This window comes from Methylobacterium sp. C25 (genome assembly GCF_021352225.1).
GTDB lineage: Bacteria > Pseudomonadota > Alphaproteobacteria > Rhizobiales > Beijerinckiaceae > Methylobacterium.
Genome location: NZ_JAAUVI010000005.1, coordinates 115,344 through 171,563 on the forward strand (window position 1 = coordinate 115,344; position 56,220 = coordinate 171,563).

The 56,220-nt window shown below is 65.2% G+C and carries 54 protein-coding genes and 1 tRNA gene (2 of these 55 running past the window's edge); 22 read left to right on the plus strand and 33 right to left on the minus strand.

All coding sequences use genetic code 11. The annotated features are described in order from the left end of the window. Together HCU64_RS15120 and HCU64_RS15125 are read right to left on the minus strand one after the other, a co-directional pair. Positions 1-73: the start of a hypothetical protein gene (locus HCU64_RS15120; RefSeq protein ID WP_233384881.1), read on the minus strand. 191 nt of this gene lie to the left of the window's left edge; only the first 73 of its 264 coding nucleotides appear in the window; the start codon lies at positions 71-73; its stop codon lies off the left edge, out of view. Between the two features lie 368 nt (positions 74-441). After that, entirely contained in the window at positions 442-1,233 is a 792-nt protein-coding gene (locus HCU64_RS15125; protein WP_233384882.1) for a trypsin-like serine protease, read from the minus strand. Between the two features lie 380 nt (positions 1,234-1,613). Between HCU64_RS15125 and HCU64_RS15130 the strand changes: the two genes are divergently transcribed. Then, positions 1,614-1,895: a DUF2312 domain-containing protein gene (locus tag HCU64_RS15130; RefSeq protein ID WP_233384885.1), complete on the plus strand. Its 282-nt coding sequence runs from the start codon at positions 1,614-1,616 to the stop codon at positions 1,893-1,895. Between the two features lie 198 nt (positions 1,896-2,093). Here HCU64_RS15130 and HCU64_RS15135 read toward each other — a convergent pair whose 3' ends face one another. The 6 genes from HCU64_RS15135 to HCU64_RS15160 form a co-directional block, all read right to left on the minus strand. After that, positions 2,094-3,758 carry a porin gene (locus HCU64_RS15135; RefSeq protein ID WP_233384886.1) on the minus strand — a complete coding sequence of 555 codons (1,665 nt, stop codon included), beginning with the start codon at positions 3,756-3,758 and terminating at the stop codon, positions 2,094-2,096. A gap of 152 nt (positions 3,759-3,910) precedes the next feature. Then, positions 3,911-5,236, minus strand: coding sequence for an MFS transporter (locus tag HCU64_RS15140; RefSeq protein WP_233384887.1), 1,326 nt, complete (start codon positions 5,234-5,236; stop codon positions 3,911-3,913). A gap of 65 nt (positions 5,237-5,301) precedes the next feature. Further along, entirely contained in the window at positions 5,302-6,231 is a 930-nt protein-coding gene (locus HCU64_RS15145) for a hydroxymethylglutaryl-CoA lyase (RefSeq protein ID WP_233384888.1), read from the minus strand. Continuing rightward, entirely contained in the window at positions 6,228-7,421 is a 1,194-nt protein-coding gene (locus tag HCU64_RS15150) for a CaiB/BaiF CoA transferase family protein (protein WP_267922382.1), read from the minus strand. Before HCU64_RS15150 ends, HCU64_RS15145 begins: the two co-directional genes overlap by 4 nt. Positions 7,422-7,536: 115 nt before the next feature. Then, a complete protein-coding gene (locus tag HCU64_RS15155) occupies positions 7,537-8,445 on the minus strand; it encodes a LysR family transcriptional regulator (RefSeq protein ID WP_233384890.1) in 909 nt (302 codons plus the stop codon). 190 nt (positions 8,446-8,635) lie between these two features. After that, complete coding sequence (locus HCU64_RS15160; RefSeq protein ID WP_233384891.1) at positions 8,636-10,024, minus strand: NAD-dependent succinate-semialdehyde dehydrogenase; 1,389 nt, start codon at positions 10,022-10,024, stop codon at positions 8,636-8,638. Between the two features lie 46 nt (positions 10,025-10,070). Between HCU64_RS15160 and HCU64_RS15165 the strand changes: the two genes are divergently transcribed. Next, positions 10,071-10,676 (plus strand): winged helix-turn-helix transcriptional regulator, encoded by a 606-nt coding sequence (locus tag HCU64_RS15165; RefSeq protein ID WP_325169980.1) that lies wholly within the window; start codon positions 10,071-10,073, stop codon positions 10,674-10,676. A gap of 18 nt (positions 10,677-10,694) precedes the next feature. Here the strand turns inward: HCU64_RS15165 and HCU64_RS15170 are convergent, their stop codons facing one another. From HCU64_RS15170 to HCU64_RS15180, 3 genes are read right to left on the minus strand one after another with little or no spacing between them, the layout of a single operon-like run. Beyond that, a complete protein-coding gene (locus HCU64_RS15170) occupies positions 10,695-12,272 on the minus strand; it encodes a DHA2 family efflux MFS transporter permease subunit (protein ID WP_233384892.1) in 1,578 nt (525 codons plus the stop codon). Next, a complete protein-coding gene (locus HCU64_RS15175; protein WP_233384893.1) occupies positions 12,269-13,435 on the minus strand; it encodes an HlyD family secretion protein in 1,167 nt (388 codons plus the stop codon). Before HCU64_RS15175 ends, HCU64_RS15170 begins: the two co-directional genes overlap by 4 nt. 19 nt (positions 13,436-13,454) lie before the next feature. Further along, positions 13,455-13,940, minus strand: coding sequence for a winged helix-turn-helix transcriptional regulator (locus HCU64_RS15180; RefSeq protein WP_233384895.1), 486 nt, complete (start codon positions 13,938-13,940; stop codon positions 13,455-13,457). Positions 13,941-14,332: 392 nt separating this feature from the next. On the opposite strand from HCU64_RS15180, the gene HCU64_RS15185 reads away from it, so the two are divergent. Further along, the gene (locus tag HCU64_RS15185) at positions 14,333-15,715 is read left to right on the plus strand and encodes a cytochrome P450 (RefSeq protein ID WP_233384896.1); all 1,383 of its coding nucleotides are present in this window, start codon (positions 14,333-14,335) and stop codon (positions 15,713-15,715) included. 34 nt (positions 15,716-15,749) lie between these two features. Here HCU64_RS15185 and HCU64_RS15190 read toward each other — a convergent pair whose 3' ends face one another. After that, positions 15,750-16,178 carry a DUF1810 domain-containing protein gene (locus HCU64_RS15190; protein WP_233384897.1) on the minus strand — a complete coding sequence of 143 codons (429 nt, stop codon included), beginning with the start codon at positions 16,176-16,178 and terminating at the stop codon, positions 15,750-15,752. Between the two features lie 391 nt (positions 16,179-16,569). On the opposite strand from HCU64_RS15190, the gene HCU64_RS15195 reads away from it, so the two are divergent. Beyond that, the gene (locus HCU64_RS15195; RefSeq protein ID WP_233384898.1) at positions 16,570-16,794 is read left to right on the plus strand and encodes a hypothetical protein; all 225 of its coding nucleotides are present in this window, start codon (positions 16,570-16,572) and stop codon (positions 16,792-16,794) included. 122 nt (positions 16,795-16,916) lie between these two features. Here the strand turns inward: HCU64_RS15195 and HCU64_RS15200 are convergent, their stop codons facing one another. Then, the gene (locus tag HCU64_RS15200) at positions 16,917-17,747 is read right to left on the minus strand and encodes a collagen-like protein (RefSeq protein ID WP_233385080.1); all 831 of its coding nucleotides are present in this window, start codon (positions 17,745-17,747) and stop codon (positions 16,917-16,919) included. A gap of 434 nt (positions 17,748-18,181) precedes the next feature. On the opposite strand from HCU64_RS15200, the gene HCU64_RS15205 reads away from it, so the two are divergent. After that, entirely contained in the window at positions 18,182-18,418 is a 237-nt protein-coding gene (locus HCU64_RS15205) for a DUF6894 family protein (RefSeq protein ID WP_233384899.1), read from the plus strand. Positions 18,419-18,436: 18 nt separating this feature from the next. On the opposite strand, the gene HCU64_RS15210 is transcribed toward HCU64_RS15205, so the two are convergent. Continuing rightward, the gene (locus HCU64_RS15210; RefSeq protein ID WP_183507692.1) at positions 18,437-18,583 is read right to left on the minus strand and encodes a hypothetical protein; all 147 of its coding nucleotides are present in this window, start codon (positions 18,581-18,583) and stop codon (positions 18,437-18,439) included. Positions 18,584-18,825: 242 nt separating this feature from the next. Between HCU64_RS15210 and HCU64_RS15215 the strand changes: the two genes are divergently transcribed. Then, positions 18,826-19,071: a hypothetical protein gene (locus tag HCU64_RS15215; RefSeq protein ID WP_233384900.1), complete on the plus strand. Its 246-nt coding sequence runs from the start codon at positions 18,826-18,828 to the stop codon at positions 19,069-19,071. 188 nt (positions 19,072-19,259) lie between these two features. On the opposite strand, the gene HCU64_RS15220 is transcribed toward HCU64_RS15215, so the two are convergent. From HCU64_RS15220 to HCU64_RS15235, 4 genes are all read right to left on the minus strand, one after another. Further along, entirely contained in the window at positions 19,260-19,556 is a 297-nt protein-coding gene (locus HCU64_RS15220; RefSeq protein WP_233384901.1) for a hypothetical protein, read from the minus strand. A gap of 138 nt (positions 19,557-19,694) precedes the next feature. Further along, positions 19,695-20,156, minus strand: coding sequence for a type II toxin-antitoxin system RatA family toxin (locus HCU64_RS15225; RefSeq protein WP_233384903.1), 462 nt, complete (start codon positions 20,154-20,156; stop codon positions 19,695-19,697). Continuing rightward, on the minus strand, positions 20,156-21,163 hold the full coding sequence (gene lipA / locus HCU64_RS15230; protein ID WP_233385075.1) for a lipoyl synthase: 1,008 nt from the start codon (positions 21,161-21,163) through the stop codon (positions 20,156-20,158). Before lipA ends, HCU64_RS15225 begins: the two co-directional genes overlap by 1 nt. Before the next feature lie 197 nt (positions 21,164-21,360). Then, complete coding sequence (locus HCU64_RS15235; protein WP_233384905.1) at positions 21,361-22,095, minus strand: cell wall hydrolase; 735 nt, start codon at positions 22,093-22,095, stop codon at positions 21,361-21,363. A 462-nt stretch (positions 22,096-22,557) separates the two neighbouring features. On the opposite strand from HCU64_RS15235, the gene HCU64_RS15240 reads away from it, so the two are divergent. From HCU64_RS15240 to HCU64_RS15250, 3 genes are all read left to right on the plus strand, one after another. After that, on the plus strand, positions 22,558-22,764 hold the full coding sequence (locus tag HCU64_RS15240) for a hypothetical protein (RefSeq protein WP_233384907.1): 207 nt from the start codon (positions 22,558-22,560) through the stop codon (positions 22,762-22,764). A 223-nt stretch (positions 22,765-22,987) separates the two neighbouring features. Then, a complete protein-coding gene (locus HCU64_RS15245; RefSeq protein WP_233384909.1) occupies positions 22,988-24,331 on the plus strand; it encodes a PQQ-dependent sugar dehydrogenase in 1,344 nt (447 codons plus the stop codon). A gap of 251 nt (positions 24,332-24,582) precedes the next feature. Then, the gene (locus HCU64_RS15250; protein WP_233384910.1) at positions 24,583-25,257 is read left to right on the plus strand and encodes a MarC family protein; all 675 of its coding nucleotides are present in this window, start codon (positions 24,583-24,585) and stop codon (positions 25,255-25,257) included. A 10-nt stretch (positions 25,258-25,267) separates the two neighbouring features. On the opposite strand, the gene HCU64_RS15255 is transcribed toward HCU64_RS15250, so the two are convergent. Both HCU64_RS15255 and HCU64_RS15260 read right to left on the minus strand, forming a co-directional pair. Then, positions 25,268-25,627, minus strand: coding sequence for a hypothetical protein (locus tag HCU64_RS15255; protein ID WP_233384911.1), 360 nt, complete (start codon positions 25,625-25,627; stop codon positions 25,268-25,270). 98 nt (positions 25,628-25,725) lie between these two features. Then, positions 25,726-25,938: a hypothetical protein gene (locus HCU64_RS15260; protein WP_233384912.1), complete on the minus strand. Its 213-nt coding sequence runs from the start codon at positions 25,936-25,938 to the stop codon at positions 25,726-25,728. Between the two features lie 277 nt (positions 25,939-26,215). Between HCU64_RS15260 and HCU64_RS15265 the strand changes: the two genes are divergently transcribed. Next, positions 26,216-26,305, plus strand: a tRNA-Ser gene (locus HCU64_RS15265). Between the two features lie 406 nt (positions 26,306-26,711). Further along, positions 26,712-27,485: a class I SAM-dependent methyltransferase gene (locus HCU64_RS15270; RefSeq protein ID WP_233384913.1), complete on the plus strand. Its 774-nt coding sequence runs from the start codon at positions 26,712-26,714 to the stop codon at positions 27,483-27,485. Between the two features lie 67 nt (positions 27,486-27,552). On the opposite strand, the gene HCU64_RS15275 is transcribed toward HCU64_RS15270, so the two are convergent. From HCU64_RS15275 to HCU64_RS15285, 3 genes are read right to left on the minus strand one after another with little or no spacing between them, the layout of a single operon-like run. Continuing rightward, the gene (locus HCU64_RS15275) at positions 27,553-28,794 is read right to left on the minus strand and encodes a glycoside hydrolase family 16 protein (RefSeq protein ID WP_233384914.1); all 1,242 of its coding nucleotides are present in this window, start codon (positions 28,792-28,794) and stop codon (positions 27,553-27,555) included. 34 nt (positions 28,795-28,828) lie between these two features. Further along, on the minus strand, positions 28,829-30,271 hold the full coding sequence (locus HCU64_RS15280; protein WP_233384915.1) for a hypothetical protein: 1,443 nt from the start codon (positions 30,269-30,271) through the stop codon (positions 28,829-28,831). 3 nt (positions 30,272-30,274) lie between these two features. After that, positions 30,275-31,411, minus strand: a complete 1,137-nt coding sequence (locus HCU64_RS15285; protein ID WP_233384916.1) for a glycosyltransferase — start codon at positions 31,409-31,411, stop codon at positions 30,275-30,277. Positions 31,412-31,670: 259 nt separating this feature from the next. Here HCU64_RS15285 and HCU64_RS15290 point away from each other — a divergent pair, with 259 nt between their 5' ends. From HCU64_RS15290 to HCU64_RS15315, 6 genes are all read left to right on the plus strand, one after another. Beyond that, positions 31,671-32,441: an HAD family hydrolase gene (locus tag HCU64_RS15290; RefSeq protein ID WP_325169981.1), complete on the plus strand. Its 771-nt coding sequence runs from the start codon at positions 31,671-31,673 to the stop codon at positions 32,439-32,441. A gap of 233 nt (positions 32,442-32,674) precedes the next feature. Then, complete coding sequence (locus HCU64_RS15295; protein WP_233384919.1) at positions 32,675-33,694, plus strand: glycosyltransferase; 1,020 nt, start codon at positions 32,675-32,677, stop codon at positions 33,692-33,694. Beyond that, positions 33,691-34,827: a glycosyltransferase family 4 protein gene (locus tag HCU64_RS15300; RefSeq protein WP_233384920.1), complete on the plus strand. Its 1,137-nt coding sequence runs from the start codon at positions 33,691-33,693 to the stop codon at positions 34,825-34,827. The genes HCU64_RS15295 and HCU64_RS15300 overlap by 4 nt, the downstream gene beginning before the upstream one ends. A 3-nt stretch (positions 34,828-34,830) precedes the next feature. Beyond that, entirely contained in the window at positions 34,831-36,339 is a 1,509-nt protein-coding gene (locus tag HCU64_RS15305) for a lipopolysaccharide biosynthesis protein (protein WP_233384921.1), read from the plus strand. Between the two features lie 110 nt (positions 36,340-36,449). Continuing rightward, complete coding sequence (locus tag HCU64_RS15310; protein ID WP_233384922.1) at positions 36,450-37,223, plus strand: hypothetical protein; 774 nt, start codon at positions 36,450-36,452, stop codon at positions 37,221-37,223. Beyond that, entirely contained in the window at positions 37,166-38,428 is a 1,263-nt protein-coding gene (locus HCU64_RS15315; RefSeq protein WP_233384923.1) for an acyltransferase family protein, read from the plus strand. Before HCU64_RS15310 ends, HCU64_RS15315 begins: the two co-directional genes overlap by 58 nt. Positions 38,429-38,438: 10 nt before the next feature. Here the strand turns inward: HCU64_RS15315 and HCU64_RS15320 are convergent, their stop codons facing one another. The 3 genes from HCU64_RS15320 to HCU64_RS15330 all read right to left on the minus strand — a co-directional run bounded on the left by HCU64_RS15320 (position 38,439) and on the right by HCU64_RS15330 (position 42,627). Continuing rightward, positions 38,439-40,199, minus strand: a complete 1,761-nt coding sequence (locus HCU64_RS15320; protein WP_233384924.1) for a carbohydrate-binding domain-containing protein — start codon at positions 40,197-40,199, stop codon at positions 38,439-38,441. A 221-nt stretch (positions 40,200-40,420) separates the two neighbouring features. Further along, on the minus strand, positions 40,421-41,701 hold the full coding sequence (locus tag HCU64_RS15325; RefSeq protein WP_233384925.1) for a glycosyltransferase family 4 protein: 1,281 nt from the start codon (positions 41,699-41,701) through the stop codon (positions 40,421-40,423). Between the two features lie 35 nt (positions 41,702-41,736). After that, a complete protein-coding gene (locus HCU64_RS15330; protein ID WP_233384926.1) occupies positions 41,737-42,627 on the minus strand; it encodes a glycosyltransferase family 2 protein in 891 nt (296 codons plus the stop codon). 396 nt (positions 42,628-43,023) lie between these two features. Between HCU64_RS15330 and HCU64_RS15335 the strand changes: the two genes are divergently transcribed. Continuing rightward, entirely contained in the window at positions 43,024-44,337 is a 1,314-nt protein-coding gene (locus HCU64_RS15335) for a polysaccharide biosynthesis/export family protein (protein WP_233384927.1), read from the plus strand. A gap of 66 nt (positions 44,338-44,403) precedes the next feature. Here the strand turns inward: HCU64_RS15335 and HCU64_RS15340 are convergent, their stop codons facing one another. Both HCU64_RS15340 and HCU64_RS15345 read right to left on the minus strand, forming a co-directional pair. Next, a complete protein-coding gene (locus tag HCU64_RS15340; protein ID WP_233384928.1) occupies positions 44,404-46,560 on the minus strand; it encodes a GumC family protein in 2,157 nt (718 codons plus the stop codon). A gap of 81 nt (positions 46,561-46,641) precedes the next feature. After that, positions 46,642-47,334, minus strand: coding sequence for a sugar transferase (locus HCU64_RS15345; RefSeq protein WP_233384929.1), 693 nt, complete (start codon positions 47,332-47,334; stop codon positions 46,642-46,644). 796 nt (positions 47,335-48,130) lie between these two features. Between HCU64_RS15345 and HCU64_RS15350 the strand changes: the two genes are divergently transcribed. Beyond that, complete coding sequence (locus HCU64_RS15350; protein ID WP_233384930.1) at positions 48,131-48,811, plus strand: LuxR C-terminal-related transcriptional regulator; 681 nt, start codon at positions 48,131-48,133, stop codon at positions 48,809-48,811. 88 nt (positions 48,812-48,899) lie between these two features. On the opposite strand, the gene HCU64_RS15355 is transcribed toward HCU64_RS15350, so the two are convergent. Together HCU64_RS15355 and HCU64_RS25440 are read right to left on the minus strand one after the other, a co-directional pair. Next, positions 48,900-49,211, minus strand: coding sequence for a hypothetical protein (locus HCU64_RS15355; protein WP_233384932.1), 312 nt, complete (start codon positions 49,209-49,211; stop codon positions 48,900-48,902). A 204-nt stretch (positions 49,212-49,415) separates the two neighbouring features. Then, positions 49,416-50,615: a glycosyltransferase family 61 protein gene (locus tag HCU64_RS25440; RefSeq protein ID WP_233384933.1), complete on the minus strand. Its 1,200-nt coding sequence runs from the start codon at positions 50,613-50,615 to the stop codon at positions 49,416-49,418. 73 nt (positions 50,616-50,688) lie between these two features. Here HCU64_RS25440 and HCU64_RS15365 point away from each other — a divergent pair, with 73 nt between their 5' ends. The 3 genes from HCU64_RS15365 (at position 50,689) to HCU64_RS15375 (ending at position 53,430) form a co-directional block, all read left to right on the plus strand. Further along, positions 50,689-51,714, plus strand: a complete 1,026-nt coding sequence (locus HCU64_RS15365; protein ID WP_233384935.1) for a glycosyltransferase family 4 protein — start codon at positions 50,689-50,691, stop codon at positions 51,712-51,714. A gap of 143 nt (positions 51,715-51,857) precedes the next feature. Beyond that, on the plus strand, positions 51,858-52,631 hold the full coding sequence (locus tag HCU64_RS15370) for a glycosyltransferase family 2 protein (RefSeq protein WP_233384937.1): 774 nt from the start codon (positions 51,858-51,860) through the stop codon (positions 52,629-52,631). Between the two features lie 70 nt (positions 52,632-52,701). After that, positions 52,702-53,430 carry a tyrosine-protein phosphatase gene (locus HCU64_RS15375; protein ID WP_233384939.1) on the plus strand — a complete coding sequence of 243 codons (729 nt, stop codon included), beginning with the start codon at positions 52,702-52,704 and terminating at the stop codon, positions 53,428-53,430. 73 nt (positions 53,431-53,503) lie between these two features. On the opposite strand, the gene HCU64_RS15380 is transcribed toward HCU64_RS15375, so the two are convergent. The 3 genes in view from HCU64_RS15380 to dctP are tightly spaced (each overlapping or abutting the next) and all read right to left on the minus strand, a layout consistent with a single transcriptional unit that may run on beyond the window. Continuing rightward, the gene (locus HCU64_RS15380; protein ID WP_233384940.1) at positions 53,504-54,856 is read right to left on the minus strand and encodes a TRAP transporter large permease; all 1,353 of its coding nucleotides are present in this window, start codon (positions 54,854-54,856) and stop codon (positions 53,504-53,506) included. Next, positions 54,853-55,542: a TRAP transporter small permease gene (locus HCU64_RS15385; protein WP_233384941.1), complete on the minus strand. Its 690-nt coding sequence runs from the start codon at positions 55,540-55,542 to the stop codon at positions 54,853-54,855. The genes HCU64_RS15380 and HCU64_RS15385 overlap by 4 nt, the downstream gene beginning before the upstream one ends. Continuing rightward, positions 55,539-56,220, minus strand: partial view of a TRAP transporter substrate-binding protein DctP gene (gene dctP, locus HCU64_RS15390; protein ID WP_233384942.1) — the 3' portion only. The gene runs 341 nt beyond the window's last position; the window shows 682 of its 1,023 coding nt (coding positions 342-1,023); its start codon lies beyond the right edge, outside the window — the gene reads right to left on this strand; it ends in the stop codon at positions 55,539-55,541. The genes HCU64_RS15385 and dctP overlap by 4 nt, the downstream gene beginning before the upstream one ends.

The following is a 56,220-nucleotide window of genomic DNA, read 5'->3' on the forward strand; positions in this document are numbered from 1 at the left end:
CTTCGCAGTCGCGGTCCTCGTCACCAAGGTCGCTGAAGATGTTGTCGTGAACGTCGAAGAGAAAACGTGGCATGGCAGTATCCGACCGATCTCCGATTGCTTGCAGGGGCGCGTTCGTCGCGTGCGTACAACGCAATATTGGATATCTCATGGCACCCCGGATGGGTTCGCCAGTCACGCATCACATTGTCGTGCGGTTTCTATAGTCCTCACGCTGGAGGCCGATCCGAATCATCGTGGACTGGCCGTGCCAGGAGCCTCGTCGCATAGAGTAGAAGCTGCCCCGGCTCAGGGCAGATTCGTGAGCGTCTTCGCTGCCGGGAGCGGATCCCGGGTCCACCCCTCGCGCGCTGACCCACTTCCGCGACGATCTACCCACCCTCGGTGAGCACCGGGTCTGCCCTCGGGTGCGAAGTCGTTCGTCCCAGCCTCTCGGCCGGGTCAGCCACCGCGTCCGAACACCTGAGCGGCCGGGGCAACCACCAAAAGGTGGCCGCAGGGCGGCTCGCGCGAGAGCACGGCGCTGGCGACGCCGACCACGTAGACGCCGCGCCGGTCACGGCCAACCACGGGGCCGCCGGAATCGCCGAAGCAGGCGCTCGATCCCACCGTCCTCGCGATGACCAAGCCGGTATTGGATGCGGCGAGCGGCTTCAGGGCCGCGGTGCGCAGGCGCCCGCCTGTCCGGCCCGACAGCCCGATGCCGGCGATCTCCAGCGAAGCCGGCACCCGTCCCGGCTCGGTGGCGAGCGGGATCGGCCTGCGGTCTCGGACGGGCGAGGAGAGCTGCAGCACCGCGAGATCGAGCGAGAGCTCGGCCAGGCTGACCTGAACGGCGTTGGAGGTGAGCATGCCGCGATCCGGGCTGTAGCGCGCGATGACGCTCGCCGCGTAGGCCGGCTTCACGGCATTCGTGCCGTTGTAGAAGATCACGACGAGCCCCACCGGGGAGCCCGACACGCAATGGGCCGCCGTGAGGATCTTGTCCGGTGCGATCAGCACGCCCGAGCAGCGCGACAGCCGCAGCGAACCATCGGCTTGCGTGATGATGCCGATGCCGGCCGTCGCCCGGGCGAGCGCATCTCCGGATCGGGCTGAGGCGCCGCCCTGAATGGCCGCGGCCGGAGATGTGCCGAAGGCGGCGAGGCCTAAGGCGAGCCCCGTTGCGGCGAGCCATCCACGTGCATGCGCCCTCCAAGCGGTGACGCACGTTGCCTTGCCATGAACTGCCACCGGCGATCCTCCTTGCACGGATCGAAGCTAGAGGAGGCCGCGTGCGAGCGCGACCGTAAAAGACGAACGCGACGGCCGCACGTCGTCACATCGGCGCGCCGTCCGCAGGTTTGGCACGCTGCTCTTCACGGCACGGTAAGTCGCGACCGCTAGGAGGTGGGAGGAGCCGCGCATCCACTGCCGTTGGCCGCCGACGGATCGTCGACTCTCGTCGCGCCGGCGCTTATGGCGTTGGGCAGAGTGCGGCCAACCGACCGGCTGCGACGAGTCCCCGCAGCGGATCGAGCGGCTTCCGCGCGGCGCATGAGCGCGCCCGCGAACCACCCATCATGCGGCCCCGACCAGAATCGTGCGGGGCTTCACCAAGGCGAGACACAGCGATGAGCGCGGCTTCGACACAGCGGGCACCCGACGTTTCTTCCTCCGAAGGCGTCGCTGCGGATGAGCTGAAACAATTCATCGAGCGCATCGAGCGCCTCAACGAGGAAGCCGACGCCATCAAGGGCGACATCAAGGAGGTGTTCGCCGAGCTCAAGGGACGCGGCTTCGACGTCAAGGCCGTGCGATCCATCCTCAGAATCAGGAAGCAGGATCACTCCGAGCGGCAGGAGCAGGAGGCGATCCTCGAGCTGTACATGCAGGCCCTCGGGATGGCCGTATAAGGTCGGACCTGTCGAAGCGCTCGAGACCGAGCGCTTCGACACATTCGTGGTTTGGAGTCCGTCCGATGAGTCGGGTCTGCCGCCGGGTGGTCTGCGGACACACGGCGCTCCCGAGCTGGGCTTCATCGCCTCCTGGAGGCGCCGCTCTTCCGGCACTCACCGCGATGAAGCCATGATCGGACGGACTCCCAGCAATGCTCAGAAGTCGCGCTGGACGCGCACGCGTGCCTGGAAGGCATCCTGTGAACTGATCGGATAGACCGGGGTCGCGTTGGCGCCGGTGCCGACCGTTGCGTTGCGATCGTTGTTGGTGACTTTGCCGTTCAGGATCGCGGCGCGCATGTACTGGCCCTCGACGCCGATATCGAGATCCTTGACCGGGGACCAGATCAGGCTCGCGCCGGCGACGATCTGGCTCGTGTCCCGCAGGACCTGGCTGTAGGGGAAGCCCGCTCCGTTTGCGGCGACCGGTAATCCGGATGTCACGAAGGGCAGTCCGAGGCCCCCGGCCGCGACCGAGCCGGCCGCCTGGCTGATCTGGCCGAACGCCTCGCGCAGGCCGCGCGGGAAGTGCATCTCGCCGTAGCTGCCGTAGAAGGCCGAACGCCATTCCGGCGACCAGTAATGCAGATACGAGATCGTGGCGGTGAAACTGTTCGAGGTCTCGATCCGGCCGGTCAGCGGATTGAGGACGGCGTCGCTCAAGAACTGGTTGAAGGCGTTGCCGTTGAACACCGTCGCATTGCTCAGGTAGGTGCCGGTATAGGCGATCATGCCGGTATAGATCGCGGCACCCTGGCCATAGGCGCCCTGAAGGTAGAGCGAGTCACCCGGCGCCACCTGCGGCAGGTTCACTTTCAGGCCGCCCTGGACGGCCCAGCCATAGGAAGTCTGCGCGCCGACATCCGCGCCCGTCAGCCTGGTCGGGTTCACCGTTCCCGCGGCCGTGCCCGCGAGCGGACCGCCGATATTGATGTCCTTCACCGCGCCCGAGAGCTGGGCCGAGCCCCACGGCGCATCGTAGCGCACGACGCCGACGAAGTCGGGCATGCGCGAGCGCTGGACGACGTCGACATATGAGATGCTCGACGGCAGTCCGTTGGCGGCGAGTGAGGTGATGACCGGTGAAGGCGCGTTGGTCAGCTGGTAGCTGATGGTCTGGCCGAGGGCACCCGCGGCCGGAGAGGTCGCCTGCGAGTAGAACGGGTTCTTGCGGAAGTTCGGGTCTTCCATCGACAGTGTCGCGGTCAAGCCGCCGCCCAGTTGCTGGGTATAGGCCAGCAGGTTCGTGGCGAAGACGTCGGAGCCGAGCGACTGGCCGATGATCTCGAAGTCGTGGGCGTAGAAGTCGAAGAACGACGAGGCGCGGCCCGCGGTCAGGCCGGCGAACTGCACGAAGGCCTTGTCGACGGCGACGTAGTCCTGGACGCGACCGAAAGAATCCTGGCCGATCGCCGGGAAGGCGTTGCCGATGCGCTGCTGCGAGCCGGAGGTCATCCGGTTGTCGCCGGTGCGGCTCGCCATCTCGGTGCGCAGGAAGGCGCGCAAGGTGCCGTAATCGGTCTGGGTGCGCGCATCGACATTGAGGCGTAGCAGCCCGCGGAACTGGCTGTTGTCGCCGTTACCTGCGCCGTTGCGGCTACCGGATTGCAGATAGCCGGCCTCCGCGCGGGCACGGCCCGAGATGCGCAGGCAGGTATCGGTGCCGGGAATGTAGAAGAAGCCGGCGCCATATGTGCCGCAGACGCGCACATACTCGATCGGTGCAGCCTTCTTCACGGGCAGGTCCGCCGCCGATGCCGATCCGGCCAGCGTGATCAGACCTGCGGTCGTTCCGAGTAGTAAGCTCTTCCAGTCAATCATAGTCGCCCCTCCAAAGATCCGAGACCGTTATGTCCGGGCGCCTGCCGCCTTTTGGCGTGTCGGGCCGACCGGATTGCTGTGACGGGAGGCGCCTGCCGCGCCTCCCGCGTGTCGATGTTCGAGGAGGCCGGGCCCTGAGCGCCCGGGCCGCCTCAGGCGGCGCGGTCGCTCGTCCAGAGTTGAGCGGGCAGCGCGAAGCGAAGGATCAGGCCGCAGACCAGGCAGAGTGCCGCGATGACGTAGAGCGCCGGGGTCGTGCTGCCGGTGAGATCCTTGATCCAGCCGACCATGGCGGGGCTGACGATGCCGCCGAACTGGCCGAGCGTGTTGATGAGGGCGATGCCGCCCGCCGCGCCGACGCCTGTCATCAGCTTGGGCGGCAGCGTCCAGAAGGTCGGGATCGACGCAACGACGCCGCTGCCGACGAGAGCGAGGGCGATCATCAGCGGCACGATGTGCCGGTCGAAGAAGCCGCAGGCGAAGAAGCCGATCGCCGCCGCGACGACGAGGCCGGCCACGAAGGACGGACGGCGGCCCGAGGCGTCGGAGAGACGGCCGATCAGCACCATCGTGATCGCGCCACAGATATACGGGATCGCCGCGAGCAGGCCGACGGTGCCGGCATCGGCGCCGCTCGCCGTCCGGATCATGTCCGGGCCCCAGAAATTGAGGCCGTAGGAGCCGACCTGGATCAGGAAATAGATCAGGCCGAGCGTCAGGAAGCCGGGCGTCTTGAGCGCACCGAGCAGCGAGACCTCTTCGACATGGCGGTTCTGCTGCGAGATCCGGGAGGCGAGCAGGGTCTTCTCACTCGGCTTCAGCCATTTCGCCTTCTCGACGGAGTCGTCGAGGTAGAGCAGCACCAGCGCGCCGAGCACGAGGCAAGGCAGGCCGCCGGCCAGGAACAGCCATTGCCAGCCGGCGAGATTCGCGACGCCGTTCAAATGCGTCAGGATCATTCCGGAGAACGGCGCGCCGACGATGCCCGAGAAGGCCGAGGCCACGAACAGCGTGGAGGTGATGCGGCCGCGATAGGAGGCAGGAAACCAAAGCGTCAGGTAGTAGAGGATGCCCGGTGCGAAGCCTGCTTCCATCGTGCCGATCAGGAAGCGCAGGGCGTAGAACTGCCACTCGCTCTTCACGAAGATCATGAGTGCCGTGGCGATGCCCCAGGAGATCATGATCCGGGCGATCCAGCGCCGCGCGCCGACCCGGTAGAGGAAGAGATTGCTCGGCACCTCGAAGATCACGTAGCCGACGACGAACATGCTCGCGCCGAGCCCGTAGGCCGTGTTGCTAAAGCCGAGGTCGCTCTGGAGCTGGAACTTCGCGAAGCTGATGTTGATGCGGTCGAAGAAGGCGAACAGGTAGCAGACCATCACCAGCGGCATCAGCCGCCAGGCGACCTTCCGGACGACACTTGCTTCTTCGGAGACGGGGACGCTGTCGGCGATATCGGCTCGCGCGGCGATGGACATGGTTTCCTCCCTCGAGGGGTTTCGGAGGCCGGTCGCTTCTGACGAGCGATCCGGCGGCAGGTGTTTCAGGCAGCGACGCGCGGGGGGGGATGGAGGTCGCAGGGGCGTCCGGCCTTGGCGACCTGGCCGGGCACGGCGTGGCCAACGAGGCGAGGGAGACCACGGGAGAGGGTAAGCAGGGCGTCGAGGTCGAGACCCGTCGCAATGCCCATCTCGTGGCAGAGGTTCACGAGGTCCTCGGTGCAGATGTTACCGGAGGCGCCCGGCGCGAAGGGGCAGCCGCCGAGGCCGCCCAAGGCCGCGTCGAAGCGGATCGCACCGGCCTCGCGGGCAGCGAGCACGTTGGCGAGACCGAGCCCGCGCGTGTCGTGGAAATGCAGGGTCAGACGCTCGGCCGGGACCTGGCGCAGGGTGGCACGCACCAACTCGCCGACCTGGCGCGGATTGGCCATGCCGGTGGTGTCGGCCAGCGTGATGCCCTCGATGCCCAGTGCGAGGTAGCGAGAGACGATCTCGGCGATCCGCTCGGGCGCCTGCCGACCCTCGAAGGGGCAGCCGAAGGCCGTGGCGACGGTTCCGTTGAGCCGGGTTCCGGTGCCGCGCGCCGCCTCGATGATACGGGCGAAGGCGACGAGCGAGTTCTCGCAGGCCATGCCCATATTGGCCCGGTTATGGGTCTCGCTCGCCGACATGACGAGGTTGAGCTCGTCGGCCCGCGCCGACATGGCGCGCTCGGCGCCCTTCACGTTCGGGACCAGGGCGACGTAGATCGTGTCCGGATGACGGGTGATGCCGGCGAAGACCTCTTCGGCGTCGCGCAGAGCCGGCACGGCACGGGGCGAGACGAAGGACGACACCTCGATCCGAGAAAAGCCGGCCCGCGAGAGCGCATCGATCAGGGCGATCTTATCGGCCGTCTCGACGAAGGCGGTCTCGATCTGCAGGCCGTCGCGTGGCGCGACCTCCTGCACGAGGATGCGGTCGGCGGCGCTCACCGCACCACCCCCGCCTTGCGCAGGCGCCCGATGTCGTCGCTGCCGTAGCCGAGATTCGAGAGGACGCCGTCGGTATGCGCGCCCAGCGCAGGACCCGACCAGCGGACCTCGCCGGGCGTGTCCGAGAGCTTCGGCGTGATGCCCGGCATCGCGACCTGGGTGCCCCCCGGCAACTCGGTCGGCAGGATCATCTCGCGTGCCTGATAGTGCGGATCGGCGACGATGTCGGCCACCGAATAGATGCGGCCCGCGGGCACGTCGGCCTCTTCGAGGGCGGCCAGGGCCTCCGCGACGGTGCGGGTGCGCGTCCAGGTGGTGATTGCCTCGTCGAGCACCGCATTCTGGGCGACGCGTCCGTCATTGCTGCGCAGTTCGGGCGCCTCGCCGAGATCGGGACGCTCGATGGCCATCATCAGCCGACGGAAGATCGCGTCGCTGTTGCCGGCGATGACAACGTAGCCACCATCGGCCGTCGGATAGGTGTTGGAGGGGCTGATGCCCGGCAGCGCACCGCCGGTGCGCTGGCGGACATGGCCGAGGAGATCGTATTCGGGAACAAGGCTCTCCATGACGTTGAACACGCTCTCGACGAGCGAAACGTCGACGACCTGTCCACGCCCGGCGCCGGTCTTGACCCGCAGCAGTGACATCAGCGCGCCGATGACGCCGTGCAGCGAGGCGAGGCTGTCGCCGATGCTGATGCCGACACGCGCGGGCGGGCTGTCCGGATCGCCGGTGGTGAAGCGCAGGCCGCCCATGGCCTCGCCGATGGCGCCGAAGCCGGGCCGGTCGCGATAGGGGCCGGTCTGCCCGTAACCCGAGATCCGGACCATCGTCAGGTTGGGGTTCAGCTCCGAGAGCACGTCCCAGCCGAGCCCGAGCTTCTCGAGGGCGCCAGGGCGAAAGTTCTCGATGACGATGTCGGCATTTGCCGCCAGCGCCTTCACGATGGCGCGGCCATCGGCGGATTTCAGGTCGAGAGCGAGGGACTTCTTGTTGCGCGATTGCAGGTACCACCAGAGCGAGGTGCCCTCGTGAAGCTTTCGCCACTTGCGCAACGGGTCGCCGTCGGTGGGCGACTCGATCTTGATGACCTCGGCCCCGAACTCGGCGAACATTCGCGCAGCAAAAGGGGCGGCAATCAATGTTCCGATTTCTAGAACACGAATCCCTTCGAGCGGTCCAGCCATCTCCGTCCCCTTGTATTGATCTTTCGAAAATCAATACTTGAGCCGGTTAATCACTGTCCAAACGTCATCCGCCATCACGCGTTCTCCAAACGAGAACGCAGCTTGGCGGTATCGCTCAGGCCGCTCCGGTGGTGAGGTGGTCGAGCAGAAGCTGCGCGGCCGGTGCGAGCGGCCCGTCCCGCACGACGAGACGCAACTCGCGTTGCGCCCAGCGGTCGCGCAGGGGAACGGCGACGAGGCCCATCGGCTGCCCGAGCAAGTCGAAGGCCCGCTGCGGCAGCACGCCGAGGCCGATATTGGCCTGGGCCATCCGGCAGACGGCATCGAAGCCCGGAACGTGCACGCGCAGCCGCAGGGATCGGCCGCTGCGCTGAGCCTCGCCGCGTACCGTCGCGTAGATCGAGCTTTCCGCATGCAGCCCGACGAAGTCGTGGTCGAGGCAATCCTCGAAGGCGAGCGACGGGCTGTCGGCGAGCGGGTGGTCGTGGCGCATCACCAGCACGAGCTTGTCGCTGCGGTAGAGCCGGCTGCGCAGCTCGTGCGTCGGCACATTGTCGGCACAGATGCCGATCTCGGCCGCACCCTCCTCGATTCCGCGGACCACGCTGCTGCTCGGCCGTTCTTCGAGGTCGAGCCGGATTCCGTCCTGGCGTTCGAGGAAGGAGCGCAGGTCTTCCGGCAGGAACTGCACGATGGCCGACAGGTTCGCCAGCACGCGGACATGCCCGCGCACACCACGCGCGAAATCCGCCAGTTCGAGCGAGATCTGCTCGAGATTGAATAGCATCCGCCGGGCATGGTGCAGCAACGTCTGGCCGGCGGGCGTCGTCGTCATGCCCTTGGTGCCACGTTCGAGCAGCTGCACGCCGAGCGATGTCTCCAGCTCCACGAGCCGCTTGCTGACCGCCGAGGGAGCGATGGCCTCGCGATGGGCTGCGCGGGTGAGGTTGCCCTCCTCACAGATCACCGTGAAAAGCTGCAGCGTCCTGAGGTCGAGCCGCCTCAGCAGGCTAGGTGACAGCATCGAGATTCCGACGATCGCCCATCGTGACGCGCCGCGCCGCTGGCGCGATTCGTCCGTTTCCCCCTATCTGAATTATCCTGCTGGTTGCGATCCCGCCATCACAGCTGGTCACCTGGCACGAGGAATTCGCGGCTGCCGGGAAAGACAGCCGCGAATCCCGCTGTCCGCCGATGCGGCGCCCGCTCCGGCCTTAGAACGGCGCGGTGCCGACCGGATCGACGTGGACGAGCTTCTTGTTCACGAACTCCTCGATGCCGGCCTCCGACAATTCACGGCCGAAGCCGGAATTCTTGGCGCCGCCGAAGGGCAATTGCGGCGTGGTGCCGAAGGGGCGATTCACGAAGACCATGCCGCTGTCGATCTGTGCGGCGATGCGGGCGCCGCGCGCCGTATCCGCCGTGAAGACCGAGGCTCCGAGGCCATAGGCCGTGTCGTTGGCGAGCCGGATCGCCTCGTTTTCGTCCTCGACGACGAAGAACTGCGCCACGGGGCCGAACAGCTCCTCGCGGTAGACGGGGTTCTCGGGCGAGATGTCGGTGAGCACCGTTGGTTCCAGGTAGAAGCCGGCGCGGTCGATGCGGTGGCCGCCCACCGCGACCTTGGCTCCGCCGTCCTTGGCACGGTGGATCTGGTCGACGAGCAGGTTGAGCTGCCGCTCCGAGGAGAGCGGACCGATCCCGGTCTCACCGTCGGCCGGATCGCCGGCCTTCAGTGAGGCCATCGCCTGGCTGAAGCCGCCGAGGAAGGCCTGTCCGCGCTCCTTGCCGACCACGATGATGCGCTTCGAGGCGACGCAGCACTGCCCGCAATTGAACAGGCGCCCGACCATGGCGCTGCCGATCGCCCATTCGAGGGGCGCGTCCTCCAGCACGATGAGCGGGTCGCTGCCGCCGAGCTCGAGCACCGCCTTCTTGAGGTTGCGTCCAGCGCGCTCGGCGACGGATGAGCCGGCGCGCTCGCTGCCGGTCAGGGTGACGCCGCGGACGCGCGGATCGTCGATCAGCCGGCCGGCCTGCTCGATGGTGGCGAAGATGTTGGTGTAGACGCCCTCGGGCGCGCCGGCCTCCTCGAACAGCCGGGCGAAGGCGAGCGCCGATTGCGGTACGCTCTCGGCGTGCTTGAGCAGCACCACGTTGCCGGCCATGAGCTGCGGGCCGACCACGCGAGCGACCTGGTAATACGGGAAGTTCCAGGGCTCGATCGCCAGCAGCACGCCGATCGGGTCGATCTGGACTTCGGCGTTCGGGACATCCGCGACGGGTTTGGGCTTCAGAAAGCCCTCGGCGCGTGCGGCATAATATTCGAGGATGCCGGCGGCGAGGTCGATCTCGGCATGGGCCTCCATGGCCCGCTTGCCGACCTCCAGAACCAGGTAGCCGGTATATTCGTCGATCCGCTCGCGCAGGATCGCGGCGGCCTTGGCCATGACCTTGGCCCGCTCCGCGACGCTGCGCTTGCGCCAGTCATTCCGGAACGTGTCGTGCGCCGTGGCGAGCACGCGGTCCAGGTCGCGATCGCTGATCGCCGCGAAGGTCTCGACCACCTGTCCGGTAGCCGGGTTCACAGTCTGATAGGTCATCGAACTCTCCTCGAGAAAGATCGGAGCGGCCCGGCCTGCATGGGTCTTGGACGGCGCGGCCGCGTGCGGTCGCAAGATCGACGAGCGCGGCAGAATGCAGCCGCCATGTGGTTTAACTTTGCAACCTTTGACACCTAAACCCGAGCGGTTTAGATTTGCAACCGATTTCTTGCAGGCTGCGGCACCCGTTCCGATGAAAGGAAAGAAGACCGACTTCACCGATGCCGATTGCGGCATCGCCCGCTCGCTGGGCGTCATTGGCGACTGGTGGTCTCTGCTGATCGTGCGCGAGGCGTTCCGCGGGGTTCAGCGCTTCAACGAGTTCCACAAGAGCCTCGGGATCGCGAAGAACATCCTCTCGGCGCGGCTCAAGAAGCTCGTCGACGAAGGCATCCTGAGGATCGAGGAGGACGAGCCGTCTTCCGGGAGGAGCCGCTACGTCCTGACCGAGAAGGGCGAGCGTCTGTACGTCGTGCTGATCGCCCTTTGGCAATGGGGCGAGGCCGACTGTTCGGACGAAGTCGCGCTCAGCCGCACGATGTTCGACGCGGTGACCGGCAAGCCGCTCGCGCGACTGGAGGTGAAGGGCGAGGACGGTCGCGTGGTCGGCGCGCGAGAATTCATGCCGGCGCCGAGGCCCGGCACGGCATGATGGCCTGCCGATGCGCCATCAATGGGCATCGGCGCTGGGGCCCTTCGGCGGCCCGACCTTGCGCATCAGCGGCACGAGCGCCGTGGCGAACACGAAGCAGATCGTGATGGCGACGAAGGCGTCGGCATAGGTCATGGTCTGCGCTTCTCGGTAGGCGAGCGACCAGAGCTGCTTCACGGCGGCAGCGTGGCCGTGGTCGGCATCGCCCGAGAAGACCCCCGTCGTCCGGCTCTCGATTCCACGCATCGTCGCGAGCATCGTCGCGTTCGTCGTGTTGAGATGTTCGGCGAGCCGCAGGAAATGCAGGTTGGTGCGATCGTTGAGGATCGTCGCGCAGGCGGCGATGCCGATGGCACCGCCGAGGTTGCGCATCAGGTTGAACAGGCCCGAGGCGAGCTTGAGCTTGTTCGGGGCGAGGCCGCCGAGCGTCAGCGTCACGGTCGGCGCCACCGCGAATTGCTGGGCGAAGCCACGCATGGCCTGCGGCCAGAGCAATTCGGTCGAACCCCAGTCATGGGTGATCGGCGTGAAGTTCCACATGCTCAGGCCGAACAGGCCGAGCCCGAACATCATCAGCCAGCGCAGGTCGATGCGCTTGGCGAGGATCGCGTAGACCGGGATCGCCATCACCTGGAACACGCCGGTCGAGAACACGGCGAGGCCGATCTGCAGAGCCGAGAAGCCGCGCACGCGGCCGAGGAAGAGCGGCGTCAGGTAGATCGTCGCGAAGATGCCGATGCCGGTGATGAAGGAGAACAGGCAGCCGAGCGCGAAGTTGCGGCTCTTCAGCGCCGTTAGGTCGACGATCGGATGCGCGTAGGTGAGGCTGCGCCAGATGAAGCCGATCCCGGTGAGCACTGAGATCCAGGCCGTGGTGCGGATGGTCGGGTCCTCGGTCCAGTTCCAGCGCGGGCCTTCTTCCAGGGTGTATTCGAGGCAGCCGAGACAGGCCGCCATCAGCACGATGCCGAGCCAGTCGGTGGTCTTGAGGAGCGACAGGTCGGGCTCGTCGACGCGCACCATGATCGGCACGACAATGGCGATGAACACGCCCGGCACGAGGTTCACGAAGAACAGCCAGTGCCAGGAATAGTTGTCGGTGATCCAGCCGCCGACCGTGGGTCCGAGCGTCGGCGCCAGCGAGGACAGCGCGCCGATGGTTGCCGCTGCGAGCTGGATCTTCTTGCCGGGGAAGAAGGCGAAGGCCGTGGTGAACACGGTCGGGATCATCGAGCCGCCGAGGAAACCCTGCAGCGCCCGGAAGGCGATCATGCTCTGGATGTCCCAGGCCCAGCCGCAGAGCAGCGAGGTCGCCGTGAAGCCTGCTGCCGAGACGCAGAACAGCCAGCGGGTCGACATCACCCGGGCGAGGAAGCCCGAGAGCGGGATCACGATGATCTCGGCGATGAGGTAGCTCGTCTGCACCCAGGCCACTTCGTCCGGGCTCGCCGAGAGGCCCCCACCGATATCGCGCAGGGAGGCCGAGACGATCTGGATGTCGAGCAGCGCGATGAAGAAGCCGACGCACATCACCGCGAAGGCAAAGACCTTCTGGGAGTCGGAGAGCTCGCGCTTGGCCGGCGCGGCGGTGGTCATCGGTCGAGCTGGCCGACCAGCTCCCCGTCGCGCTTGGCCGGGAAATCCGGTTCCGGGTTGCCGCCGCGGCGATCGACCGAGGCCGTGACCGAGAGGCCGGGGCGCAGCTTTCCGAGCCGACCACCCTCCCCGTCCAGGCGAATGCGCACCGGCACGCGCTGCACGATCTTGGTGAAGTTGCCGGTGGCGTTCTCGGGTGGCAGCACGCTGAACTGCGCGCCGGTGGCCGGCGCCAGGCTCTCGACATGGCCGGTGAAAACCTCGTCAGGCAGCACGTCGGCGACGATGTTCGCGCTCTGGCCCGGCTTCATCTGCGCGAGCTGGCTTTCCTTGAAGTTCGCATCGACCCAGAGGCCGTCGGCCGGCACCAGCGCAACCAAGCTCACCCCCGGCATGGCGTAGGAGCCGGTGCGGGCGCTGCGGTTGCCGACGAGACCGTCGATCGGCGCGCGGATCTCGGTGTAGCCGAGGTTGATCCGGGCGGTTTCGCGCTCGGCCCTCGCCTGATCGCGAGCAGCCTCGGCCTGCCGCTTCTGCGTGTCGATGACGGCGATGCGCCGCTCGGCGGCTTCGAGGTTCGCCTTGGACTTGTCCACGGCGGCCGAGGCCTTCTTGTCGTCGGCATCCGCTTGCTGGAAGCGCTGCTCGGATGCGTATTGATTGGCCGAGAGCTGGCGGTAGCGGGTGTAGTCGAAGCGGGTACGGGCCGCCTCGGCGCTCGCCGCCGCAAGGTCTGCCTTAGCCTGTGCGATCACCGCCTCCTGCAGATGGCGGTTGGCGTCGAGGTTGAGGAGCGTCGCCTCCTGGGCGGCCACGGCGGCTTCAGCCTTGGCGAGGGCCGCGCGGTAATCGCGGTCGTCGATGCGGATGAGCAGGTCGCCGGAGCGGACGCGCTGGTTGTCGGTGACGAGGACCTCCGAGACGAAGCCGGAGACGCGCGGCGCGATGACGGTGACGTCGCCGCCGACATAGGCGTCGTCCGTGCTCTCGAGGAAGCGGCCGGTCTCCCACCAGTAGCGACCGTAGATGCTCCCGCCGATGACGGCGATGAGCGCGATGCCGATCAAGGCAAGGCGCTTGATGGAGGGCCGCTTGCGCGAGGCCTTCTCCTGGGTCGGAGCCGACGTCTCCATCAGTGCGTCGACAGTTGCGGTGCCGCTCATCGTTCCGTGCCCCTGTCGATCAGATCGCCGTCTTCGGCTCGAAGCGGCGGCGCAGGCCCGGTGTCGCGGCCGGACCGGCGACGACGCGCACGCCCTTGGCGAGGGGGCGGCCGGTGCGGGCATCGACCACCATCGGCTCGATGGCATCGCCGGTCTCGGGATCGGTCAGGACGACGCTCTCTCCTTCTGGTGCCAGATGCCGGTTGCCCCAGGCAAAGAGCGTCCAAAGGACGGGGCGGAAGTCGCGCCCCTTGTCGGTGAGGACGTATTCGTGGCGGGGCGGCCGCTCCTGGTAGAGCCGCCGTTCCAGCAGCCCGGCCTCGCACAGCCCCTTGAGGCGGCGCGTCAGCATGTTGGGCGCGATGCCGAGGCTCTGCGCGAATTGGTCGAAGCGCGTCAGCCCGTAATAGGCGTCCCGCAGGATGAGGATGCTCCACCACTCGCCGACCTCTTCGAGGGAACGGGCGACGGGACACGGCATCTGGTCGAAGGATGTGCGTTGCATGATGATAGTTACATCCGACTTGCTTGCATGAAGCAAGTGACTTTGCGCACACGGACGATCGATTGGCGAGCTTGGGCCGCGGGGAAGGACGGCTTGGCGGCCGGAAACGGCTCAGCGCTGTGATCGATGCCAAGCGCAGTCCGTTCGGTTGGCGCACTGAATCCAGCCGGTAGGCTCGCTGCGCAGAGACAATCAAAAATCCGCTTCGATTCAACCAGATAGGGCGTGCGATATAAAGTCATCGCGCACGAATGACGCTTCTGAAGATATGACTGTTTAGATTTCGCAAATAGCCAAGCTTCAAACAATTGCTTTAGACTTGAGCGATAACTTGACACAGAGGGCGAAATCGAAACGGATGAGTTCACGAGTTCCTGACTGGGGATCGCGTCATGCCGAGCCTTGCAGGGTCAGCCAGTTTAGCTGGGCATCTGCCACCTTCAGGGCGTGCAGCGCCCGGTCCGAAGGGGTTGCCGCTCGTCGGCAGTCTGTTCGACTTCGCCCGAGATCCAATCGCGTTTTTCGAAGGCTGTGTGACCCAGTACGGCGACTTCGTTGCGTTCAGATTCGGCCCCCAGACATCGTTCCTCCTGAACGATCCGTCGGAGATCGAGCGCATTTTCGTCAAGGAACACAAGGCGTTCCCAAAGGCAGAGCATTTCTGGCGGCAAGTGAGGGCTGTCTTCGGCGATGGTTTGCTGAGCAGCGAGGGCGCCTTCTGGCAGCGACAGCGCCGCCTCGCGGCTCCGGCGTTCACGCCGCTCGCGCTCTCCCACTACGCTCGGGCCATCGTGCTCGCCAGTGAGCAGATGGTCAGCTCATGGCAAAGTGGCGAGGTGCGAGACATCCACGCCGACATGATGGGCCTCACGCTCAAAATCACGGCGCAGGCGCTGTTTGGCACCCAGGTCGATGACGACGTAGCGGAGGTGGACGCGGCGCTCGACGACGTCATGGAGGAGATTGCGGCACGCATCAAACGTCCGATCCTGATTCCCGATGCCGTGCCGCTGCCCGGCCACCTCCGATATCGCCGTGGCCTGACGCGCCTCAACGCCATCGTCGAGCGGATCATATCGGAGCGCCGGGCCTCGCCGATCGAGACGAACGACCTCCTGAGTCATCTCATTCACGCGCGCGACGAAGACGGGTCGAAAATGTCTGATCGTCAGCTGCGAGACGAGGTCATCACCTTTCTATTGGCCGGTCACGAAACGACGGCGCTGGCACTCTCTTGGTCGATCTATCTGCTCGGGCAGCATCCTGAGATCGACGCGTATGCCGCGACTGAAGCACAGCGCGAAGCGAAACAGGGAGCAGAGCCAACGGACTACATTCCACGTCTACATCGCTGCAGTCATGTGATCACCGAAAGTATGCGCCTCTATCCGCCCGCGTGGGGGTTGAGCCGCGAAGCCGCACGCGACTGTGAGATCGGCGGCTATCGGGTCAAAGCGAAAACACCGATCTTCACGTTACCTTGGATCCTTCACCGTGATGCCCGGTACTTCGATGAGCCGTTGACCTTCCGCCCGCAGCGCTGGGAGGATGGCCTGGCGCAGCGATTGCCGCGCTTTGCCTATCTGCCGTTTGGTGGCGGTCCACGCATTTGCATAGGCAACCGGTTCGCCCTGATGGAGGCGACGGCCGTATTGGCGACACTGCTGCGACGGTTCCGGTTCGTCGGTCAGTCGGATCGGGCGCCGAAGCCGTTCCCCTCGATCACGCTTCGGCCCAAGGGCGGCGTGTGGGTGAAACTCGAAGCGAGATCCTGAGGGCGACGATTGCAGCCACTCGCTTGGCTCGCGCTCAGCCGCGCGAGAGGATCTCGATGGTGCGCGGGTCTTCCTCGCCGTTGAAATAGGCGGTGAGTGCTTCGCCGAACTCCGGAAGGCTCGGGTCCGCGCGCGAGAACAGGGTCATGCTGGAGCGGAATTTCATGTCGTCCGGCGATCCGAAAATGTCGTGCGCCGTGCGGCCACTCACGGCGTTGACGGCCGCCGTGCAGGCTCGCAGGCGGTTGCCCAGGACGGGGTGCTGCAGGTAGGCGCGCGCCTCCTCGAGGCCGCCGATTGCGTAGCGTCGCGCCATCTCGCTCGCGCCGAGGCCGGAGCACTGCGGGAAGACGAACCACATCCAGTGGCTGCGCTTGCGGCCCGCGGCGAGTTCCCGGAGCGCCTGATCGAAGGTCGTGGTCTGAGCCTCGATGAAACGGTCGAGGTCATAGGGGTCGGCCATGGGCGTTCCAGCGGTTCACGAGAGACCAACTCCGCGGATGCCGCGCCAGGTCCCCGCCGGCGCATGACGGTTACCTCTCGGAAACAAGAAAATCCGTCTGGCAACGGGGGTTAGACACAGCCGGGCAATAGAGCGGAGTCAGAACTCTTGCGCAGAGAGGGAGAGTAGCCATGTCCGGGAAATGGATCGAGGCCAAAGGCGATTGGGTAATCGACATGACGTTGCTCGGGTCAGGTGCGCTATCGATCGCCTTCGCGGTCACCATTGGATTGCTCGCGCTGGTTCGGTGAGCGAGGTCGCGTCCGGACGCGACCTCGGATCGCACCGGGTGCCGTAACCCTTGGCGCGCGTCGGACGTTGTGATGTCATGAGCCGTTCCCTGGGAGGCGTCATGTCCGACATTCGCAAGCACCGCGCATTCGACGGGCGTTGCACGGTCTTCGCGGGCGAGGGCCTGATCATCTCCAACCTCTCCGATGAGACTGCGGACCTCGTCGTCGCGCATCTCTCCGGTGGTCCGCCCACGACGAGCAGCGCCCGCACGGTCGGCGGCCGTCGTCTGAAGGCCTCCCCTGATTCGCCGCGCATGCGGGCCTCTGGCCGTCGGACGAACTGATCGAAATCCGGTTCGGACGGAACCGGCTGGACCGGCCTCGCGTCTTCCGCGGCCCCTCCCCTGACCGTGCATGGCGCGATGCGAGGCGAGGCCTCGTTCGACGAGATGGCCTGCTACGATCGCTACCGGACGACGTCAGGATCTGGATCCTCCTCGGGCGGCGGCGCGGGGCGCGCGCCGCGCGGTGCCGCGGTGACGGTGTCGGGCGCGGCTCTCGGTGCGCGGGCCTGCGACTTCGCGGCCGCCCCCGGGGTGCCGGCAGGACCGCGTGGGCCGGCGGGGCCGGGCCTTCCGGCAGGACCAGGAGGTCCGGCAGGTCCCGGATGTCCGGCGGGTCCCGGCGTTCCGCTAGGACCGGGCTCACCCGCCGGTCCGGGCGGACCTTGAGGGCCAGCGCTGCCCGGGCCGCCCACCTCTCCCGGTGGCCCGGCTGGGCCGGGCTCGCCCTTTTCTCCCGGAGCGCCGGGCGCGCCATCCGCGCCATTCCGACCATCGGCGCCCGGCGGCCCGCCCGGGCCAGCCTCGCCGCGCTCGCCTTGCGGCCCGGCTGGACCGGCTTCGCCGGGCGGCCCCGTCTCGCCCGGCAGGCCGGGCGGCCCCGGGATGACGGAAGTCACCGTTGCGCCGATCGGCCCCTGCGGTCCCGGCGGACCCTGCTGGCCGCATTCGGCGACCACGGCCTGCCGCTCCTGGCGTTCCGTACGCAGGGTGACGATGCAGGTCGCCGGATGATGGACGACCCGGAACTCGAAATTGCCCTTGGCATCGGTGCGGCGTGCGAACCCGCCGTCGAGGGTGATCTCCGCATCGGGCTCGCCGGCCGAGCCGAGTACCCAGAGCTCGCCCGCCGTGATCTTCGCCGCCTGGATCTCGATCTCTGCCCGGGCCGGCACGGCGCCGAGCACCAGGGCCAAGCCTGGAAAGACGAGCCAGGGTGATCGGCCGATCGACATGAGGCTTCCGGCTGTTCGACGCAGGCGACAGCTTGACGTTTTCCCGGCCGTTCCGAAAGCCGTATCGGAAAACTGCACACCGCAAGCTTATGGACCGCGGCCGTTCCGGGCGCTCGCTGTTTCGGATCATCACTGGCGTCATGATGCACGTGATCACTGTGCCCGACATCGGCGACGACCCGGAGCATCACCGACGCCGCCGGCGCAACCGGGTTCTACAGTCGCAACTCAGCCGAGCATTGAGTCTCCAATGTCAAGTCCAAGTCGTAGATTGTCGATGGCAAGACGGGGCAGCGCGCTTGTGCTGTTTTACCTGACGAGGACTTCGATCCCGCACTCGCTTTTTTCGACGACATGCGCGATCTTCCCGCTTCCGCATCCGTTACGTAAGCACTAGGATCGTGGGTACAATTCCCACGTAGAACCGGATATCCGTGCCCCGCTTTTTCATCGACCTGCATACCGGCACCGAACATGTGCGCGATACCGAGGGGTTCGACCTGCCGGATATCGACGCGGTCCGTCACAAGCTTCTGCGGATCATGACGACGATCCTGCGCGACCTCTCGCCCGATCTGGAGCGCGAAGATTTCGTTGCCGCAGTCCGGGACGAGAGTGGCGCGTTCATCCTGCGCTCGCGGCTGTCGCTCGCGATGGAAGCGATCGAATAACGCAGTCGCACCAGAGGCTTATTCGGCCTGGGTCCAAGGAACGAGCAAAGCGGCCACGATGATCGCGATCGCGGCGAAGCCCCAAGGGCCCGTCGTCGGGAGGCTGCCGATGATCGCGATCATCACGGCGAGCAGCAATACGGCGACCACAGGATACATGACCACGATACCTCAGGCCGCTCTCTCCGGCCCAGCTTTGCAGAGTCTCGAAACATTCGAGCGGTCTCCGTCGGGTACGGGTGCTTTGCGTCGAGTCCGTGGCGAGGCATGGCAGCGGAGGCGTCGAAACCCGTCTTCACCGCAAATCGTCGACACCGTTGCTTTGCGGGAACACCGTTGTGCAGTTGCGCATTGCGCAGCGATGAGCCACGGCAGCCGGCGGCCGATCAGCGAAGGCAGGGAGTACGATGAAGCGTCTTGAAGAGCTCAAGAGCGATCCGGCGTTTCGTCAAGCGGTCCTCGCCGTAAAGGGCGCGGCCAGCACCTTAAGTGGCCGTGCGATGACGCAGGAGGAATCCGAGTTCCTCGTCAGCATGGCGCTCGCCACCTTCGCCAATGCTGGCGGATTGGGCGAATCGAGCCTGACCAAGCTCGCGCGCTTCGCCGGCAAGATCGGCCCGAACGAGAGCGTCGAGAGCCTGATCAAGCATTGATGGGAAATGAGGCTGCCTTGGCAGCCCCGCCGCTCGGAACGAAACGCAGAGCGGCGGGGCGTGTCGTGCCTGCACGACGGAGCCGATACGCAACGCGGCTCGGGCACACCTTGGCAGCAAGCGGTTAGTCGCCGTTCAATCCGCAGCTAAGCCGGTCGTCCCGGAACGGGAACGAATGCGTCTCGGGGTTATTTTCCGCTGGTATTGCCGTTGTTGCGCTGCTGGCAACGGTATCCGGCGAAGCAGTTCGGATCGTCGAGAGCTGGCTCGAAGGCCGGGACCGCCGTGACCTCGCCCTGACAGGCGCCGCTGTCGACGAAGACCAGCTCATAGGCGTGCGCGCTCGTTGCGAGAACGACCGCGCCCTGCCGCGCAACGATGCCCTTCACTGCCGAACAGGTCAGGGCAGGCGTGTAGGGCCGTGGCTGCGCGATTGCCGTCGCCGCGGAGAGAGCGAGACAGAGAATCGAAACTGCGACGCGCATCGGAAGAGGCTCGTTCCGGCGATCCGGACTGAATCGCGCTCAGCTCTGACTTGCCTGCGAAAAACGCTCTCTGCAACGGGGTCGAGCTTTGTCCGCCAGAACGGTCTCGCTCAGATGCACACAGGCGATCTGCTGCGGTTAGGCGATCGCGTTACCGTAGACGAGGTTTGCCCGGCTCTCGAAGGCATCGGTGAACTTGCGAAAGGCTTTGTCGAACATCTTGCCCATGACCAGGCCGAGGGCGAAGCTCTTGAACTCGTAGGTGATGAAGAACTCGACGTTGCAGCCGCCATCCGCCGCTTCCTTGAAGGCCCAACGGTTTTCGAGATGCTTGAATGGGCCGTCGATATACTCGGCTGTGATCTTCAGGTTTGGTCGGTCGAGGCCGACGCGGGTCGTGAAGCGCTCGCGTATCGCCTTGTAGCCGACGCCCATCTCCGCAATCAGCACTGGATTGCCGTTGACGGCTTCCTGGCGACGCAGAACGCGCAGAGACTCACAGAGCGGCAGGAACTCCGGATAGCGCTCGATGTCGGCAACGAGGTCGTACATCTGCTGCGGCGTGTGCCGGACGTGGCGGGTGATGCGGAACGACGGCATCAGGCGATTGCCGCTTCGCGGTTGACGCCGAGCTTGGCGAGGCGGGCCGCCTTGAGCCGGGCAAAATCCTCACCCGCATGGTGCGAGGAGCGCGTCAACGGGGTCGCCGAGACCAGCAGGAAGCCCTTGGAATAGGCGGTGCTCTCCAGGCTCTTGAACTCGTCCGGCGGCACGAAGCGGATCACGGCATGATGCTTGGAGGTCGGCTGGAGGTATTGGCCGATCGTGAGGAAATCGACGTCGGCCGTGCGCAGGTCGTCCATCAACTGCACGACTTCGTTCCGCTCCTCGCCGAGGCCGACCATGATGCCGGACTTGGTGAAGATCGTCGGATCGAGCTCCTTCACCCGTTGCAGCAGATGCACCGAGTGGAAGTAGCGGGCGCCCGGGCGAACGGTCACGTACTTGCCCGGCACCGTCTCGAGATTGTGGTTGAACACGTCGGGCTTCGCCTCAACGACGCGTTCCAAGGCCCCGGGTTTTCTGAGGAAATCAGGCGTGAGAATCTCGATCGTGGTGTTCGGGCTGGCCCTTCGGATCGACGCGATGGTCCGCGAAAAATGCTCGGCCCCCCCGTCGGCGAGGTCGTCACGATCGACCGAAGTCACGACGACGTGGTGCAGACCGAGTTTGGCCACCGCGTCGGCGACCTTATCGGGCTCCGCTTGATCGAGCCCCTGTGGGAGGCCGGTACGCACGTTGCAGAACGAGCAGGCTCGCGTGCAGGTGTCACCCATGATCATGAAGGTGGCGTGCCGCTTCTCCCAGCACTCGCCGATATTTGGGCAACCCGCCTCCTCGCAGACCGTGACGAGGCCGTTCTCGCGCACGATCTTGTTCGTCTCGGCCCAGGCTTTCGAGCCGGGGGCGCGAACGCGGATCCAGTCAGGCTTCCTCTGGATCGGATTGTCCGGTCGGTGCGCCTTCTCGGGATGACGCGGGCGCGCGACGGTGCCTGCGGCCTTGGGCCGGCTATCGTTGTTTAGGAGGTCGAGGACGACGGCCATGAGGGTCTGGTACTGGAGGACGCGGGCCTGCGGTGCCCGAGCCATGATCTAGGACGCGGGAACGCTCGTCGCAAACGATGAGTGCTGCGTCCAGCCGATACACACGGGATGCAACCATCGCGAGGACGGCATGCTCATGGGCTGCTCGTGGCCATGCTCATGGCCGGTCCCGAGCAGTGGGGCTCAGGCCCCGGCGATCATTGAGCGGGAGCGGAGCTGTACCGGGTCGGCACGCCATGAGGCAGGCTCAGGCCGTAGGCCACCTGCGTCGCCTGGATCGATGGCATGCGCGGACGTGGCGCGCCGGTGGCGAAGGCGTCGGGCGCGTCGGCGAGAGCGGCCATCTGGATCGGCACGAGCTTGCCGGAGGCCGTCTGGACTACGGCATGCGGCAGCACCGCCGGAAGATAGCCCTCGCGATCGGTCTTCTCATAGAACTGGTTGCCGCCGGCCAGCGCGACATAGTGCATGTTCGTGTACGAGAAGTGGTAGCCGGCGGTATGGAAGTGCATCGCCGCGCCGACTTCCTTGTGGCGCTCGCCGGCGAGGATCAGGTCGGCGACCTTTTCGATGCGGGGGCGATCCTGTTCGCGCACCGGCTTGGTGAGCACGCCGTTAGCGAATTGCCGCTTCTGGCCAACCACCTCGCAGACGCTGCCCGGATATTTCGGGTTGTCGAGGCGGTTCATGACCACCGTGCCGACGGCGAGCATGCCGTCCTCGTCCGTGCGGTTCGATTCGAAATACATCGCGCGGGCGAGGCATTCGCGGTCGGCGCGGGTCGGTGTCTGGACGATCTTGGCGTTCTGCGCCGTCTGGATGGAACCGGTGGTCATCTCGCCGGTGGGGAGCACCCCGCAGCCGCCCAGTCCAGAGCCTGCAAGGCTGACGAGGAGAAGGCTGCCGATCAGGCTGCTCTGGTTCCGGCGCATGCGAGTTCCTCGTAGCGTTTTGCCAAGGCGTTCGCTGGGGCCACTTCCTTCGACGTTTGGATCGGGTCGACGTCGATGAAGGAGGCTTCAGGGAACGACTCTGCCGTCGAGCCCCAGGATCGTTAGCCGAAGCTTAGGCGTAAAGGGTTTCAGAAACCCTATCGCGGGAATAGCCACGCTTCTTTGGCGCCTGTGACTTCAGTGCCACGCCTGCGTCCAAAGGGGTTGTCTTCCCCGTGCAAGGGCCCATGCCAGGTCACGGAATCGGTCCGGCGGGACGGATTTCGGCCAGAATGGACAACAGGCCGTGTGCGCCAACGCACCGATTTCCACCAACTGCAGTTTAAGCTCGGCTTGGCGGCGGAGCTTGAGCGATCGGGTCGCGACTCCGATCAACGGTCGGGATCGAACTTTCAGCTTGGGCGTTGACTATCGCGATATTGCACCGCGAAAGGCCAGCCCATGTCCGATCTCGCCACGCCGATCGACGCTGCATTGAACGAAGCCTCCGAACTCGGCCGTGCCGCGCTGGAGACTTGCCTCGAAAAGTTCGCGCCGGACGTCCGCGAAGCGTTCTGGAACGCCATTGGCCTTTATTACTCCAGCCGCCGCCACCCCGGCGCCGAGGAGACGAAGACAGAGCCGGAAGCGGAAGCCGTCGCAGCTTGAGGCGCCTCCCCGTTCTCAATGGGACCGCGCCCGGCACATAAAGTCGTGCTCGGGAAGGTCGGCAATTCGGCCCTGCGCGGCTTCGGCTTGCTCAGCATGCCGAAGCCGGGGAGCCCGAAACGCGAAATCCCCTCCCCGGCGAACCGATCCACTGTCCCAGCGTTGAAGGCCGTCAGCGGCGCCCGTCGTCGAGCCGCACGCCAGCAGTAGAGCGCACATCCCCATGCGGACAGGATCGAAAGTCGGCCTTGCGGCCCTCGCCTTGGTGCTCGTGGGCGGTATCTCCTTCTTCAAATTCATCATGTATCCCGAGCAGGCCACGCTCGATTACTCGGCCGGCATCGGTGCCAGCCCGACCCTGCCGCCGCCCAACGGCACCGTGATGCCGACGGTGAACATCGCCACCGTCGTCGGCTGGCAGAACGGCGCCAAGCCGACGCCAGCCCAGGGCCTGGCGGTCCAAGCCTTCGCCACCGGCCTCACCCATCCGCGCTGGGTCGTAACGCTGCCAAACGGCGATGTGCTCGTGGCCGAGACCAACAAGCCGAAGACTGACGATCCTTCCACCGGCATCGCCGATTGGGTGGCCGACCACGTCAAGGCCATGGCCGGCGCCGGCGTGCCGAGCCCGAACAAAATCACCCTGCTGCGCGACAAGGACGGCGACGGCGTCGCCGAGGAGCGCTACGACTTCCTCAAGGGCCTGACCTCGCCCTTCGGCATGGCGCTGGTCGGCGGCGACCTCTACGTCGCCAATGCCGACGCACTGGTGAAGGTGCCTTACCAGGAGGGCCAGACAGAGATCACCGCGATGCCGGAGAAGGTCGTCGACCTGCCGTCGGGCATCAACCACCACTGGACCAAGAACGTCATCGCCAGCGCCAACGGCAAGAAGCTCTACGTCACCGTCGGCTCGAACTCGAATGTCGGCGAGAACGGCCTCGACAAGGAAAAGGGCCGCGCGGCGATCTGGGTCTACGACATCGCTTCCAAGGATTTTCATGAATACGCCACAGGCATCCGCAATCCGAACGGCCTCGCCCTCGAGCCGCAAACCGGTGCCCTCTGGGCCGTAGTCAACGAGCGCGACGAGATCGGCAGCGATCTCGTGCCCGACTACATCACACATGTTCAGGAGGGCGCCTTCTACGGCTGGCCCTGGGCCTACTGGGGCAACAACACCGACAGCCGCGTGCAGCCGCCGAACCCGGACAAGGTCTCGAAGTCGATCGCGCCGGACTATGCGGTGGGCACCCACACGGCCTCGCTCGGCATCGCCTTCTCAATGGGCTCCTCCCTGCCCCAGGCCTGGAAGAGCGGCCTCTTCGTCGCCCAGCACGGCTCTTGGAACCGCCGCCCGAAGAGCGGCTACAAGGTGATCTACGTCCCCTTCGAGAACGGCAAGCCCTCCGGCAAGCCGATGGACGTGCTGACCGGCTTCCTCAACGCCGGCGAAAAGGCGCAGGGCCGCCCGGTGGGCGTCACGCTCGACAAGACCGGCGCGCTGCTGGTGACGGATGATGTCGGGAAGACGGTGTGGCGGGTGACGGGGGCGCAGGGGATGTGAGCGCTCCCTCCGCTGGGGCGCTTGCCGCGCGTCATTCCAGATTCGCGTAACGGAATTCCGATCTCCTGACTGAGGACCCCGTGCCGGGCTGCGTTGTTACGCGGTTCATGCACTTTCGGATCAGGGGGGAATTACGGGGCCTCTTCAAGCGCCCCGGATGACGGGGTGCTGGGGTGCGACAGGCCCCCGCTTCTTGCAACTCCCCGCCCCTCTCCTCTACCTGATGCCACCCAACCAACCGGATCATCACCATGTGGTGGATCGAAGCCGCGAAAAGCTTCCTGGCGGCGGCCTCGGCGCTGTTCTCCATCGTGAACCCGCTCGGCGGCGCGCTGATCTTCGCGCAGATCACCGGCGACCGGACGCATGCCGACCGGACGGTGCTCGCCCGGCGCGTCATGGTCTATTCGGCGATCGTGCTGCTCGCGTCGCTCTGGATCGGCGCCTATGTCGTCGATTTTTTCGGCGTCTCGATCCCGGCGCTCCGGGTAGCCGGGGGCCTCGTCGTGGCGGCGAGCGGTTGGCACCTCCTCAACGCGCCGGAGCGGAACGAGGACAAGAAGCAGGCCCAGGCTGAGGATGCGCGCGGCCAGGACGACATCGCATTCTTCCCGCTCACCCTGCCGCTGACCACGGGGCCCGGTTCTATTGCCGTGGCGATAGCGCTCGGTTCGAACCGGCCGACGGGCGGCGCCGAATTCGCCGCGTTCGCCACAGGCACGTCCGTCGCGGCGCTCGCGATCGCGGCGGCGATCGGCTTCACCTACAGTTGGGCCGACTGGATCACCAACCTGCTCGGCAAATCGCGCATCCGGGTGATTGCCCGGCTCGCAGCCTTCATCCTGCTCTGCGTCGGCGTTCAGATCACGATGAGCGGTGTCACCGAGGCTTTGCGTGCGGTGGGCACCTTCACCCCCAACACCTGATCGCCACGCGTCAGAAATGCTTGCCGTAGAGCGGGTAGAGGTATGTGTCGTCTGTCTGCGACGTCGCGGCCGAGCCCGACGCGATGCCGGCGCCCCCGCTGGACGGCGCCTCGCCGGTGCCATTGGTGCGGCTGACATCGAGCTGGCCGGCATTGGCGGCCGAACCCGCGATCCGTGCCCCGCCCGATCCACCGCCTGCCGAGCCCCCGAGAGACAATTGCCCGGGATTGGCGAGCGTGTTCGCCGTGCCCGGCGGGTTTGTCTGCAATCCGCCGAGGCTGATCGCGGTCGGATCGGAGGGCAGGCTTTGTGCGAGCGCCGGTGCGACCAGCAGAGGCAGCGCGGCGGCGGCCGAAAACATCGGTCTCATGGTGTCTCCTGATCGAGCTTTTTCGGGCTCGCTCAGGAGATCAACGTGTCGAGGCGGCGCCTGTTTCGTGCGCCGCTTCTCAGGGCTGGGACGCCCTTCTATCCGGGCCGGCGCACATAGCCGCGCGAGATCATCCGCCCGGTCTCGCGCGTGCGCCGCTCGGCCTCGAGCAGGTCGGATAGCGCGTCGGTGATCGCGCGGCGCAGGGCGAGCGAGGCGTCCCCTTGAGCGGTGCTGAGATAGGCCTGGGCGATCTCCTCCACCGGGCTCGCGACTGTGGCAGCGCAGCTGCGCATCATGGCTTCGGTCATGGTCCCTCTCCGACTCGCGTTGAGAACGGATCCAGAACAATCCCGCGCGGTTAACGAGGGGTTAATTCGACCCATCAAAGCCTGTGGATGGCGCTGCAGGCCCCTCGAATCCTGTTCATGGCGATGGTCAGTGATAAGCGGCGCAGGTGTGGCTCAGGTTCGCCTTGCCAGAGCCGATCCCCTCCGCTATCACCCGGCCCTCGCTGAGCCCCATGGGCCGGCGCGATCCCGGCATGGGCGTGTTCGAGCCCAGCGTGCCCGCTCGGCGGCCAGGATTGGAGAGGTGGCAGAGCGGTTGAATGCACCGCACTCGAAATGCGGCATGGGTGCAAGCCCATCGGGGGTTCGAATCCCTCCCTCTCCGCCATTTGGTGTACCAGCTAACCGCAGTTGCCACGGTGAAATGGGCTGGCGTGTTTGAAGGAGGGCTGCCTTCATCCGGCCCTTGATCGTTTCGAACAAGTGCTCGACCGGCTGCGGGCGCGTCGCATCGCGTAGCAGTTCAGCTGGGACTGGCCCACCGCCTCTTCTGCCGCTCCATGACCAAGCAGGCCTGACAGACCGTTATCCAGAAGCGGCTTGGCGTCAGCCCGCCTCTACACTCGCGAAGCAGGGGGGAGCCGCTCGCAAGTTGCAACTGGCAAATAGGTCCGATGTCGGTCGCGCCGAGTCAGGTTTTTCCTCAGTATCCGGAGGCGATTGTCGTCAATAGCGTCGAGTCCGCGCGATTTCATCGAGTGGAGAGACTGATGGCGGTGGGCTCGGGATCAATCTTGAGTGACGGGTCTGAGACGTGGGTCGCGCCTCGATCGCTTCGCAACTGCCTCGGAGCCGACGAAATCGTTCCGCGCGCGGAGGATGCCTGGACCAGCCTCAAGCCCAGCCTCGAACGTGTGATCGCGGAGGCGAAGGTTCGCCGTGTGTTGGAGATCGGAGGCGGTCGCCACCCGTTCTTCACTGTAGCGGATTCCAAGCGGCTTGGGTTCGATCTGACCGTCAACGACTTGGATGCGGAGGAATTGAGCCATGCCCCCGGCGAGTTCGGACGGCTCGTGCTCGATATCGCGGCCGATCTCGACGGCTCTGGTGTCGAACGCGGTGTGTACGACCTGATCTTTTCGCGGATGGTCTTCGAGCACGTGCGCGACGCAGAAAAAGCCTGGTCGAACGTCCACACACTGTTGGCGCCCGGCGGGATCGGCTTTGCCTTCGTGCCGACGTTGTTCTCGCCGCCCTTCGTCATCAATAGGGCGATGCCGGAAGCCCTCACGAGCCGGGTGCTGCGCCTGATCGATCGGTCGCGAAACCCGGACGAGATCCCAAAGTTTCCCGCCTTCTACCAAGCTTGCCGAGCGAGCGAGACCGCCCTCGCGCCGATGCTCACCCGGATCGGGTTCCGCGAGGTCTGCGTCGTTCCGTTCTTCGGGACGCCCTACTTTCCAGCCGTCCCGGTTCTGAAGCACCTCGCCAGTGCCTTCGATCGCTGGGTCGAGCGGCGGGATTGGCGCATCTTCGCCAGCTACGCCTATATCGTCGCGCGCAAGTGACGAATGCGTCGGTCTGTGAACTTCGATCGATGTTCCGACCCTTCGCGGTGATCGAGACCGGCAGGCGCTACCGGTAAACCCGAACCTGATCGATCCAGAGATCGTAATATCCGGACGGTGGCACCGCGACCGGCCAGTCCTGACTGATCGCCAGCGTCAGCATCATAAAGAACGGTGACTGGCTGACGGCTCGATACAGGGGCGCGCGAAATTTTTCTGCGCCATCGAAGTAAAAGATCACCTCGTCATCGGTGGTTTCGACACCGTAATCGTGAAATCCCAGCGAATAGTCCGGCAGTCCCGTGATGTTCCTCTGCGCGATCGGGTGACGCGCGGTCACCGGAGGCGGTGGCCAGTCATGCTCGGTCGCGACGTAGGAGGTTGTCGCGTGTCCGTATGCTTCGATGACGTCGATCTCGACGGCGCCTGTCTTCGCACTGTTGCGGATACTGTCCTGGTCCAGGAGCCAGAATGAGGGCCAGCAGCCCGGGCCGGCCGGAAGCAGCATCCGCACCTCCGCATACCCCTTGCGGAAGGCAGCGCTGGTCGAACCATCGGGAAAACCCGTCGAGAGGTGGCCGGTGGTCCATTTGCGGCCGAAACCGGCCGGATCGGTTCGCTGAGGTTGATAGTTGGCCCGAATTCGGAGGAAGCCATCTCGGATGGTGTAAGGGCTCGGTTCCGTGGAACTGTAGCTGAGGAATGCTGCTGCACTGTATTCCTGTCCGTCCGGCTTCGGGCCCGCATGCCAGATCTTCGGTGACAGCGCGTCGAAGTTCTCGCTCCAGACGAGAGTCCGGCGATGAGCCGGGTGCCCCAGCGGCCTCTCGACGGACGGGGAGCCGTCTGCCCCTCCCTCGACGAAGAGATGAACCCGCAGGCTCAGGTTGGTTTTGAACGAATGGTCGTCCGGCGGCGCATCCCAGGCGAAGACGTCGACCACCAGAGGGCCATTGTCAGCCTTCGAGAGATCGACGATCGCCTTGAAGCGCTGGTCTGCGTCGGGGACGGCTAGGGTCCACACGCCGCCCACCACGATCGCTACGCTGCGCATACCTTTTGCGATGCCCGCGAACGCGACTTTGTCTGCCCGCACTCGCATCCGATCATCGTCGATCGCCACGGTAGAGGCTTGAGCGCCGAGAAGCTGATTGTGGGTCGCGGTCCCCGTTGGCCCTGGTGAGGTGAGTTGCAGGGCGTATGGTCCGGCCTCCGCGACATCCTCCCCGGCTGCCACAGGAATGGTCGCGACGGTGGCCGCGAGGAGCGTAGCTCCCAGCAGAAGAAGGCTTCGCAGCCGATTGCGCATGCCACTGCCTTCCTTGGCGGTTTGTGAAGGTCGATCAGGCCGGGGCCGCGGCTCCGTGAGCGCGCCCCGGAACGACGGGAGGCCGGGCCGCCGCCAGCCGGACCGGTCCCGGCGCAGGGAGGTCGACGGGAGTGGCCGCCAAGGCGGCGCATATGAAGAACATCAGCCCAAGATCGATGGTCGTGCCCGCGATGCACCCGCTGATGAACAGGGCCGTGCAGGCCGACGCGGCTGCCATGCGTACGGTGCGTCGAGTCCGGTCCCGTTCGAAGCACGGTGCGACGAGGCAGGTGACGAGGAATGTCGCGTAAGCGAAGGCCCCGAAGACTCCGATCGTCGCGAGGGTGGCGATCACGATGTTCGAGGCGCGCGCGCTGCCCGGGCCGACGCCAAGCCCATAGCTGTCATAGAAGTTGACGAGGGCCTGACTATTCCAGCTCGCCCGCTCCATTGCAGAGGCCGTATTTCCCTTCATAAAGATCAGTTGCTGCAGGATGTCGCTGATGCTGGCCGTCAGCGTGTCATGAAGGTTTATCGTTCCGACGAGGATCAGGGTGATGATCGGGCTGACGGCGAGGAACGCCAGTCGCGTTGGGCTGACGCGGCCGTACAGGAGCCGTCCGAGGCTACCGAGGTAGACGAGCGCCAGATAGGCCGAGAGCCCCGCATAGGCCGTCGTCGAGGTCGACGCGACGAGGGCAAGAAACAGCAGCAGCGAGAGCACACCGACGATTCGGGATCGGTAGCCGTCGAGCCACAGTGTGAAGGTGAAGGCGAAGAGGGTGAGGGTCGCGGTGGCGAAGGCGGACGCTTCGGGAAACGACCCAACCAGGCGCTTGAACCCTACGACCTCGGCCGTGTCGAGCATGCGATAGGTGGCGTTGCGCATGAAGGCCAGTAAGTCAGCAGTCCCCGTGAAGAACGTCAGGTAGTCGAGCGCTGCGAACACGATGTTGAGGCAGCCGCAGATCATCATCGCCTGGACGATCCAGCCGTGGCTCTTCTCATCGCGCGCGAACGCGTAGAAGACGCCGAAGCAGAGCACATCGGCGATGAAGTATGCGGTCTGCGACAGGTTTCCGCTGACAGGCGCGAGCTGTGTGAGCAACAAGCCCGGCCCGAGATCAGTGCGGGCGATCGTGAAGACGTAGCTCGTGCCAGCGAAAAGACGTGGCATGAAGACTGCGGCCAGGGTCGCATAGAGACCGGTCATAAGCAGCCAGAAGCCCGGCTGCGGCCACGCATAAGCCTCCAATATCCGGCCGGCAAAAGGCCGGCGCAGAGCGATCAGGACGAGGAAGCCGAGCAGCACATGAGCGGGTGGCAGGTTTGCCGACCCGAGCGCCGTTAGAATGGAGGCGGCCGCGGCCCCGAGCAGGGTCGACACGACGCATGCCGTGATCGCGAGGCGTTGGCTCTGCACGAGGCCGAGGAGCCCGACGACGAGCGCAACGAGGCCGATCCACTCGAACGTCATCTCTCAGGTGCCGACCGAGACCAAAGCAGGCGGACGAGGCCGCAGCGGGACGACATCTGAAAGGCTCGCCTCGATGAACGCCCTCATCCTGCGCTCGAAAACTGGCGTGGCGAAGCGCTCCGACAGTCGCCGGATCGCCTGCGGGTCGATCGTCATACGTTCCAGGCGCGAGACGCCCTCGATGATCGCCGCAACGGTCTGCTCGTGAAAGAACAGGCCGGTGACGCCGTCGACGACGGTCTCGGTGGCGCCGCCGCGGCCATAGGCGAGTACGGGACGCCCGCTCGCCATGGCCTCGACGGGCACGATCCCGAAGTCCTCCTCTCCGGGGAAGATCAGGGCCGCGCACTCGGCATAGAGCCGCCGCAACTCCGCGAAGGGCTGCGGTCCGAGAACGGTGATCGTCGGGCCCGCGATGCGTTGGATCTCGGTCAGCATTTCGCCGCCGCCGACGACGACCAGCTTGCGCCCCATCGCGTTGAAGGCTTCGACTGCAAGGTCGGGCCGCTTGTAGGCCACGAGTTCGCCGGCCATGAGGTAGGTTTCGCTCCTGCCGGCCTGCGTATCGATGTAGAAGTCCTCGACGGCCACAGGCGGCGGAATGACCTGGGCGTCCCGCCGATAGTAACGCGCGATGCGCTGTGCGACCGTCTGCGAATTCGCCACGAAATGATCGACGCGCTGGGCGGATAGCGCGTCCCAAGAGCGCACGTAATGCGCGGCGGGCATCATCAGCGCCCGTTTCATGACGCCGGTCGAGCGGCGATAGTCGTGGTACATGTTCCAGACGTACCGCATCGGCGAATGGCAGTAGCAGATGTGGAGCGAGTTCGGCGGCGGGACGATTCCCTTGGCAGGCCCTGACTCGCTGCTGATGATCAGGTCGTAGCCGCGAAGGTCGAGCTGCTCGAGCGCCATCGGCATCAACGGAAGGTAGTTCTTGTAGAGTTTTGCCGGGAAAGGCAGCGAGCCGATGAAAGATTGCTCGACTCGGCGCGAACGGATGATCTCGCTGACGGCTTCAGGGCGATAGACATGCGTGAAGAGATCGGCATCCGGAAACATCCGGCAGAGCGCCTCGACGACCTTCTCGCCCCCTCTCATGCCGACGAGCCAATAGTGGATGATCGCAACACGCATTCTGGATCACTTCCCTTCAGAACTCGGCTGTCTTTGTCGTCAGCTGCTGCATAGCTCCCGCTAAGATCCGGCTTCGCCACGCTATCCGGGCCTCTTCACTGCGGTCAGTCAGTTCGCGCGCCTGCCGATGTCGGATTTTCCCTGACTTGGGCACGATTTTCACTGTCTTCGCGATGGGCTGCCCATCGGGAAGTCTGGCGTCGAGATCTCGCTACCGTCGCTACGGTGTTGAGAGCTGATCTGTCGTCAGAGGAATGAGATGTTCGCAAGCGTCTCGGACACCACGACCACCATCTCCTGCGACGTCTTCGATACGCTTCTCCATCGAGACGACAGGGCCGAGAGCAGCCGATTCCGAACCATCGCCGAACTCGCGTCGCAGCGCTTGAGCGGCGAGCACGGCGTTGCGATCAACCCGAGGCTCGTCTGGCGCACTCGAATCTGCGTTCAGCAGCAAGCCTACCGGGCTGTCGAGCTCGCAAATCCGAAGGGCGACGTGCGCTTCACCGATCTCGTCGCCGTGACCGCGACGATGTTGGGCTTGGAGGGGCGAAGGGCCGCGATCCTGTGTGAGGCAGAGATCGCAGTGGAGCGGCGGCAGCTACGGCCGAACCGACCGTTCTTGGCGTGGTTGGCCGAACAGGCGCGAATGGGTCGTCGGGTCATCGCGGCCAGCGACACTTATCACGAGGGCGCGACCATCGCGCATCTCCTCGATACGCTGGCGCCGGGGCATCCGGTCGCCACGATCTATACCAGCGCCGACCTCAACGCGACGAAGCGGTCCGGTGCGCTCTTTCCCGCTCTGCTGCGCGCGGAAGGCGTTCGTGCAGATCAGGTCGTGCATGTCGGCGACGATGCCTTGGCCGACGTTGAAATGGCTTCCGCCGCCGGTCTGAAAGCCCTTCACCTCGTCCGGCCTCGCCACATCCGCATCCGGCGCAAAGCGGATGCCGTGCGTGCGCGACTGGAACAATTGCTGGTGCATCGGAACGGTTTTCTGGCAGGCCGCGGGGTAGCCCTCACGTGAGCGGGTCTCCGACGGCTTCATCCCCCCCCAACTCGGAAGCGTTCGGGCGAGAGGTTCTCGGCCCGATCCTGGCCGAATTCAGTCTGCGGCTCTGGCTCTCGTTGCGCTTTTTCCCCGAGGCGGACGAGGCGACCCTGCTGTTCTGTGCCCGTGGTGGGCTGCGGCTTAGGCAGGTCTACGAGCGCTTCCTCGCTCGCACCGGTCTGCCTTCGCCGGTCGCTACGAATAGTCTGATGGTCTCCAGGCTGGTGGCCGCCCGCACCTGCGCCCCCGCCTCTGGCGACGCCCTGCTATCGGAACTCGGACGCGAGTTCGAGGGCCGGCCCATGGCAGAGGTCGCGCTCGCGCTCACGCAGCGCCCCGACCTCATCTTGTCATCGAAATGGGACGCGCGGTTCGAGCCGCAGCGCTTTGCCGCCCTTCTGGCGGCGGCTGACGTGGATGCCGTGGCCGTCCGGCAAGCGATCACCGTTCAGGACGCCCTCTTCCGCCGCCATCTGCAGGCGCGTAGCGGCGGCAGACGGACCGTGATCCTGTGCGACACCGGCCTCTACGGCAGCACGGTGCGGCTTCTGCGCGACGGCGTTCCGGACCGCCGCTGGTTCTGCCTGCAATTCGCGCGCAGCAACTACAAAGGCCTCGCCACGCCCCATTTCGACTGCACCCGGGGCCTCTCTATCGAGAGCGACGCCTACAAGCCGTGGGAGCTACGTACCTCCGGCCTGCGATTTTGGCACCTGATCGAAGCCGTTCTTGAGCCGGATCTGCCGAGCGTTCGGACTTTCGTCGAGCCGTCCGAGTCTGAGGAGCCGCGCTCGAATTTGGAGGTCGAAGGCTGGGAGCACCGGATCGCGGATGACGCACGCGGCCTGTTCTCAGGGGTCCTGGCCTGCATCGACACGCTCGACGAGACATCGCTGACGCGGATCGACGATGACGCCGCGCTCGCATGGAGGCGGTTCAAGCGTGCTGTCGTCTGGCCCCGCAGCGCTGACCTCGCCACGTTGAGTCTGGCAGATCGTTCGCGCGACTTCGGCCGGACAGAGAGAGTGACGCAATTCGCATCCGGCGATGTCGCATTGGGGCGCGCGGTTCGAATCCGCGACAGCCTGTGGCGCGAGGGGGCCGTCATGCGAATGTTTCCGCGTGTCGGTCGTGCCGGGTTGGTCGCGATCGAACTGGCTCATACCAGTCGCGCGCTGCGATCTGTCTACGATCGATGGCGTGGCAGCGAGACGGGCATCCCTGCATGAGGATCCTTCATCTCGCCAACCACTGCCACGAGATCGGCAACGGCATCATGAACGTCGCCGTGGACATCGCCTGTCGCCAGTCCGAGCGCGGGCATTCGGTCGCCATGGCCAGCGCAGGCGGCTCCTACGTGAAGCTCCTGGCTGAGTACGGAGTCAGGCATTTCGACCTGCGCCAGAGTTGGCGCAGCCCCCTGACGCTGCCGCGTACAGCCTTGGCACTGAAGGCGCTGATCCGGTCTTGGAAGCCGGAGGTCGTCCACGCCCACATGATGACGGGTGCACTTCTCGGCCGGCTCGTCCGCGCAGGGGCCGACTGGCGACTGGTCACGACGGTCCACAATGAGTGGCAGCGAAGTGCCGTGATGATGGGTGTCGGCGACCGCGTCATCGCCGTGAGTGCGGCCGTGGCGGAGCAGATGAGCAAGCGACACATTCCGGCCTCCAGGATCGACGTGGTGCGCAACGGGCCGCTGAACTCACCACGCCGCGCAACTGATGGGGACGAGGTCGCTGAACTCTCACATCCCGCGATCCTGACGGTCGCTGGTCTCTATGCCCGCAAAGGTATCGGCGACCTCATCACGGCGTTTGGCGCTCTGGCCGAGCGTCATCCAAGCGCCGCCCTCTACATTGTCGGCGACGGTCCCGACCGTGCCCGGTTCGAGGAACAGGCGCGGGCGAGCAGGCTTGGCGGCCGCATCCGCTTCATCGGCTTTCTGGCGGACCCGCGGCCATACTTCCGTGGTGCCGACATCTTCGTCCTTGCCTCGCGCAGCGAGCCGTTCGGTCTCGTCATCGCGGAGGCGCGAGAGGCTGGCTGTGCAGTAGTCGGAACCGATGTCGGTGGCATTCCCGAGGTTCTCGAGGGCGGCTGTGCCGGATTGCTGGTGCCGCCAGGCGATCCCGAGACGCTCGGCAGGACGCTGTGCGGGCTGCTCGATGATCCTGCCGAGCTAGCCCGCTGGCGTGTGGCAGCGGGGCAAGAGCTCGGCTGGCTCGATACGCGCCGCGTGGCGGACGAGACTGTGCAGGTCTACCAGCGCGCCATCGACGCGCATCGCCTGCGCGGCAGCGGACGACCGATCGCCGCCGGCACCAGACGCCCCTCCCCCGCTGACCGATTAGCAGGCTAGGGCATGTCATCTCGGTTCGCTCGGAACTCCCTGTTCGCCACTCTGGCGGGCCTCAGCACCGCGCTCGGCAGCTTCGTCAGCATGGTGCTGGTCGCACGCCTGCTAGGTCCGATCGACACGGGCATCATCGCCTATGCCCTCTGGCTGGTGACGCTCGCCGTGACCTTCGCAGATTTTGGCATCTTTCAGTCGCTGACGCGCTACCTGCCCGAGCTGACTGCGACTGGCGACGAAGCCGACGCGCTCGGTCTCGCGGCCTATCTGCTGCGCCCCTGCCTTGCACTCGCTGCGCTGGGAGGGGCCATCTTTGCGTGGCTCGGTTGCAAGGCAGATGGCCCGAACCCCGACTCTTTGGCTCGGATCTGGTGGCTGATCGGTCTGCTGTTCACGACGCAGGTCGTTTCGAATTTCGGTCTCGGTGTCCTGCGCGGAATGCAGCGCTTCGACGCCGCCGCGAAGCTCACGCTCGGCTCGCTGCTCATGCAACTCTGCGCCGTCACGGCAGGAGCGCATTTCGACGGGGCCGAGGGTGCATTGCTCGGCTATTGCGCAGGGAGCCTGCTTCCGATCGCGACGGCGATCCGGGTCGGAGCGCACGGCGCCCGTATCGAACTTGAACTGCGCCGACGGACCCTGCGCTTCGCGCTTTACGCGTGGGCTGGCGCACTGACGACGACGCTGATCTGGTCTCGGTTGGAGATCTTTTTCCTCCAGCGCTATCAGGGCAGTGAAGCAGTGGCCCTGTTTACGGTTGGGTTCACGTTCTCCAACCTCGCTTCGCAGGGACCACTCCTGCTGACGGGCGGCCTGCTACCGTATTTCGCCGAGAGCTATGGGCAGCGCGCCACGGACCGGACACGCAGCGCCTACGCCACTGCGACCCGGATCATGGCCTTTCTTCTTTTTCCAAGCTGTCTCGGGCTCGCCGCGATCCTGCCCGCGCTTCTGCCTCTCATATACGGCTCTGCTTTTTCCGCCGCGATCCCCGTAGCGAGCGTGCTGGTGGCGGGCGCGGCCATCGGGGCGACAGGATCCGTCGGATCGCAGATGATTTATGCGCACGAGCGCAGCGACTTCGTCTTTATCAGCGGTCTCGTCGGAGCCGCACTCTCGATCGCTGCCGGTTTCCTGGTCGTACCGTCCTTCGGGATGATGGGGGCTGCCCTGTCGCGGGCAGCCGTTCACGCCGTGATGGTCGCATGGGGCTCGTGGTTCATCCTGCGCCGGCTCGGTTGCCCGATTCCGCTGGGCGATCTCGGGCGACTGCTGATCGCTGCGCTCCTCTGTGCGCTCGTGGCTTACCTCTGCATCTGCTTCGTACGCGACCCGATACTCTCTATTCCGTTGGCAATCGCGAGTGGGGCGGCCGTCTATCTCATCGCCGTGCGGAGCTTTGGGGCGCTCCCGGCGCAGGACGTTTCCCGTCTGCGTGCGATGGCGGATCGGATCCCCGGCCGCGTGCGGATGCCGATGGACAGTCTCCTGGCGATGCTCAGCCCAAAGGAAGCCTGAAGGGTGCCGGCCCGACCGGCGATCTAGAGCGAGGGTCAGTTGCGATGTTTCCAGATCCGATACGACTCGGACGGGCACTGCGACGGCGTGTGCTGAGGTTGACGCCGTTCGTGGACCTGCAAGTCCGATACGACGCAATCGATCGGCCGCAATTCGCCTATGGCATCTATCAGGCGGCCCGACAGGCGAAGGCGCTCGGCTACGAAGCGATGAGTGTGCTCGAATTCGGGGTCGCCGGCGGCAATGGTCTCCTGGCCATGGAGAACGTGGCGGCCGTGATTGGCGCCCACCTCCGCTTGCGGATCGACGTCTACGGGTTCGACACCGGCCAGGGAATGCCTCAACCACTCGACCACCGCGACGCACCGTTCATCTGGCGCTCTGGCCAATTCCGCATGGATTTTGAGGCACTGGCCGCTCGGCTGACGACAGCCCGGCTCATCATAGATGACGTTGAGACGGGACTACGGCGGTTCATCGATGAGATGAAGCCTGCGCCGATCGGCTTCATCTCTTTTGATATGGATTATTATTCATCGACGCGGAAAGCGTTGGCGCTGTGTGAGGAGGGCCACGACATCTTCCTGCCGCGGCCCTTCTTCTACTTCGATGATATCGTCGGCGACGATTCCGAGCTCCATTGCGAGTTCATCGGAGAACTCCTCGCGATCCGGGAGTTCAACGACGCGCACACCGATATGAAGATCGCAGCGATACACGGGTTAGCGGCGAAGCGCGCGGTGCCCGACCACTGGCACGTCAAAACCTTCGTGCTGCATCGGTTCGAACATCCGCGTTACTGTGACTTCGTCGGAGCAAAACCCAATTGGCAGATGCCGCTGAAGGCGGTTCGCAGTCGAAGCCGGACATGGACACCGGCGTGAGAGCCGGGCTTCTCCCGACGATCTGCTCGCTCGAAGGCATGATGCCGGGGCGCGGACCGTCAGAAGACGCGCGCGGCGACGGCTCACTGGCGGCACGTGGTCGGCTAAATCAACTCGACGGACTGCGCGGCGCTGCCGCCCTGTTGGTGGTGGTCTTCCACTTCCTCAGCGCCTTCGCTCCGCGCTTTGCCGTCGGCGAAGGCGTGACACCTTCCCTATGGGACGGGACCGCGTTCGGCGCGCTCTTCAACGGGCCGTTCTCGGTGTCGGTGTTCTTCGTGCTGAGCGGTTTCGTCGTCTCGAACTCCGCGGCCGGCCGGCGAGCGCCTGTCTATCTCATCGCGCTTCTGCGGTATCTGCGGCTCGCTCTGCCGGCCACGGCGAGCGTCTGCTTCGCCTGGATTCTGCTCTCGGCGATTCCGGACGCCGCGCGCGAACTCGATCGGCTCGCGCCGAGCCCCTGGCTGCAATGGGTTTATCAGGGCCTCATCCCGTCGGCGGCCGCCGCACTCTACGACGGTCTGGTGGGGATGTTCCGCACCGGCGGATCGCTCTTCAACAATGTGCTCTGGACCATGCGGATCGAGCTGCTCGGGTCGTTCCTGCTCTACGCGGTCTATGCGTGGACGCAGGGCAGCGTCCGGGTCGTGATCCTCATTGCGGTCGGGATCGCCGCTGTCGCGATGCACCGGTTCCACTACGACGGCTTCATCCTTGGCGCGCTGCTACGGGAAGCCTGGATCCGCGGCCAACTCGGTGCCGTCGCACCGGTGGGGGCATTCTGCCTCGGCCTCCTTCTCGGCAGCCACGTGACGCTCGTCGCAATGGGGCCTGACTGGCTTGGGCGAGTGATCCCCGGCGAAGACCTCGAACCGATCGGAGCAGCCCTCATCGTCTACGGATGTCTGTGCTCGCCACGCCTCGGCCGCGCCTTCGCCAGTCCGGCAATGCGCTTCCTGGGGCGAATCTCGTTCTCGCTTTATCTCGTCCACGTGCCGATCCTGTGCACGCTCACCGCTGCGACGGTGGTTGCACTATGGCCGCTCGGCAACTTTAGTCTCGCAGGCGTCTTCGCCGCCTTTCTGGCCCTGTCCCTTTTGGTCGCGACGTTGTTCACCTACCTCGTCGACGAGCCGGTTCTCAGCGTCTTGTCCAGCCTGCGTCGCGTCGCTACGCCGATGCTGCGCCGGCCGCGCATCGCCTGAGCCCTCTGCTTCAGATGTGGAACAGGACCGAGCCGTTATCCACGAGCACGGCCGCGTGGGGGTCGAGCCAATCGCAGCCGCGCGACGCGTAGTTGACCGTCATCGCTTCGACGCCATGCTCCGTTCCGTCGAAGCTGAAGCCGCTGACGTAGAGGTTGCGGTCGTTCATGTGCCAGCCCGTTTCGGGATCGTAGACCGGCGTTCCCGCGGCATCGTTGACGAACTCGACGGCGATCGTGTGCGGCCCCGACCCGAAGGCACCCGTGAGCGTGACGTCCTGGCGCGCGCCGGCACCATGATCGGCACTGACCTCGTAGGTACCCCCGACGCGCGCGCCGTCGACCGTGACCGTGAAGGCAGGACCGCCGTTCCAGAGATCACCGGAGACGTGGAAGGTCAGGGTGTCCGAACCGCACGGAACTACGGGGACGGTGGGCGGAGTGGTGGTGACGGGAGTGCTCGGAGCGGCCTCCACCGGCACTACGGGAGGCGCTGTCGGTGTCACGACCGGGGGGGCGGTCGAAGAGGATCCACCTTTGAAAGCGAAGGTTGCAGTCCCGTTATTGACGAAAACGGCGGCCTGGGTATCGAGCCAGTCGCAGCCGCCGGAGGCGTTGTTGGCGGTCATCGCCTCGACGCCGTGCTCCGCGCCATCGAAGCTGAACCCGCTGACGTAGAGGTTGCGGTCGTTCATGTGCCAGCCCGTTGCGGGATCGTAGACCGGCTGTCCCTGACCATCGTTGATGTACGTGACCGCGACGACATGGGGCCCCGCGCCGAAATCTCCGGTGAGGCTGATGTCCTGGCGCGCGCCGGAACCATGATCGGCGGTGACTTCGAAGATGCCGCCGACGCGCTGGCCATCAACCGTGACCGTGAATTCAGGGCCACCGTTCCAGAGGTCTCCAGAGACGTGGAAGGTCAGGGTATCCGAGCCGGATGCGGGCGGCCCGACCGTCGCCGCCACCGCCCCGTGAAGGTCGGAGGTATCGGCTCCGTCCGGCGACGCGATGTGCTGAAGCGCCACGGCGGTCGCGCTCGGATCGGCCGAATAGGCGCGCACATAGTCGACCAGCATCGAACGGGGATCGTCGGTCGTCCCCTCGACACCCCGCGACATCGCCAGCGCGATCACCGGGTACATCGCCCCGTGCATGTCGGCCGGCGTTGCGAGTTCTCCGATGGCGGTGCCGTCGTAGTAGAACGTGATGGTCGTCGGCGTCCAAAGTGCGCCGAAGGTGTGGAAGCCAGCCGAAAGGGTTGGCTGATTGGTCCAGACGGTCTGGAAGGTGTGCTCCCCGGTCTGCCCGGTGTGCACCGAGTTCGTCAGAGTGGTTGGATCGGCGCCGAAGGTTTCCACGATGTCGAGTTCCGGCGGCCAATGGCCATCGGCCGCGAGCAACCAGAAGCCTGGCCAGGAGCCCGCGCCCTCGGGCAAGTCGGCCCGCATCTCGAAGTAGCCGTAGGTCTGCGAGAACGTCTCGGCCGCGTGGATCAGCCCGGACGACCACAGGCCGGGATAGACCAGATCGGCCGCCGCGCCGGTGGCCGGGGCCGCCTCGATCCTCAGCGCTCCGTTCGTGATGGAGAACGGCTGGATCCCGGTGCTGGAATCGACGAAGGCCGACTGGCCAAATCCGATATCGACCCCGGGTCGCAGCAGGGAATCCGGGCGGGTATCCGCCCAAACGGTGCCGCTGCCCGTTGCTGATACGCTGAGTTGGTTGAATTCGTCGTCGAAGGTCAGCCGATAGCCGGTCAGATCGATCACGATGAAACCTCAGGTTGGTCTGGCGCAGCAGAGATCACGGCAGCATTGCGAATGCCTGCTCGATCGAAGGCTTTCGCGAAACCAAAGTCATTCGCCTTTGTCGAAAATGAGATTCTATTCGAGATCTTTCGAGTTCCTGAAAATCCGCTGCTGAAATTTCGAGCAACTGATTGAGCGGCGGCGAAACCGACAGGTTTTCATCACAAGACTGATGATCGCGCCTATCGCTGGCCAAGGGCGGCGAGCGTTCCCACAGCCGGAGGGGGCCGGAGTTCGACGGATGCGGCAGAGAGCTTCGCGCGGTAGAGCGCGATCAGGCCGTCGCACCAGGCCTCTGGAGTCGGGGCGAGGCTTCGCCCGTGATAGAATCCGGCTTCGCTCATGCGGCGCACGTGGAGATCGTCCGTGGCGAGGCGTGCGAGCTGTGCCGCCAGGCCCACTCGGTCGTCGGGATCGCAGGCCTCGGCACAGCCGGTATCGACGACTTCCGGCGCGATCAGGGCGTGGCGGGAGACGATCACCGGCAGGCCGCTCATGGCGGCCTCGAGCGTGACCAGCCCGAAGGTTTCCCGCCAGCGCGTCGGCACGACGATCAACCTGGCAGTCTCGACGAGGGCAGAGATCTCCGACGGCGAGCGCCACCCCAGGAGCCGAGCCTCCGGATAGATTGCGCTCAATTCGTCCTTGAGCGGTCCGTCGCCGACGACACAGAGTGGAACTTTCGCGTCACGCGCTGCCGCGGCAACGACGTCGACGCCTTTGTCCCGTTCGAGGCGCCCTACGAAGACGACCTCGCGGTTCTGCTCGGCTCTGATGCGCTCGGTTCGCCAGGGCAGCACGGGATTGCGCAGGACGGCGATCGCGTCCGGAGCGACGCCGCCGCGGATCAGGTAGGGACGCATGCCCTCATGCACCGCGACGACGCTGGCAGGGCTGTGCGCGAGGTCGAACGTCGCTTCGCGAACGACGTGGCGGCCGACCCGCCAGAGTTTGTGAGCGAAGTGGCGGCGATCGCAATTCGTGGCCACGCATCCGAGGGAGAGCGGGACCCGCTCACAGGCTTCTCCACGCGGGAACTCGAATTGCCCCCCGTTCGGACAGACGAGAAAGTAGTCGTGGGCCGTCATCAATAGGCGATCTGCGACGCGTCTCAACGGTACGAATGCCGACGGCGACAGCACCTTGTGCCAATTGTGGAGGTGGTAGACCGTGCCCGGCGTGTCGTTCTCGCGAATCCAGCGGTCGACGAATCCCAGGGCGGCCCGGCTGAACAGGCCCCGCGCCGCGGCCGTGCCGCGGCTGCCTTGAATCAGGCTGCGTGAGCCGAGCGAGTGCACCTCGATCCCCGCCCCCAAGGCCGCCGACCCCTCGCCGCCGCTGCCGTTGAGGATCGTCACCGGAATTCCCCGGCCGCTCAGCAACCGAGCGGAACTGAGGGCGATCCCGGCCGCTCCGCCGCTCTCGACGGCGTCGTCGCTGACGATGACCACGCGCTCGATCATGAAAGCCTCGCTTCGCTCACGGTTTCGCTCAAGGGTTAGGACAGGCTGTCGATCCGCTCGGGATCCAGGCGGCGACGCAGCAGGTCGACGAAAGCCGCGGCGTTGCCCGCGAGGCGTCCGCGGCGGTCCACATGCGGTTCGGGTCTCGCCGAACGCAGCAGGTTCATCGCGACGTTTCGGCTCATCAGCCAGGCAGCCCGATGCCAGACGTAGCTTCCCTTGCGCACGAGGTAGAGCGGGTTGGCGATCTGCGAGTAGCCGAAGCACAGACCCGATTGGCGGCCGCCCTTGACTCCGAGATGGACGCCAAGGGCATCCTCGACCTGCCCCAACGACCCGAACCGGGCGATGCGTCGGCTGAAATCGACATCCTCGAGCCAGCCGTAGCGCGGGAGGCTTTCGTCGAAGCGCAGGCCGCCCCGCCGGATCGCGCCGACGCTGAAGACCATGTTGCAGCCGTAGGCATTATAGGCTTCCGAGGTGGAGACCTCCGGGCTGCGCGCAGCGGCGAGCACGCGCTCTGCATCGTCGAAGCTGTAGCCGGCGCCGGTGATCCCGTCCGCCAGGACGACACCGGTCGCTCCAGCGAGGCCCGGATCTCGCAGGAAGGCCTGCTCCATCGCAGCGAGGTAGTCGTCGCCGACGACGAAATCGTCGTCCAGGAAGCAAACGAGGTCGAAGCCGTCCAGCCGTTCGAGGATGGCGTTGCGCTGGCGGGTCAGACCACGTGCGCCGACGAGCAGCGTGACGGCCGGCATTCCTGCGGCTTCGAGGCCGATATCGGCCGTCGTCGGCACGGAGACGAGAATCGCGTCCGGCGGCCTCGATTGCCGTCCAAGCCGCACGAGCATCTGGCAGGCGACATCGGGGCGACCCGCCGTCGCCAGCCCGACTGCGATGCGCAGTCTTCGGACTGGCGCGGGCAAGCGAGCATTCCAAGCCCCCTCCGATGCTGACTGCGCTTCGTGGGTAGAGGATTCGGGCTCCCACAAGATGCCCAACGGCGCGATGCTGCCGAAGCGATGGCTCGGCAGGCTGGTCGGACCCGCACCACTACGACTCGTCATCGTCGATGGGTCCGGATGATCGGCGAGCACCGCGGCACCCCGTGCCGTGGCAACCGACGATGGGGGAGATGGCACAATATCCTCGCGCGACATTTGAGCTGTCCTTCAAGTTTATATTTGATAAAGCAACTCATTTCCTGCTGTTCGACAAGATAAAGTCCAAAACAAGTAAATAATAGTTGACGCGTATTACTGATTTGATCGATATTTTGGCTCCGAGAAAGATTCTTGGGATTTGCGTAGGAGACCAGCACCATGAGGCACTGCGTCATTCGGTCGGTGATGGCAGGAAGTCTGCTGACGACGCTGCTCGGTTCGGCCTGGGCGACGCCGCAGCGTTACCGGCTTGGAGCGGAGGACCGCGTCCGTCTGCGGGTGAACGAGTGGCGCGCCGCGAAGGGCGAGACGTACGAGTGGGCGGCGTTTTCCGGGGAATTCACCGTCGAGGCGGGCGGCCTGTTGTCCCTGCCTCTCATCGGCGAGATTGAGGCTGCGGGAAAGACGACGGAAGAGATTGCCGCAGTGATCGGCGAGCGGTTGCAAAGGAAGGCGGGGCTGACGCAACGGCCGGACGCGTCGGTCGAGGTCTCGCAGTTCCGACCGATCTACGTCGTAGGCCAGGTCGACAAGCCCGGGGCCTATCCGTACCGCCCGCGAATGACCGTTCTTCAGGCGGTGAGCCTGGCGGGTGGTTTCTATCGGCCGCCGGAACTGGGCATGCAGCGCCTGTCCCGGGAGGCGATCAGCGCTCGCGGAGAACTGCGCGACGCCGAGATCGAGCAAACCGCGCTGATCGCCCGCCGGTCGCGTCTCGAAGTCGAGATGCGGGAGGGAGCCACGCTCACATTCCCCGACGCCGTGACGGCCCGCAAGGGCAGCCCTGCCGTCGCCGATGCGATGCGTGAGGAGCAGGCCCTGTTCGATGCCCGGCGCAAGGCCCTCTCGTCGCAACTCGAGGCGCTCACCCAGGCCAAGGAGCTCATCAAGGCGGAGATCGAGACTCTGCAGGCGAAGATCGCCTCGCAGGATCGTCAGGTGGCGCTTGCGCGCAAGGAGCTCGACAGCATCGTCGCCCTCGTCCAGCGAGGCTTGTCGATCAGCCCGCGACAGCTCGCTCTGGAACAGACCGTGGCCCAGATGGAAAGCGCACGGCTCGACAACGTGCTCGCCATCTCTCGGTCGCGTCAGGACATCAGCCGCAACGAGCGCATGGTCCTCGACCTTAAGAACCAGCGCCAGACCGGCGTGCTGGCTGATCTGCGCGATGCCCAGACCAAGCTCGCCAAGATCGGGGAGAAAGCCGAGACCATGCGGAACCTGATCACCGACAGCGAGGTGATCGCACCGCGTATGCTGGAACAGTCGCAGGCCGATAGGCGCCGAAACCCGGTCTTTGCCCTGGTCCGCCAGGGTCAGGATGGTGGACAGGAGATCGCCGCGACGGAAAGCGACGTGATCGAGCCGGGCGACGTGCTGAAAGTCGATGGCGAGCGTCTCGATGCCGGTGGCGCGGACCGCCGCTCTGCGATCTCGGTTGATAGTCCGGCCCGGCTGGCCGAGGCTCGCTGACGATGCAGGAGGAAGCCTGCGAGGCTTCCTCCGCCAACGGGGGTGCGGCGATGCCATCCCCGCACCTCAGATCGACTGCAAAACAGATGCGGTGTCGCGAACCTTATTGAGCACGACGCCGAAGACGTGGGCTCGGCTGGCGTCGAGGGCATGGGCAGCCTCGGACAAGACCGCGGCTTCGGTCTCGCCCCACGCAGCGACCAGGAGCAATCCGTCCACAAGCCGACCCACTGCTCGGACGTCGGCGGAATCTTGCATTGCCGTGAGATCGAGGATGACGATGTCGTAAGACGTCGACAGTTCAGCGAGCAGCACGCTTGCCTGCCGCGAACTGATGATGTCGCTCGATTGGGCAATCGGCATCGTGAAGACCAATGGCAGCAGGTCCAGGTTCGGTAGCCGCGTCGCCAGAATCGCGTCCGCGTCGCGCTCGAGCGTCTCAACCAATCCAGCCGTGGCCGCGGGAGCGTTGGCGCGCGTGAGGTCGGCCGTCCGGAAATCGGCATCAACAAGGAGTGTGCGGTGATTAGCCTGGGCGTAGAGCGCAGCGAGGTTGAGCGCGATACTGCTTTTGCCCTCTCCCGACGCGGTCGAGACGATGCCAATCGTCGTCATCGTGCGGTTCTCGCGGGACGCGTCGATAGAGATCTTGGTGCGCCGTAGCGCCCGGCTGAAAGCCGAGAACGGCGCCTCGACCACCTCGAAGCCCATAGGGCGATCGCTCTTGCCGCCCTTCCCACCGGTCCGATTTTCCGCCACGAACGGCATCAGGCCCAGACAGTCGAGACGGGTTGCCTGGGAGACGTCCTGGGCCGTCCGCACGGTTCGGTCGAGGCCCGCCCGCACCGTCGCAAACACCGTTCCACCGAGCAGGCCGAAAGCAGCACCGAGCGCGAGAAGCAAACCCGTCTTCGGGCTGCTTTTGCCGAGCGGGGCGCTAGCCGGCGCGACGATCCGAGCACTCGAAACTGGGAGCGTTTCCTTCTGTGAGGTCTCCGTCAGTTTCTCGAGCAGATTCTGATACATCTTCCGGTAGCTCTCGGCTTGGGCCTCCATCTCGGACAGAACCACCTTCGACTGACGGCGCTTGTCCACGACGGCAACGAGCTTGCCGACCTCGCCCTCGAGGGCGCGCTCACGCTGCACGGAGATCTCGTAGTCACTGAGATAGGTCTGAGCGATCCGCTGCATCTCGGTTGCGATCTCGGCCTCGGCTTGGGTGGCATCAGCATGCGCCTTGACGACCGATGGATGGGTGGGGCCGTAGCGGTCTCGGAATTCGGCCTCCTTCGCGATGGCGTTCTGCTGCCGCTCGCGGAGATTGGTAATGACTTGATTGTTGAGCGCCTCGCCCACCGATGCGCTGCCAGCGGCCGCACCGCCTACCGCACGCACTCGCGCTAGCCTCGCTGCCGATTGCGTTGTCTGTGCGCGCGCCGAGACGAGTTCGGTGTTCATCTCGCTGAGCTGTTGCTCGACGAGGAGATTGGTGCCGGCGGTGACGAGGCCGTTCTTGGACTTGAAGTCTTCGACGGCGCGCGCAGCGTCGTTCAGCGTCCCGCGCAGCTCTGTGATGCGCAGTTTCAGCCAGTCCACGCCCTGGCGGGCCCCTTGCGACTTCGCGTCGAATTGATCGCGCAGATAGGCGCTGGCGTAGGCGTTGGCGATCTGTGCGGCGAGGTCCGCGCGCGTCGACCAGGCAGAGATTTCGATGACATAGGATTGGCCGATGCGGCGCACGCCAACATGTTTGGCGAGGTTCGCGATCGTCCCGCGCAGGCGTTGCGCTTCGTCACGACCAGCGTCGGCTGAAGAAGACGCATCGGGTTGCGGATTCATGCGGCCGGGATCGGCCTGGAACTCATGGTCCGTGGCGAGTTTGAGATCCGCAACGACCCAGGCCGCCAAGCGCTCCGAGCGCAGGATTTCGACCTGGCTCTCGACCTGAGCGTTGTCGAGCGTGAGATCCAGCATGCCTGGCTCGAACCAGAGCAACTGTTGCTGCTTTTGCGGCTCGATGAGGAGCTGCACGCTCGCAACGTATGTAGGCGTGCTGAAGATACAAAAGACCGCTGCGGCCGCGACGCAAAGTCCGATTGCTCCGATGATCGTCCAGAGCGAGCGCCGCAAGGCAGTGCCGATTCCCCCTAGCGAAAAGGCCGCTCGGCGAGGTGAGGCATCGTTCTGCGCATCCGGCAAAAAGGCCGGGTTCAATCGAAGCATGGCTCGACGACTTCCCGGCAGGGCGGCAGAAGCCAATGCGCCCCGCGCTGCCGACGCGAGGGCATCGTGCGCACAGGATCGTCAGTAGACGCCGCGAGAGCTGATGAGCGCCGGCACGGTTTTCAAAATGATCGCAAGGTCGCCAGTCATGGACCAATGGCGCACGTACTCTCGGTCCAACATGACCCGTTCGTCGTAGCTGGTGTCATTGCGCCCGCTGCATTGCCAGAGGCCCGTCAGGCCCGGCCTGACGGATTGGTATTCCGCGATGGCGCTGCCATAGCGTATCAGTTCCTGCGCAACGATCGGCCGTGGCCCGACGATGCTCATTTCGCCACGGATGATATTGAGCAACTGCGGAAGTTCATCGAGACTGGTTTCGCGCAGAATTTTGCCGAGCGGAGTCACGCGCGGGTCGTACTTCAGTTTGCGTGTTGCCTGCCACTCCAACATGGCGCCCGAGTCCATTGCGAGGTGCCGAACCAAAGCAGCATCGGCATCACGAACCATTGTCCTGAACTTGAAGCATGGGAATATTGCTCCGCCCTTGCCCACGCGGGGGTGACGGATGAAGACAGGGCGTCCTTCCATGATCAGGATTGCTGAAGCAACGATCAGCAAGAGTACGCTCAGTAAGATTAGGCTTGCCGCGGCGACGAATACGTCGAAGACTCGCTTCGCCACCGCTGCGTGGCTTGCTCCAGACATCCGATCGGATTGAACTTCGAGTGCACCGGATTCGCCTTGGGGAAGCTGCAGAGAAAGCTTGGGCAACTGACTTCTCCTCCGACAGGACGCTGTCTGCACACACTCGGCACCGAGTTCGATCGGATCGTGAACGATCCGCCTCACTCGTATTCAGTCGCTCCAAGAAAGTTGTTCGTTCGAACGACAGAATTTCAAATGCTTGAAAGTGCAGATCCGAATGATCACAGTACCCGCATGAGGCTGGTCAGATGCCTCAAGCACTCAACGATTTGTTAACTATTCCCGGGTTGGTGCACTGCGGCAATGGCCGGGCCTGTCGGAAAAATCGCAGCTTCGTCAGGTTTTCCCCTAAGCTATGACCCCTGTGCTTGGCTTCCCGGCGCAGCTGCATGAGCAGCAAGGCAGATGCAGTCTGCATCCCGCTCATCGGCGGGAGCTACTTACAGATTACCGCGCCCGCAACGCTGCAAATGCAGCCAGTAATCCATTGATTGAAAAATATACATGTTCGTAAGAAAATATCCGACTGAAGAAGTCGCGGGATGCGGGCGGCAAAAAATTTCATGAAGGCTTGGTTTTATAGATTTTGCCGGAAAAATAGGCGCATGAAAGCTAATTTTTTGACCAAATATGTAATATCCATGCTTGACCTCCGGTTTGCATTCTCGCAAGTTTGCAGTGCACCATTGTTTTGGTGCGTCTGCCACGGGACGGGTGCGAGAGGGCAGTCCCTACGGCTGGGTCATGATGCCATGGAATTATAATAGGTAAATAATCTTAGATTCGACTTGAGGAGCAGTGCCTCAAGATGCGTCGAACCTTATGAATAGCTCCGGATACACTGCCTCTGAGGAGTCCGATCATGCGGAACGTTACCGACGAGTGCATTCAGATTGTGATTGGCGACGGGCATCCGATGTTTGTCGACGGTATTCGCGCGCTGCTGCACAGCATCGAAACGCTGAGCATTGTTGCCGAAGTCTCCACGGGATCAGCCGCATACCGCAGTATCATGGAGTTCAGCCCACGCATTGCTATCCTCGATAGTGCAATGGCCGGCATGCGCGGACTTGCGATTCTCGATCAACTTCGCGCCGATGCCGAAGGAACGGCGATCATCATTCTCAGCGACTGCGAAGAAACCACTTATGTTCATCGTGTGCTGGCGACAGGCGTGCGCGGCTACTTGCTCAAGAGATCCACGGGCTCGAGCATCATCGAAGCCGTCCATGCCGTGAGCCGTGGAGGCCTCTACCTCGATCCTGCCGTCGCCGCACAGATCATCCCCACCGGCGTCTTCGGCGTGTCGGGACCGGCGGGAGCTAAACCCGCAGTACGCGCACTGACGGAGCGGGAACGCGAGGTGCTACGCTTAATCGCGCTCGGGTTTACGAACAAGGAAGTTGCCGGCCGACTTGGTATCACGACCAAGTCCATCGAGACCTACAAAACACGAGCCACAGAGAAACTCGACATCCATAGCCGGGCCAAAATCGTGCAATACGCGATGGTTCAGGGGTGGCTCGAGAGTCCTCTTCCGTAAGGCCGTGGGCATGCTCATTGCCTGACATCCAGTCGGACGCGGGCACTGCGACTTCCAATATTGGGAGAAAGACGCGGTAGGTCCGCGCTTACGACTCGCGGCCGAACTGCTGCTTCCCCGACTGGATTTCCTTGCGGTCGGTGGAGCTTGTGCGCCGCAGGCGGCTATCGAGAAGAGCTCGCGCAACGACGCCAAGACCATAGCCGATCTGCAGGGCAACGATGGCAACGATGAAGGCAACGCCGACCGGGTAGGCCGGAGCGACATCGGACGACACAAACAAGGTGCCGAGAACCAGGGAGATCACGACACCTAGGGCAATCGCCACAAGGCCGGAGACACGCGAAAACAGGCTGAGAATCGCACCCGCACCCAGGAGGCAAAGCCCGAAAATCACCATCGGCAGTTTGTCCCCTGGAAGACAGCCAGACGCTCACTCAGTCGTATACGAAGAAATTCTTAAGTATTAGCTCCGGTTCCAGCGCTGCTGCCGGTCGGACCCATCCACTGAGAAAGCCGCCGGGTGAGCACCCTGGTTGTCTTCGACAAGACAATGCTGTGGGCTGTGCTAGCTATGCGTTTAGGCACGCCCTCGCGAGAACGGTCACGACCCGAGGGCATTTAACACCGCGGCGGGATCGACCGAAAAATCCTGCCTTTCGTTCTCCGAGCCGCCCGACACGTGGGAATAGGCATGGTCGTGCAGGGACGCCATGTGCAGGTACGTGGTCTTGCGCGCGTTGGAAGGGAAGATCTCGACGACCCGCGCACCGGGCGCGGCCCAGACGATGTTCGTCAGCGCCGCGCCGTGCACCGACACAATCTCACGCGCGGCCATGAAGCGTGCGATCTGCTCCTCCGGGTTGTCCCTGTGTGCGGTGAAGGAGACGAAGCCGCGCTCGGTCAGCCGCGCGATCAAATCCGTCTCGCCGATCAGCCGGCGGATGCGGGTGCCGGTGCGCGGCACGTAGAGTCTGGATGGCAGCGCCGCACCTCGATCCGGGAAAGCTTCGCGCAGCAGGCCGACCGCTTCCGGGTAGGCGTAGAAGTGCTCGACGGAGGCGGCGACCGGCTTGCAGAACAGGTATTGCTCTGGCGCGTAGGTCGCGAAGGGCCGCGCCTCCTCGAAGGCGATGGCAATGCCGAGCCTTTTCAGAATATTCGCGACTGCGTCGAGCAGCGGCAGATCGCGTTGCGCGATCACGGTGAGCGGCTTTCCAGCGAGACGCTCACGTTCGGCGAGCAGCATGTCGACGACCGGCAGGATGTGCTCGACGAGGAGATGGAAGTGGTTTTTCACTGGCGGGATCGCCCAGGCGGCGCCCCTCAACCGCACGCGCTTCAGCCGCGAAAATCCCGGGAACGCAATTCCCCAATTCACCTCGGTGCTTCCGTAGAAGGCGAGCAACCGCCCCGTCTCCGCATCCACCGGCAGCAGGTTGTGGCCCGGCACAATGACGCCCGGGACGAGTGAGGAGAGACGACGGACTTCCAGCGGCTCCAGCGGACCGAAGCGCGAGACGCCTCCCTCCGATGTATGGCCCGGATGCCCAAGATGCCAGGTCGGCGCGTCGACGTTGGCGACGCTGAGCGCGCGGAATTCCTCGGCGTAGGGCGCCTGCGTCATCCGCGTTGGGATGCGGGTCTCGCTCAGCCAGTCGAAGCGTGAGGGAGGGCCGAGGATCGCGTGATAGCCGACAGCAGCGGTGAGCGCAGGGGCGGATCGTTCGAGCCGCAGCATAGCCTGCGTGAGATATAGCTTGGGATCGAGCGCCCTTTTCCACGCTGCCCGGCCACGTGCCACCCGACGCAGGCTCCCCGATCACTCGACTTGGCCGTATCCGGGCGGTTTATGGCATGGCGTGGGAGACCGGTCGATGCACATTCTCTTCATCTGCCCGACGCGGGCCCGCTTCGATCTCGCGACGCCGGCGAGCGAAGGCCTGGGCGGCATCGAGAGCACGAACCTCGAACTGTGCCGGGCGCTCGCTCGGCGGGGCTACGCGGTCACGCTGCTGACCCGCACCGAGCGTGTCGTGGAGGCGGACGGTGTCGTCAACCGGCCGCTGGAGGAACTGCGCGGCATCCGCGCTGACGTCGCCGTATCAAGCAACGAGCCGCGGCTGCTCGACGGTCTGGCGGGCAGCCCGCGGACGGTGCTCTGGATGCACAATCCGCTGCCCGTCGAGAAGGCCATGCGTCGGGGCTATCTTCTCCCCATTCTGCGGATTCGCCCTGACGCGGTCTTCGTCGGCGAGGTCGCCGAGCGCGCGGCGAGCCGCGTCTACCGGTTCCGCAGCCACTTGGTCATCCCGCACGGTCTCGGCGAGTCGTTTTGCAGCGCGCCGGTCGCCGATGGAGGGTCGCGGGACTTCGTCTTTGCCTCGCAGCAGCAGCGCGGGCTCGACCGGACCCTGCACGCCTGGAAGGCGTCGGGGGTGCATGGGGCGCTCGGCGGCACGCTTCGCGTATTCGGGACGGCCCGGGAGAGTTTGCGTCCCGCTGCTGCGCGCGCGCTCGGGCCTGGCGTGACGTTTCACCCGCGTCAGACCGCCGAGGCGCTGGCGCAAGCCTATCGTGGCTGTCGCGCCATGCTCTACCCGGGCGCGATCGACGAGACCTTCTGCCTCGCGGCGGCCGAGGCCCAGGCCATGGGCCTGCCCGTCGTCACCCTCGGGATCGGGGCGCTGTCCGAGCGGGTCCGGCACGGCATCGACGGGCTGATCGCGCGGGACGACCGGGAGTTCGCCCGCTTCGCCGCACTGCTCGCACGCGACGACGATCTGTGGCGCCACCTCCACGAGGGTGCCCTCCTCCAGCGATCGGCTCTGACCTGGGAGCGCGCCGCGTTGCTGTGGGACAGTCTGCTACTCGGAAACCGTGACGCTCCGGCCTCGCGGTGATGGCCTCTCGTTCCAGGCGACGTATCCGTTGGACTGCGCTATGGGCTGAGGACGCGCAGGCGGCGCCCGTCCCGGTCGATCCGCCGCGTCCCGATTTTCCGTCCGCAGCGCCGAGGCGAGGCACCCGAGATCGTTTGGCGATCATGAGCCGCAAACTGTCGTGCACCGTCATCACGATGAACGAGGAGGATCGGATCGAGCGATGCTTGGCCAGCGTCCGCGGCATCGCCGACGAGATCGTCGTCGTCGATTCGGGGAGTACCGACCGGACGCTCGAGATCGCGCGGGATTGCGGGGCGGTCTGCCACGTCAATGCGTGGCGGGGATACGGACAGCAGAAGCGCTTCGCGGAAGACGTGGCAGCGAACGACTGGATCCTGAACCTCGACGCCGACGAGTGGCTGACCGATGCGGCCCGCCAGGAGATCGCGGCGATCATGGGCAGTCCGCAGCCCGATCCCGAGATCCACGGCTACCGGTTCGATATCCGGCATGTCTATCCGGGCCGGTCCAAGCCGCGCCTGCTGGCCGACAGCCACAAATACATCAGGTTGTACGACAAGACACGCTGCCGGTTCCCCGACAGCGCCGTGTTCGACGAGATCAAGCTCGATGCCAGAAACACGGGCCGCATCCGAGGGCCCGTGCTCCACCAGTCGCTGAGATCGCTCTCGCATCTGATGAAGAAGAACGTCGCGTATTATCGACTGCAGACCACCGAGATCGACAAGGCTCCGAGCCTGCTCCTGCTCAGGATGGTCACGGAGCCTTTCACGGTCTTCTTCAAATACTACGTCCTGAAGAGGCACTTCACGGGCGGAGCCTATGGCTTGGCCGTCGCCTCGACGATCGCAGGGTTGCGGACCTACCGGTTGGCGTTGTTGCGCCGGAATGGGAAAAGCCGTGCCTCCGGCTGACGCGGAAGATCCTGCAGACGCCGCGTTGCGACGCTCGCCGGGTCGAGGTTCAGCCGCCGATGGGCTCTTGATGGACGACGCTGCATACCAAAAGCTTCTGCGCCGGAACCTGAAGAGGCATGCCCGCGTCGCTCGCTGGGACAGGCCGCTGCAGGGCCGTGCCGAGCGTGCCAAGGCCTGGCTGAACATGCTGTTCGCCGATCATGGCCTGTTCCGGCTGGCGTACCTGAACGCGCATCCGGTCGGGACCGGCCGACTGTGGCGCTCTGCGCAGCCGACGCCGCGCCAGCTCGCGCGCTTCCACCGTGCCGGCATCCGCAGCGTGATCTGCCTGCGCGGACAGCGGGAATACGGCTCCTGGCCCCTGGAGCGGGACGCCTGCCGCGACCTCGGCATCGACCTGCACGACGTGACCGTGCGCTCGCGCGAGGCACCGCAGGTCGAGACCGTATTGGAGCTCAAGCGGCTCTTCGAGACGATCCGCTATCCCGCATTGATCCACTGCAAGTCAGGCGCCGACCGTGCCGGGCTGGCGGCGGCCCTGTACCTGATCTTCCAGGAAAAGCGGCCCGTGCCCGAGGCCGCGCGACAGCTCTCGCTACGCTACGGCCATATGCGGAGCGCGAAGACCGGCATCCTTTATCGCTTCCTCTGCGCCTACTCGGACTACGACGCCCATACCCCGATCGCCTTCGAGGATTGGGTCGCCGAGGTCTACGACCCGCAGGCCTTGGCCGGCACCCAGAAGCCCCGCGGGCTGCAGGATTTCGTCGCCGACCACGTGTTGCATCGCGAGTGACGGACGCTCGCCGCCGAGGCGGCGAGCGTTGGATTGCCCCGAGGTCAGTTGTGGATCGTGGAGCGGTCACCCCTCACCGAGTCGTCGGCAGCAGCATGTCGGGCAGCCAGAGGGCGATGCCGGGCACGAGGCAGAGCACCAGGATCGCCACCGCCATCAGGATCACGAAGGGCAGCGTTCCCCAGATGATGTCCGAGAGCGGGATGTCGGGCGCGATGTTCTTGATGACGAAGATGTTGAGGCCCACCGGCGGGTGGATCAGGCCCATCTCCATGGTGATGGTCATCACCACGCCGAACCAGACCAGGTCGAACCCGGCAGCCTTGAGAGGCGGAAGGATGATCGGCGCGGTCATCAGGATGATCGAGACCGGCGGCAGGAAGAAGCCGAGCACGACGACGAGAAGCAGGATCATCAGCAGCAGAAGCCACGGGGAGAGCTGCATCGCCACGATGGCCGAGGCGGCCGACTGCGAGATGTGCAGGTAGCTCATCACGTAGGCGTAGAGCAGCGACATACCGATGATGAGCATCAGCATGGTCGATTCGCGGAGTGTCGCCATAAGGATCGGGCTGACGTCCTTGATCCGCCAGACGCCGTAGATCAGCGCGATCAGCAGAAGCGCCAGCAAGCCGCCGAGGCCCGCCGTCTCCGAAGGCGTGGCATAGCCGCCATAGAGCGCGACCATCACGCCGGTAAGCAACACCACGAATGGTAGCACCCTCGGCAGCGTCGAGAAGCGCTGACTCATCGAGTAGCGATCCTCGGTGAGGATCGGCGAGCGCGGCCCGCCGGCCTCGAAGGCGACCTTAGCTGCCGCGTATTCCGACCGGAAGCGGTAGATCGCCCAGGCCGAAAACAGTCCGACGAGGAGTAGGCCCGGCCCAATGCCGGCGAGAAACAGCCGTCCGAGGGACTGCTCTGCAGCGACCGCATAAAGGATCATGGTGATCGAGGGCGGCAGCAGGATGCCGAGCGTGCCGCCCGCGGCGATGATCCCGGCGGCGAAGCCTGGCGAGTAGCCGCGCTTGCGCATTTCGGGGATGCCGGCCGAGCCGATCGCCGAGCAGGTGGCCGGGCTCGACCCGGCCATTGCGGCGAAGAGAGCGCAGGCGAAAACGTTGGCGATGCCGAGGCCGCCTGGGATGCGCTGCATCCAGGCATGCATGGCCGAATAGAGGTCCTGGCCGGCCTTCGAGCGCCCGATCGCCGCGCCCTTCAGGATGAAGAGCGGGATCGAGAGCAGCGTGATCGAGGCCATTTCCTCGTAGACGTTCTGCGTCACCGTATCGAGCGAGGCGCCCGGCATGAACGCGAACATGAAGGCGAGCGCGACGAAGCCGAGGGCGAAGGCGATGGGGATGCCGGACAGCATCGCCCCGAGCGTCGCTCCGGCGTAGAGGAAGCCGATCGCGGCGGTGCTCATCGGTGATCTCCAGAGGCGGTCCCTGACGTCCCGGCCATCGAGTCGGGACCTTCGAGGGGCGCGTCGTGCCTGTCCTTGTTGAGGTCGGCGCCGAGTCCGATCTTGGGCTGCGCCCAACCGGCGCTTTTCGGCCCGTAGAGCAGCCCTTCTGCGATCTGCAACACGAACTGAATCGTCAGCAGCGTCATGCCCGCGGCCATCAGACCGTAGGGGATCGAGAGGGGCGGCCCCCAGGTCGATTGGGAAGTCTGCCCGTCGACATAAGCCTCGTGGAAGAGCGACCAGCTCTTCCAGGTGAAGAAGGCGACGAAGGCGAGGCTGATGATATCCGCCAGGAGCAGGCGAATGCGGTTCACCTTCGGCGACAGCAGCCCGGTCAGCGCCTCGATGGCGACGTGGCCGCGCTTGGCCTGCACGGCGGCGGCCGAGAAAAAGGTGGCGCCGACGATCAGGAACACTGCCATCTCGTCCTGCCACTCGGTCGCCTCGTTGAAGAGGTGGCGGACGAGCACGCTATAGCTCAGCACGAGGCAGGCCGCGACGAGTGCAGCCCCGCCCAGGAGCAGAATGGTCTGATTCACGAACCGCATCGCGCGGTCGAGGACACCGAGAAGGCCGGGGACCCGCGGCTCAGCGGAGGCGTGGGTCTCCGGAGCCGCGGTGGCGGCGTCGAAAGCGTGGCTCACGACACCTGCTCGGCCAGCTTGAGCAGCTCGGCACAGGACGCGCTCTTCGCGGCGTAATCTTTCCAGGCCGTGTCGCGCGCGATGTCTCGCCACTTACCCATCGTCTGCTCGTCGAGCTGCTGCACCTTGGCGCCGGCCTTGGAGAAGACCTGCTCGACTTTGGTGTCGTCGGCCTTTGCACCCTCCTGGCCGAACGTCTCCATCTCGGTGCCGACTGCCATGATCATGTCCTGCTGATCCTTCGGCAGGCCCGCAAAGATGGTTTTCGACATCATGATCGGCTCGAGCATGAACCAGTAGGAGCGCTCGCGACCCGAGGTCAGGTGCTTCGAGAGCTCTTCTAGGCGGAACGAAATCAGGCTGGTGGAAGAGGTCAGTAGCGCGTCGCAGGCGCCGGTCTGCATCGCAGCATAAGATTCGTTGGATGGAATCGAGAGTGTGGCGGCGCCCGCCTGCTTCATCACCATGTCCATCTCGCGCGATCCGCCGCGCACCTTGAGGCCTTTGGCATCCTCGGGAGCGACGAGCTGGCGCTCGCGGCTGGCGACGCCGCCGGCCTGCCAGACCCAGGAGACCAGAATAATACCCTTGGAATCGAGCACCTCGGTGAGCTTCTTCCCGACTGGGGCATTCTTCCAGGCGATGCCTTGGGCGTAGGAGGTCACCAAGGCCGGCATC

Coding starts and splice junctions, on each gene's coding strand:
- HCU64_RS15335 (WP_233384927.1), top strand. CDS start 43,024: ATGAGGCACTGCGTCATTCGGTCGGTGATGGCAGGAAGTCTGCTGACG.
- HCU64_RS15200 (WP_233385080.1), bottom strand. CDS start 17,747: ATGTCGATCGGCCGATCACCCTGGCTCGTCTTTCCAGGCTTGGCCCTG.
- HCU64_RS15235 (WP_233384905.1), bottom strand. CDS start 22,095: ATGCGCCGGAACCAGAGCAGCCTGATCGGCAGCCTTCTCCTCGTCAGC.
- HCU64_RS15290 (WP_325169981.1), top strand. CDS start 31,671: ATGTTCGCAAGCGTCTCGGACACCACGACCACCATCTCCTGCGACGTC.
- HCU64_RS15190 (WP_233384897.1), bottom strand. CDS start 16,178: ATGGCCGACCCCTATGACCTCGACCGTTTCATCGAGGCTCAGACCACG.
- HCU64_RS15300 (WP_233384920.1), top strand. CDS start 33,691: ATGAGGATCCTTCATCTCGCCAACCACTGCCACGAGATCGGCAACGGC.
- HCU64_RS15215 (WP_233384900.1), top strand. CDS start 18,826: ATGAAGCGTCTTGAAGAGCTCAAGAGCGATCCGGCGTTTCGTCAAGCG.
- HCU64_RS15380 (WP_233384940.1), bottom strand. CDS start 54,856: ATGAGCACCGCCGCGATCGGCTTCCTCTACGCCGGAGCGACGCTCGGG.
- HCU64_RS15160 (WP_233384891.1), bottom strand. CDS start 10,024: ATGACCTATCAGACTGTGAACCCGGCTACCGGACAGGTGGTCGAGACC.
- HCU64_RS15240 (WP_233384907.1), top strand. CDS start 22,558: ATGTCCGATCTCGCCACGCCGATCGACGCTGCATTGAACGAAGCCTCC.
- HCU64_RS15285 (WP_233384916.1), bottom strand. CDS start 31,411: ATGCGTGTTGCGATCATCCACTATTGGCTCGTCGGCATGAGAGGGGGC.
- HCU64_RS15370 (WP_233384937.1), top strand. CDS start 51,858: ATGAGCCGCAAACTGTCGTGCACCGTCATCACGATGAACGAGGAGGAT.
- HCU64_RS15220 (WP_233384901.1), bottom strand. CDS start 19,556: ATGCGCGTCGCAGTTTCGATTCTCTGTCTCGCTCTCTCCGCGGCGACG.
- HCU64_RS15245 (WP_233384909.1), top strand. CDS start 22,988: ATGCGGACAGGATCGAAAGTCGGCCTTGCGGCCCTCGCCTTGGTGCTC.
- HCU64_RS15180 (WP_233384895.1), bottom strand. CDS start 13,940: ATGCAACGCACATCCTTCGACCAGATGCCGTGTCCCGTCGCCCGTTCC.
- HCU64_RS15255 (WP_233384911.1), bottom strand. CDS start 25,627: ATGAGACCGATGTTTTCGGCCGCCGCCGCGCTGCCTCTGCTGGTCGCA.
- HCU64_RS15150 (WP_267922382.1), bottom strand. CDS start 7,421: ATGGCTGGACCGCTCGAAGGGATTCGTGTTCTAGAAATCGGAACATTG.
- HCU64_RS15135 (WP_233384886.1), bottom strand. CDS start 3,758: ATGATTGACTGGAAGAGCTTACTACTCGGAACGACCGCAGGTCTGATC.
- HCU64_RS15375 (WP_233384939.1), top strand. CDS start 52,702: ATGGACGACGCTGCATACCAAAAGCTTCTGCGCCGGAACCTGAAGAGG.
- HCU64_RS15350 (WP_233384930.1), top strand. CDS start 48,131: ATGCGGAACGTTACCGACGAGTGCATTCAGATTGTGATTGGCGACGGG.
- HCU64_RS15260 (WP_233384912.1), bottom strand. CDS start 25,938: ATGACCGAAGCCATGATGCGCAGCTGCGCTGCCACAGTCGCGAGCCCG.
- HCU64_RS15130 (WP_233384885.1), top strand. CDS start 1,614: ATGAGCGCGGCTTCGACACAGCGGGCACCCGACGTTTCTTCCTCCGAA.
- HCU64_RS15295 (WP_233384919.1), top strand. CDS start 32,675: ATGGTCTCCAGGCTGGTGGCCGCCCGCACCTGCGCCCCCGCCTCTGGC.
- HCU64_RS15340 (WP_233384928.1), bottom strand. CDS start 46,560: ATGCTTCGATTGAACCCGGCCTTTTTGCCGGATGCGCAGAACGATGCC.
- HCU64_RS15305 (WP_233384921.1), top strand. CDS start 34,831: ATGTCATCTCGGTTCGCTCGGAACTCCCTGTTCGCCACTCTGGCGGGC.
- HCU64_RS15195 (WP_233384898.1), top strand. CDS start 16,570: ATGTCCGACATTCGCAAGCACCGCGCATTCGACGGGCGTTGCACGGTC.
- HCU64_RS15175 (WP_233384893.1), bottom strand. CDS start 13,435: ATGAGCGGCACCGCAACTGTCGACGCACTGATGGAGACGTCGGCTCCG.
- HCU64_RS15280 (WP_233384915.1), bottom strand. CDS start 30,271: ATGACGTTCGAGTGGATCGGCCTCGTTGCGCTCGTCGTCGGGCTCCTC.
- HCU64_RS15140 (WP_233384887.1), bottom strand. CDS start 5,236: ATGTCCATCGCCGCGCGAGCCGATATCGCCGACAGCGTCCCCGTCTCC.
- HCU64_RS15185 (WP_233384896.1), top strand. CDS start 14,333: ATGCCGAGCCTTGCAGGGTCAGCCAGTTTAGCTGGGCATCTGCCACCT.
- lipA (WP_233385075.1), bottom strand. CDS start 21,163: ATGGCCGTCGTCCTCGACCTCCTAAACAACGATAGCCGGCCCAAGGCC.
- HCU64_RS15365 (WP_233384935.1), top strand. CDS start 50,689: ATGCACATTCTCTTCATCTGCCCGACGCGGGCCCGCTTCGATCTCGCG.
- HCU64_RS15355 (WP_233384932.1), bottom strand. CDS start 49,211: ATGGTGATTTTCGGGCTTTGCCTCCTGGGTGCGGGTGCGATTCTCAGC.
- HCU64_RS15225 (WP_233384903.1), bottom strand. CDS start 20,156: ATGCCGTCGTTCCGCATCACCCGCCACGTCCGGCACACGCCGCAGCAG.
- HCU64_RS15170 (WP_233384892.1), bottom strand. CDS start 12,272: ATGACCACCGCCGCGCCGGCCAAGCGCGAGCTCTCCGACTCCCAGAAG.
- HCU64_RS15155 (WP_233384890.1), bottom strand. CDS start 8,445: ATGCTGTCACCTAGCCTGCTGAGGCGGCTCGACCTCAGGACGCTGCAG.
- HCU64_RS15250 (WP_233384910.1), top strand. CDS start 24,583: ATGTGGTGGATCGAAGCCGCGAAAAGCTTCCTGGCGGCGGCCTCGGCG.
- HCU64_RS15275 (WP_233384914.1), bottom strand. CDS start 28,794: ATGCGCAATCGGCTGCGAAGCCTTCTTCTGCTGGGAGCTACGCTCCTC.
- HCU64_RS15325 (WP_233384925.1), bottom strand. CDS start 41,701: ATGATCGAGCGCGTGGTCATCGTCAGCGACGACGCCGTCGAGAGCGGC.